This is a genomic window from Neisseria sp. P0007.S010 (assembly GCF_051962875.1).
Classification (GTDB): domain Bacteria; phylum Pseudomonadota; class Gammaproteobacteria; order Burkholderiales; family Neisseriaceae; genus Neisseria; species Neisseria subflava_A.
Map to the genome: position 1 here is coordinate 57672 of NZ_JBQCUX010000002.1, position 57671 is coordinate 115342.

At 48.5% G+C, this 57671-nt stretch carries 52 protein-coding genes and 2 pseudogenes (2 of these 54 cut by a window edge); 18 read left to right on the top strand and 36 right to left on the bottom strand.

From position 1 onward, the window contains the following. From ACTHR7_RS01725 to ACTHR7_RS01740, 4 genes and pseudogenes are all read right to left on the bottom strand, one after another. A protein-coding gene (locus tag ACTHR7_RS01725) for an assimilatory sulfite reductase (NADPH) flavoprotein subunit (protein WP_440370216.1) crosses the window boundary here: on the bottom strand, positions 1–1453 show its 5' portion. Its footprint begins 338 nt before the window's first position; the window shows 1453 of its 1791 coding nt (coding positions 1–1453); its start codon is at positions 1451–1453; the stop codon falls past the left edge of the window. Positions 1454–1643: 190 nt separating this feature from the next. Next, positions 1644–1967 carry a DMT family transporter gene (locus ACTHR7_RS01730; protein ID WP_070646415.1) on the bottom strand — a complete coding sequence of 108 codons (324 nt, stop codon included), beginning with the start codon at positions 1965–1967 and terminating at the stop codon, positions 1644–1646. A 27-nt stretch (positions 1968–1994) separates the two neighbouring features. Further along, positions 1995–2864 carry an ABC transporter six-transmembrane domain-containing protein gene (locus ACTHR7_RS01735; RefSeq protein WP_285071087.1) on the bottom strand — a complete coding sequence of 290 codons (870 nt, stop codon included), beginning with the start codon at positions 2862–2864 and terminating at the stop codon, positions 1995–1997. Between the two features lie 11 nt (positions 2865–2875). After that, positions 2876–3301, bottom strand: a pseudogene (locus ACTHR7_RS01740) (MarR family winged helix-turn-helix transcriptional regulator). Positions 3302–3483: 182 nt separating this feature from the next. Here ACTHR7_RS01740 and yddG point away from each other — a divergent pair. Beyond that, positions 3484–4398: an aromatic amino acid DMT transporter YddG gene (gene yddG, locus ACTHR7_RS01745; protein WP_440370217.1), complete on the top strand. Its 915-nt coding sequence runs from the start codon at positions 3484–3486 to the stop codon at positions 4396–4398. Between the two features lie 129 nt (positions 4399–4527). Beyond that, positions 4528–5838, top strand: a complete 1311-nt coding sequence (locus ACTHR7_RS01750) for a sulfate adenylyltransferase subunit 1 (RefSeq protein ID WP_440370218.1) — start codon at positions 4528–4530, stop codon at positions 5836–5838. A 70-nt stretch (positions 5839–5908) separates the two neighbouring features. Here ACTHR7_RS01750 and glyA read toward each other — a convergent pair whose 3' ends face one another. Further along, positions 5909–7159, bottom strand: a complete 1251-nt coding sequence (gene glyA / locus ACTHR7_RS01755) for a serine hydroxymethyltransferase (RefSeq protein WP_049332446.1) — start codon at positions 7157–7159, stop codon at positions 5909–5911. Positions 7160–7292: 133 nt separating this feature from the next. Next, positions 7293–7667: a hypothetical protein gene (locus tag ACTHR7_RS01760; RefSeq protein WP_107768971.1), complete on the bottom strand. Its 375-nt coding sequence runs from the start codon at positions 7665–7667 to the stop codon at positions 7293–7295. A gap of 222 nt (positions 7668–7889) precedes the next feature. Between ACTHR7_RS01760 and ACTHR7_RS01765 the strand changes: the two genes are divergently transcribed. Continuing rightward, positions 7890–8108 carry a YdcH family protein gene (locus tag ACTHR7_RS01765; RefSeq protein ID WP_440370219.1) on the top strand — a complete coding sequence of 73 codons (219 nt, stop codon included), beginning with the start codon at positions 7890–7892 and terminating at the stop codon, positions 8106–8108. Between the two features lie 230 nt (positions 8109–8338). After that, on the top strand, positions 8339–10540 hold the full coding sequence (locus ACTHR7_RS01770) for a FepA family TonB-dependent siderophore receptor (protein ID WP_070646140.1): 2202 nt from the start codon (positions 8339–8341) through the stop codon (positions 10538–10540). A gap of 180 nt (positions 10541–10720) precedes the next feature. On the opposite strand, the gene ACTHR7_RS01775 is transcribed toward ACTHR7_RS01770, so the two are convergent. The 4 genes from ACTHR7_RS01775 to ACTHR7_RS01790 all read right to left on the bottom strand — a co-directional run bounded on the left by ACTHR7_RS01775 (position 10721) and on the right by ACTHR7_RS01790 (position 13655). Further along, a complete protein-coding gene (locus tag ACTHR7_RS01775; RefSeq protein WP_070646137.1) occupies positions 10721–11383 on the bottom strand; it encodes an NAD(P)H-dependent oxidoreductase in 663 nt (220 codons plus the stop codon). A 245-nt stretch (positions 11384–11628) separates the two neighbouring features. Beyond that, positions 11629–13026: an aspartate ammonia-lyase gene (gene aspA, locus ACTHR7_RS01780; protein WP_440370220.1), complete on the bottom strand. Its 1398-nt coding sequence runs from the start codon at positions 13024–13026 to the stop codon at positions 11629–11631. Between the two features lie 89 nt (positions 13027–13115). Continuing rightward, entirely contained in the window at positions 13116–13316 is a 201-nt protein-coding gene (locus ACTHR7_RS01785; protein WP_107867224.1) for a hypothetical protein, read from the bottom strand. Between the two features lie 192 nt (positions 13317–13508). Next, entirely contained in the window at positions 13509–13655 is a 147-nt protein-coding gene (locus ACTHR7_RS01790; RefSeq protein WP_164836719.1) for a hypothetical protein, read from the bottom strand. 298 nt (positions 13656–13953) lie between these two features. Between ACTHR7_RS01790 and ACTHR7_RS01795 the strand changes: the two genes are divergently transcribed. From ACTHR7_RS01795 to ACTHR7_RS01810, 4 genes are all read left to right on the top strand, one after another. Next, positions 13954–14646 (top strand): VIT1/CCC1 transporter family protein, encoded by a 693-nt coding sequence (locus tag ACTHR7_RS01795; protein WP_293207060.1) that lies wholly within the window; start codon positions 13954–13956, stop codon positions 14644–14646. 132 nt (positions 14647–14778) lie between these two features. Next, positions 14779–18183, top strand: coding sequence for a transcription-repair coupling factor (mfd, locus tag ACTHR7_RS01800; protein ID WP_293207107.1), 3405 nt, complete (start codon positions 14779–14781; stop codon positions 18181–18183). Between the two features lie 130 nt (positions 18184–18313). Then, on the top strand, positions 18314–19294 hold the full coding sequence (locus ACTHR7_RS01805; protein ID WP_440370221.1) for a hypothetical protein: 981 nt from the start codon (positions 18314–18316) through the stop codon (positions 19292–19294). Positions 19295–19511: 217 nt separating this feature from the next. Beyond that, the gene (locus ACTHR7_RS01810) at positions 19512–19853 is read left to right on the top strand and encodes a hypothetical protein (protein ID WP_070714076.1); all 342 of its coding nucleotides are present in this window, start codon (positions 19512–19514) and stop codon (positions 19851–19853) included. A gap of 90 nt (positions 19854–19943) precedes the next feature. Here ACTHR7_RS01810 and ACTHR7_RS01815 read toward each other — a convergent pair whose 3' ends face one another. The 13 genes and pseudogenes from ACTHR7_RS01815 to ACTHR7_RS01875 all read right to left on the bottom strand — a co-directional run bounded on the left by ACTHR7_RS01815 (position 19944) and on the right by ACTHR7_RS01875 (position 34989). Then, the gene (locus tag ACTHR7_RS01815) at positions 19944–20246 is read right to left on the bottom strand and encodes an ArsR/SmtB family transcription factor (RefSeq protein ID WP_440370222.1); all 303 of its coding nucleotides are present in this window, start codon (positions 20244–20246) and stop codon (positions 19944–19946) included. Between the two features lie 79 nt (positions 20247–20325). Next, positions 20326–20847, bottom strand: coding sequence for a rhodanese-like domain-containing protein (locus ACTHR7_RS01820; protein ID WP_440370223.1), 522 nt, complete (start codon positions 20845–20847; stop codon positions 20326–20328). Between the two features lie 12 nt (positions 20848–20859). Continuing rightward, on the bottom strand, positions 20860–21054 hold the full coding sequence (locus tag ACTHR7_RS01825) for a YgaP family membrane protein (RefSeq protein ID WP_003685761.1): 195 nt from the start codon (positions 21052–21054) through the stop codon (positions 20860–20862). Positions 21055–21507: 453 nt separating this feature from the next. Further along, positions 21508–23604 carry a TonB-dependent receptor plug domain-containing protein gene (locus ACTHR7_RS01830; RefSeq protein WP_440370224.1) on the bottom strand — a complete coding sequence of 699 codons (2097 nt, stop codon included), beginning with the start codon at positions 23602–23604 and terminating at the stop codon, positions 21508–21510. A 317-nt stretch (positions 23605–23921) separates the two neighbouring features. Next, positions 23922–25415, bottom strand: coding sequence for a cardiolipin synthase (gene cls / locus ACTHR7_RS01835; RefSeq protein ID WP_440370225.1), 1494 nt, complete (start codon positions 25413–25415; stop codon positions 23922–23924). Positions 25416–25559: 144 nt separating this feature from the next. Beyond that, a complete protein-coding gene (hemE, locus tag ACTHR7_RS01840) occupies positions 25560–26621 on the bottom strand; it encodes a uroporphyrinogen decarboxylase (RefSeq protein ID WP_440370226.1) in 1062 nt (353 codons plus the stop codon). A gap of 135 nt (positions 26622–26756) precedes the next feature. Beyond that, complete coding sequence (locus ACTHR7_RS01845) at positions 26757–27980, bottom strand: heme biosynthesis protein HemY (protein WP_293207889.1); 1224 nt, start codon at positions 27978–27980, stop codon at positions 26757–26759. Continuing rightward, entirely contained in the window at positions 27977–29278 is a 1302-nt protein-coding gene (locus tag ACTHR7_RS01850) for a uroporphyrinogen-III C-methyltransferase (RefSeq protein WP_440370284.1), read from the bottom strand. Before ACTHR7_RS01850 ends, ACTHR7_RS01845 begins: the two co-directional genes overlap by 4 nt. A 216-nt stretch (positions 29279–29494) precedes the next feature. Further along, positions 29495–30130, bottom strand: a pseudogene (locus tag ACTHR7_RS01855) (uroporphyrinogen-III synthase); the annotation flags it as partial. Positions 30131–30201: 71 nt separating this feature from the next. Beyond that, positions 30202–30978 (bottom strand): ferredoxin--NADP reductase, encoded by a 777-nt coding sequence (locus ACTHR7_RS01860; RefSeq protein WP_003679792.1) that lies wholly within the window; start codon positions 30976–30978, stop codon positions 30202–30204. A gap of 85 nt (positions 30979–31063) precedes the next feature. Then, the gene (gene msbA / locus ACTHR7_RS01865; RefSeq protein ID WP_440370227.1) at positions 31064–32830 is read right to left on the bottom strand and encodes a lipid A export permease/ATP-binding protein MsbA; all 1767 of its coding nucleotides are present in this window, start codon (positions 32828–32830) and stop codon (positions 31064–31066) included. Between the two features lie 228 nt (positions 32831–33058). Next, the gene (thrC, locus tag ACTHR7_RS01870; protein ID WP_003746333.1) at positions 33059–34468 is read right to left on the bottom strand and encodes a threonine synthase; all 1410 of its coding nucleotides are present in this window, start codon (positions 34466–34468) and stop codon (positions 33059–33061) included. A 143-nt stretch (positions 34469–34611) separates the two neighbouring features. Continuing rightward, positions 34612–34989 (bottom strand): hypothetical protein, encoded by a 378-nt coding sequence (locus tag ACTHR7_RS01875; RefSeq protein ID WP_440370228.1) that lies wholly within the window; start codon positions 34987–34989, stop codon positions 34612–34614. A 144-nt stretch (positions 34990–35133) separates the two neighbouring features. Between ACTHR7_RS01875 and ACTHR7_RS01880 the strand changes: the two genes are divergently transcribed. From ACTHR7_RS01880 to ACTHR7_RS01910, 7 genes are all read left to right on the top strand, one after another. Next, entirely contained in the window at positions 35134–36453 is a 1320-nt protein-coding gene (locus ACTHR7_RS01880; RefSeq protein WP_440370229.1) for a hypothetical protein, read from the top strand. 225 nt (positions 36454–36678) lie between these two features. Then, on the top strand, positions 36679–37986 hold the full coding sequence (locus ACTHR7_RS01885; RefSeq protein ID WP_440370230.1) for a replication-associated recombination protein A: 1308 nt from the start codon (positions 36679–36681) through the stop codon (positions 37984–37986). Between the two features lie 186 nt (positions 37987–38172). Continuing rightward, positions 38173–38388 (top strand): hypothetical protein, encoded by a 216-nt coding sequence (locus tag ACTHR7_RS01890; RefSeq protein WP_070824389.1) that lies wholly within the window; start codon positions 38173–38175, stop codon positions 38386–38388. Further along, positions 38369–38785 carry a low molecular weight protein tyrosine phosphatase family protein gene (locus ACTHR7_RS01895; protein ID WP_440370231.1) on the top strand — a complete coding sequence of 139 codons (417 nt, stop codon included), beginning with the start codon at positions 38369–38371 and terminating at the stop codon, positions 38783–38785. The genes ACTHR7_RS01890 and ACTHR7_RS01895 overlap by 20 nt, the downstream gene beginning before the upstream one ends. Before the next feature lie 221 nt (positions 38786–39006). Further along, positions 39007–40308, top strand: a complete 1302-nt coding sequence (locus tag ACTHR7_RS01900) for a hemolysin family protein (protein ID WP_070504676.1) — start codon at positions 39007–39009, stop codon at positions 40306–40308. A 59-nt stretch (positions 40309–40367) separates the two neighbouring features. After that, positions 40368–41171 (top strand): RNA ligase family protein, encoded by an 804-nt coding sequence (locus ACTHR7_RS01905; protein ID WP_070824387.1) that lies wholly within the window; start codon positions 40368–40370, stop codon positions 41169–41171. Positions 41172–41203: 32 nt separating this feature from the next. Then, entirely contained in the window at positions 41204–42337 is a 1134-nt protein-coding gene (locus ACTHR7_RS01910) for an AAA family ATPase (RefSeq protein WP_070504670.1), read from the top strand. 98 nt (positions 42338–42435) lie between these two features. Here ACTHR7_RS01910 and ACTHR7_RS01915 read toward each other — a convergent pair whose 3' ends face one another. From ACTHR7_RS01915 to ACTHR7_RS01970, 12 genes are all read right to left on the bottom strand, one after another. Beyond that, positions 42436–42741, bottom strand: coding sequence for a hypothetical protein (locus tag ACTHR7_RS01915; protein ID WP_070824386.1), 306 nt, complete (start codon positions 42739–42741; stop codon positions 42436–42438). A 26-nt stretch (positions 42742–42767) separates the two neighbouring features. Then, on the bottom strand, positions 42768–43658 hold the full coding sequence (locus ACTHR7_RS01920; RefSeq protein WP_039863638.1) for an NAD(+) kinase: 891 nt from the start codon (positions 43656–43658) through the stop codon (positions 42768–42770). Positions 43659–43685: 27 nt separating this feature from the next. Then, on the bottom strand, positions 43686–44258 hold the full coding sequence (locus tag ACTHR7_RS01925) for a ubiquinone biosynthesis accessory factor UbiJ (protein ID WP_070824385.1): 573 nt from the start codon (positions 44256–44258) through the stop codon (positions 43686–43688). 50 nt (positions 44259–44308) lie between these two features. After that, the gene (locus ACTHR7_RS01930; RefSeq protein ID WP_070824384.1) at positions 44309–45082 is read right to left on the bottom strand and encodes an NAD(P)-dependent oxidoreductase; all 774 of its coding nucleotides are present in this window, start codon (positions 45080–45082) and stop codon (positions 44309–44311) included. Positions 45083–45171: 89 nt separating this feature from the next. Further along, on the bottom strand, positions 45172–45813 hold the full coding sequence (locus ACTHR7_RS01935; RefSeq protein ID WP_440370232.1) for a TetR/AcrR family transcriptional regulator: 642 nt from the start codon (positions 45811–45813) through the stop codon (positions 45172–45174). Positions 45814–45831: 18 nt separating this feature from the next. Further along, on the bottom strand, positions 45832–46872 hold the full coding sequence (gene murB / locus ACTHR7_RS01940) for a UDP-N-acetylmuramate dehydrogenase (protein ID WP_070824383.1): 1041 nt from the start codon (positions 46870–46872) through the stop codon (positions 45832–45834). Positions 46873–46918: 46 nt separating this feature from the next. After that, complete coding sequence (locus ACTHR7_RS01945) at positions 46919–47692, bottom strand: LEM-3-like GIY-YIG domain-containing protein (protein WP_293206874.1); 774 nt, start codon at positions 47690–47692, stop codon at positions 46919–46921. A gap of 63 nt (positions 47693–47755) precedes the next feature. Further along, complete coding sequence (locus tag ACTHR7_RS01950; protein ID WP_293206871.1) at positions 47756–49135, bottom strand: MATE family efflux transporter; 1380 nt, start codon at positions 49133–49135, stop codon at positions 47756–47758. A 101-nt stretch (positions 49136–49236) separates the two neighbouring features. Continuing rightward, positions 49237–49674: an acyl-CoA thioesterase gene (locus ACTHR7_RS01955; RefSeq protein WP_004519960.1), complete on the bottom strand. Its 438-nt coding sequence runs from the start codon at positions 49672–49674 to the stop codon at positions 49237–49239. Between the two features lie 26 nt (positions 49675–49700). Beyond that, positions 49701–50630, bottom strand: coding sequence for an LpxL/LpxP family acyltransferase (locus tag ACTHR7_RS01960; protein ID WP_107867247.1), 930 nt, complete (start codon positions 50628–50630; stop codon positions 49701–49703). Positions 50631–50634: 4 nt separating this feature from the next. Continuing rightward, positions 50635–51360 (bottom strand): glycosyltransferase family 2 protein, encoded by a 726-nt coding sequence (locus ACTHR7_RS01965; protein ID WP_440370233.1) that lies wholly within the window; start codon positions 51358–51360, stop codon positions 50635–50637. A gap of 146 nt (positions 51361–51506) precedes the next feature. Next, positions 51507–53273 (bottom strand): ABC transporter ATP-binding protein/permease, encoded by a 1767-nt coding sequence (locus ACTHR7_RS01970; protein ID WP_440370234.1) that lies wholly within the window; start codon positions 53271–53273, stop codon positions 51507–51509. Between the two features lie 231 nt (positions 53274–53504). Between ACTHR7_RS01970 and ACTHR7_RS01975 the strand changes: the two genes are divergently transcribed. From ACTHR7_RS01975 to ygfZ, 3 genes are all read left to right on the top strand, one after another. Next, a complete protein-coding gene (locus ACTHR7_RS01975; protein ID WP_440346053.1) occupies positions 53505–55799 on the top strand; it encodes a TonB-dependent receptor in 2295 nt (764 codons plus the stop codon). A gap of 199 nt (positions 55800–55998) precedes the next feature. Next, complete coding sequence (locus tag ACTHR7_RS01980) at positions 55999–56562, top strand: peptidylprolyl isomerase (RefSeq protein WP_440370235.1); 564 nt, start codon at positions 55999–56001, stop codon at positions 56560–56562. A gap of 122 nt (positions 56563–56684) precedes the next feature. Further along, positions 56685–57542, top strand: coding sequence for a CAF17-like 4Fe-4S cluster assembly/insertion protein YgfZ (gene ygfZ / locus ACTHR7_RS01985; RefSeq protein ID WP_107867251.1), 858 nt, complete (start codon positions 56685–56687; stop codon positions 57540–57542). Between the two features lie 60 nt (positions 57543–57602). On the opposite strand, the gene ACTHR7_RS01990 is transcribed toward ygfZ, so the two are convergent. Continuing rightward, on the bottom strand, positions 57603–57671 hold the 3' portion of the coding sequence (locus tag ACTHR7_RS01990; protein ID WP_107867252.1) for a hypothetical protein. The gene runs 1362 nt beyond the window's last position; only the last 69 of its 1431 coding nucleotides appear in the window; its start codon lies beyond the right edge, outside the window — the gene reads right to left on this strand; its stop codon occupies positions 57603–57605.

The window sequence follows — 57671 nt, forward strand, 5'->3', positions numbered from 1 at the left end:
CGAAGAAGAGCCAGTTTTTGCCGCTGTCGCCATTGGCGGCGCGTTGTTGCATAAAGGAGCGGAAGGGGGCGACACCTGTGCCTGCACCGATCATGATGATGGGGGTGTCGCCGTTTTGAGGCAGGCGGAAGTTGGGGTTGGGTTCGACAAAGACGCGGATTTCGCTGCCTTCTTCGAGACGTTCGCCCAAGTAGCCGGATGCTGCGCCGGTGTAGGTGTGGTCGTGGTGGTCGAAACGGACCACGCCTACGGTAAGGTGGACTTCTTCGCCGACTTCGTCTTGTGCGGAGGCGATGGAGTAAAGGCGCGGAGTTTGTGGGCGGAAGAGTTGGAACAGGGTTTGCGCGTCTATTGAGTGCGAATGGGCGGCAAATACACCGACGGGCGGTGTGGAGGCGAGGTAGGCGTCCAGTTGGGCTTTATCTGCGGCTATGGTTTTGAGTTTTTCGTTGTTTGTTAATTCGGCGTATTGTTGGACGAAGGCGGGTGTATTTTGGGTAATGTCTGCGGATTCGGTCAGTGCTGTGCGGATGTCGGTTTTGCGGCCGTCTGAAAGTTGGACGGTTTCGTTGCCGTTCAGTTGGTTGAGGTTGAGGATTTCTTGAACGAGGTCGCTGGCATTAAGCGGCCATACGCCGAGCGCGTCGCCTGCCTGATAATGCAGACCTGAGCCGCTGAGGTCGATTTCGATGTGTTCGACGTCTTTTTCCGCGTCGCGCGAGGTGATTTTTTGGCGCACGGATAGGGTGGCTGTGTAGGGGTTTTCTTTGGTGTACACGGTGCCGTTGCTTGGTGCTGCTGAGCTGTTTGGTGCGGCGGTTGTACTAGGGGCTGTTGCTTGGGCGGTTAATTCGGCTACTTTGGGTACGACGGCAGCAATCCATGCGTCGGCAGCGGCTTGAAACTCTAAGTCGCAAATGCCCAAATCGTTCAGACGGCCTGCACCCAGTTCGGCAAATTTGGCATCAAAGTCTTTGCCTGCTTGGCAGAAGTTGGGATAGGAGGAGTCGCCAAGGCCCAAGACGGCAAAAGTCAGTTTGCTGAGATCGGGTTTCTTTTTGCCGTAGATGAATTTGTACAGGGGCAGGGCTTCTTCGGGCGGTTCGCCTTCGCCTTGGGTGGAGGTAACCAAAAGTACGATGTCTTCGTCGGGCAGGGTTTTGCTTTTGAAATCGCCTGCGCTGCTGAGGCGGGCTTCTACGCCGGCGACTTGAAGTTTGGCGTGTAAGGATTCGGCAACGCTGCGGGCATTGCCGGTTTGTGAGGCGGAGAGGACTAATACGCGGCGGCTGACTGTCGAAGTGGCTGTTTGCAGGGCAGATGGTTCGGCTGCTGCTCCGGATACGCCTTGGCTTTGCGCCCAGCAATAGCCGGAGAGCCAGGCAAGTTGGGTAGGGGATAGTGTGGAGAGTTGGGCGGAGAATTCGGGTGGAAGCGGATTGGCTTGGCTCATTTGGATTCCTTTGTTGGACGGCTATAACCGATTGTTTGAATAATGGACAATCGCCACTTTAAACAGGCCGTCTGAAAAAAGGAAAGAATGCTTGGTTTTAATTTAAGATGATTTTGTTATATTCGGGAAGGTATTAGGCCGTCTGAACAAGCATATTCAGACGGCCTTGGATTGGATAGAAACGAGATTTTCAGTTTCCGCTGGAGAGTTTCATCACTACGACGCCGGAGATGATGAGAAATGCGCCGAGCCAGCGGCCGATATTGGCGGCATCGTTGAAAAATACAACTCCCACTAAAAATGCCCCTGCCGCGCCTATGCCTGTCCAGACGGCGTAGGCTGTACCCATCGGAATACTTTTTTGGGCAAGGTAAAGGAGGTATCCGCTACCGGCGATGCAGGCAAAAGCGGCGGCAAAGCCATGCCAGCGGTAGCCTTCCTGTTGTGCCAGCTTTAAGCCCAATGGCCAGCCGATTTCCAGCATACCGGCTAAGATTAAATAAAACCAACTCATAATATATCCTGATAGTGTGTTAAGGTTTCAGACGGCCTTGGAAAGATTGTTTTCTTCCGAGAGTTCAACGCGTTGTCCGATATCTTTTAAATTGGAGTATTGTTCGACCAAGCGCGGTACATCGTCCAAGCTCATTGCAAACATCCATAAATAAGTGCTGACGGAATAGATATGGCCGGCACTGCCATAGCCTTTAAGTGTCATGTGTATAAAGGCGAAGCCGAACAATATGCTCATCGCTATGCCGATACTGAGATAGCCTAAGGCTTCGCGGTTGGAAATCAGCACGCGTAGTTTGGCAACCCAGCCGTAGTGGCGGTAGAGCTGATGTTCGTTGCCGTCGCGGATAAAGTGATTGTCGCGTTCAAGCCGGTTGTTTAAACGGAAATATAGGTTTTCGCTGATGGCGGCAAAACGCGGCAGCAACCATAAAAACAGGGCAAGTATCGCGACAGCCAATACGCCCACCCAAAATTCCAATATCAGCAACATCATACATGCACCGAAGATGGAGACCAGCGAAGTAGCAGCGATGGGCAGGTGTTCTTCAAAAAAACTGACAAACTCACGCGATAGGGCAACGCGTGCGGTAATGGCGGAATGCGGTACTTCTCGCTTGCGCTGTTCCAATACAACGGGGACGGCGATTTCGGTATAGATTTGGGTAAATGTGCGCGTATCGGCTGCTCGGCGGGCGGCTCCGATTATCCACATTAATAAAACCACCACACCATACAACATTGCCTGCCAGACGTTGCCTTCCATAACGGCATTAATCGCCCAGCCGCCAAACACGGGATATACCAGCAAGAGCAGATTATCCAAGCCGACGAGAGAGAAGGTTGTGATGAGTTTGCGGCGGTGTGTTTGACCGATGTGTTTCAACATTTTCCACATGGTTGCCCTCCTTATTTAGTATTGAGGGTTTGCGCCATTAATTCGGCCAATGCGTCCAAATCGGCAAACAGTCGGACTGCACGTTTTTCACCGAAGGCGGTAAAAATTCGTTTGCTGAATTCCTGCATGTTTTGCACCAATGGTGCGGCGTATTCCTTGCCTTGCTCGGTCAGCGACAATAAACGTTCGCGTTTGTCTTGTTCGCTTTCGTGAAATGTCAGCAAGCCTTGTTCCGCCAGCGTTTTGCATGTGCCGGAAACGGTTTGCTTGGGCAGGCTCCATTCTTCGCCTATGTATTTTTGAGTGCGGCTGCCTTCGGTAGCCAAGGTGTAGAGAACGGCGAAGGTATTGTAGTTGGTGTTTTGCTATTTAATCCATTGGTCAAATGCGCTGTCTATATGGCTGATGCGCATACCGAGTTGGTCGAGCTGATTCATAAATTGGTCTCAATATTGACTAATTGGGTGCGAATTATAGTCATGTTTAGGACTAATTGCAAATAGAAGGCCGTCTGAAACAATCATTTTCAGACGGCCTTGAAACCGTTAAAATAATTAATGTAGAAACAATATATTCAAACTACGATAAACCTAATAAAACCATCTTCAACACATACGCCATGATTCATTTCTTATCTCAAAACATCTCCTCCAAACAAGCCACTGCCATCGGGTTGCTTGCCGTTGCTTTGTGGAGCTTCGTCATTTCTCTGATACGCTCTTTGAGCCTGCATATGGGGGCAGTGGGCGGCGCGGCAATGATGTACACCCTGTCCACTGTGTTGATTTGGCTGATTTTCGGTCGGCCACATCTGCGCAATTACAACCGCAGCTATCTGTTTTGGGCAAGCGTGTTTTTTGTCGGTTGCGAATTGTGTTTGTCGTTGTCGGTTGGTTTCGCGCAAAACGCAAGACAGGCGGTGGAAATCGGCATGGTCAATTATTTGTGGCCGACGTTTACCATCGTCGGAGCGGTATATTTCAACAAACAGCCGTCAAAATGGTGGATAGTCATCGGCTTTGTGCTGTCGTTTTTTGGGATTGCCACTGTACTGGGCGGCGATGTCGGCTTGTCGATTTCCGGCATTTACCACAATGTCCGCACCAATCCCGGCGGCTACATCATGGCATTTGCGGACGCAGTGTTTTGGGCGGCATATTGCACGCTGACGGCGCGCGTAAAGGCGGAAGGCAGCAGCGTCGGCTTCTTCTTTGCGCTGGTGTCGATATTGTTGTGGATTGAGTATTTTCTCAGTGGCGTGGATACGTTGAATTTTGACTCCGTATCGCTCAGCTATGCCGTTGCCGCCGCAGCTTGCATGGGTTTGGGCTATGCGGTGTGGAATATCGGTATTTCACGCGGCAATCTGACTGTATTGGCAGGCGCATCTTATTTTATTCCGGTGTTGTCTGCGGTGGTGTCATCGTTTGTGATTAGCGCGCCTTTGTCCATGACGTTTTGGCAGGGGGCGGGAGTGGTGTGCTTAGGATCGATTGTGTGTTGGTTGGCGACCCGGAGAAAACAGATGGTGTGAGGCAACATCCTATAGCTTTGCGATATAACGAAAACAGCTTTTTTAACAACCAAACATTCTTTCCCATTTTCAGACGGCCTGTTTAAAGTAGCAGTCAGTTTGAGAAATCACGAGAAATGGGAAAGAATCATGACCGCAGCTTCCGCTCCGCTTTTACGCTTCATTACCGCCGGTAGTGTCGATGACGGCAAATCCACCCTCATTGGCCGCCTGCTCTACGACAGCAAAACCTTACTGACTGACCAAATTGACAAGCTCAACCGTGCTGCCGAAAACGGCGAAACCCCCGATTTTGCCAGCCTGACAGACGGCCTTGCCGCTGAGCGCGAACAAGGTATCACCATTGACGTGGCCTACCGTTATTTCGCCACCCCCAAACGCAAATTCATCATTGCCGATACGCCGGGACATGAGCAATACACGCGTAATATGGTTACCGGCGCATCGACTGCCGATGCCGCCATTATTTTGGTTGATGCCACACGCGTTGATTTTTCAGGCGGCGAACCTGTCCTCCTGCCCCAAACCAAACGCCACAGCGCGATTCTGAAACTCTTGGGCTGCCCCAACATCATTGTCGCCGTCAACAAACTCGACCTGCTCGACTTTGACGAAGCCAAATATCAAGCCATTATCGAGGCCTACCGCAAACTGGCGGAACAAATCGGCCTCAAGGCACAAATCCACTTCCTGCCCATCAGCGCATTAAAAGGCGATAATATCGTCAATGCCAGCAGCCAAACTCCGTGGTATCAAGGTTTGCCGCTTTTGCCTTTGCTTGAAAGCCTGCCTGTCAACCGTCAAAATGCCGCTGACCAAGCTGCGCACTTTCCCGTACAACGCGTGGCACGCCAAGACGGCAGCAGTAGCGACGATTTCCGCGGTTATCAAGGCAGATTGGAAGCAGGCCGGCTGAAAGTAGGTGATGAAGTTAAAGTTTTGCCCAGCGGCCATGTTGCCAAAGTTGCTGAAATCTACAATGCCAACGGTAAAACAGAATCTGCCGAGGCAGGGGAAGTGTTGACTGTCGTTTTGGATACAGACATCGATATTTCACGCGGCAACAGCATTGTTTCAGCCGACAGCGCCATTGTTCCCGAACAACAATTTCAAGCCGCGCTTTGCTGGTTTGACGATATTCCGCTCAATCTGCGCCGCAAATATTTGCTGAAACACACTACCCAAACCACGCCCGTAAAAATCAGCGAAATTGCCTACGTTTGGGACGTGAACACCCCCAGCCGCGTCGAATCCGCCGAAACGCTCAAGCTCAACGACATCGGCAGCGTCAGTTTCAAAACCCAACAGCCTCTTGCCGCTGCCGCATACGAAGACAACCATGCTCAAGGCGCGTTTATTTTGATTGACGAAGCCACCAACCATACTGTTGCGGCTGGCATGATACGCAAAGTCAGCGAAACAAACAGTTTTGAAATTTAAAAGAAAGTTGCAATAAAAAAAGGCCGTCTGATGTTTCAGACGGCCTGTTATTTTATCCAAGGCGAAATGTTTATGCGCCGTAAACCGGATATTTATCGCACAAAGCAGTCACTTGTTCGCGGACTTTGGCGAGATTGGCTTCGTCTTCAGGGTTGGCCAATACGTCGGCAACCAAGTTTGCCAATACGCGCGCGTCGGCTTCGTTAAAGCCGCGTGTAGTCATGGCGGCGGAGCCGATGCGGATGCCGGAGGTAACGAATGGTTTTTCCGGATCATTCGGGATGGCATTTTTGTTGACGGTGATGTGAGCTTTGCCCAAAGCGGCTTCGGCGGCTTTGCCGGTGATTTTCATCGGTTGCAGGTCAACGAGGAAAACGTGGCTTTCAGTACGGCCGGAAACGATGCGCAAACCACGTTTAACCAACTCTTCCGCCATAGCGGCAGCATTGATTTTCACTTGTTTTGCGTATTGTTTGAACTCAGGTTGCAACGCTTCTTTAAACGCTACAGCTTTGGCGGCGATAACGTGCATCAACGGACCGCCTTGCAGGCTTGGGAAGATGGAAGAGTTCAGCGCTTTTTCGTGGGTATTGTCACGGCACAAGATTACACCGCCGCGAGGGCCGCGTAGGGTTTTGTGGGTGGTGGTGGTGACGAAATCGCAGAATGGCACTGGGTTAGGATATTCGCCGCCGGCAATCAGACCGGCATAGTGCGCCATGTCGACAAAGAGGTAGGCACCGACTTTATCGGCGATTTCGCGGAATTTTGCCCAGTCGATTTGCAACGCGTAGGCAGATGCACCGGCCACAATCATTTTGGGTTTGTGTTCAAGAGCCAAGCGTTCTACTTCGGCATAATCGAGAACTTCATTTTCATCCAAACCATATGTAATGGCGTTGTAGAGTTTGCCGGAGATGTTAACGCTTGCGCCGTGGGTCAAGTGGCCGCCATGTGCCAGAGACATGCCCAAAATGGTGTCGCCCGGTTTCAAAACAGAAGCGTATACAGCTTGGTTGGCTTGGGAGCCGGAGTGCGGTTGGACATTGACATATTCTGCGCCAAACAACTCTTTAGCGCGATCAATCGCCAATTGTTCGACAATATCAACGTATTCGCAGCCACCGTAGTAGCGTTTGCCAGGATAGCCTTCGGCGTATTTGTTGGTCAATTGCGAACCTTGGGCTTCCATAACGGCACAGCTGACGTAGTTTTCAGAGGCGATCAGCTCGACGTGGTCTTGCTGGCGCTTGTCTTCTTGGGCGATGGCTGCTGCCAAATCGGGGTCATATTGTGCGAGGGTAACGCTTTTTGAAAACATGTTCTCGATTCCTTTGTGATGGGCTGAAAATATAGGATGGAGTGCTGCGAATTGGTTCAAGATGAACTATTTTTCTTGCATTGTCAACAATTGTGTCGGGTGTTTGGTTTCAGACGGCCTGAGATTGAAGGGTTTATTTGAAAATATCATCTTGTTTTAAATGAAAATCCATTTTTTCCAAAAGCGCGGCCAAATCGGCTTCGGCTTGGGCGGCTTTAAGATTTTTTGCCAGTTCTACTAAGGCTACTGCATTTAATCGTTCTTTCTCCAGCCGTAGAGCTTCTTCGCTGAAGATTTTGATATTGTCTGCCGATTCGGCAGCATCTATTTTTTCAAATGGATAAAACGATTCTTCGTGTACGGCCAAACCATCGGGCAAGGGGGCGGCATGGTTGAAATCGGCATCATTGACCGGCATCCATGAAGGATGGTTTTCAAGCAGGATAAATTGTCCGTCCATGCCGTTGATATGACGGAATAGGGTGGTTCGGCCATTGTGTAAACGCATAAGCCCGATTGTATGCCCAAGTCGGCAAGCCGTCTATAAAGCCGTTTCTTTCTATTTTTGGCACTAACTTATGTTGATATTATTAATTTTGATGTAAAACAGTTTCGACTTAAAAAAGACTGGATAAAACGCCCGTGTTTGTTATAATGAAGCTAAAGATTGATTCGTCCTAGTTTTTGACAGCAGTACTTTTTTATTTAATTAACAAGAGAGGAAAACAAAATGTTTCCAGAATATCGCGATTTGATTTCTAAACTGAAACAAGAAGATGCACACTTTGCCCGTTTGTTTGACGAGCACAATGAGCTGGACGATAAAATCACCGGTTTGGTTAACAACCCTGTTACCAGCGGTGCCGAAGAGATTGAAGAGCTGAAAAAAGCCAAACTCAAACTCAAAGACGAATTGTATGCTCTTCTGCAAAAAGTAGCAGGCAAATAATTAAAAATTGAATAAGGCCGTCTGAACGGTATGATAGAAATCTTGGATTTCGTTTCATGCCGGTTCAGACGGCCTTTTTAGTTGTTTGGTATTTGTTATTTTTATTAGCACAATTTAACTTTTAATTGTAAATCACTCTTAATTGCGTTGAAAACTCTGTTAAGGTTATTTAAAATCTCGAATAATTTTTATTTTGATTTTAAACAAACAAAACCAAGAGAAACAATGCAATGAAAACATTCACACTCGCTATTTTGCCTTTGGCGTTAATTAGTGCATTCTCACACGCAGCTGAAGAGAAAGCAGTTGAGCAGGCTGAAGTCGATACCGTTTACGTTACTGCCGAGAAGCAGTTGCAACAGTCGCTCGGTGTATCGCGTATTTCTAAAGACGACATCGACAAACGCCCTGCAGCCAATGATATTTCCGAATTTGTCCGCACTATGCCAGGCGTTAACCTGACCGGCAATACGGCGACGGGTCAGCGTGGCAACAAACGCCAAATCGACTTGCGCGGTATGGGCCCTGAAAATACATTGATTTTGATTGACGGCAAGCCGGTTAATTCGCGCCAATCCGAGCGTATTAGTATGCGTGGTGAACGCAATACGCGTGGCGACAGTAACTGGGTGCCGGTTGAAGAAATCGAATCGATTACTGTTTTGCGCGGTCCGGCGGCGACCCGTTACGGCTCTGGCGCGATGGGTGGCGTGGTCAATATTGTTACCAAAAAAGTGTCTAAAGAATTTAAAGGCCAAGTCAATCTGTATGCCAATCAGCCGCAAGACAGCAATGAGGGCGCAACCCGCCGTATCGGCTTTAATTTGAGCGGCCCGATTATCCAAGATACTTTGGGCTTCCGCGTTTACGGCAATTTGAATAAAACGGATACAGATGCTGCCGATATTAATGCCGGACACGGCAATGACAGCGCGGCCGGTGTCGAAGGCGTACGCAATAAAGACATTGCAGGCCGTCTGCAATGGAAAATCAGCCCAGCGCAAACGCTGATTTTGGACAGCAGTTACAGCCGTCAGGGCAATATCTACAACGGCGATACGCAAAACAGCAATCCGCGTTCTGCTTTGGTTAATTCTTTGGCCGACAGCAAAGCCGAAACTGCCCGCTTATACCGTTCCGCTTATTCTTTAACCCATGACGGCGCATGGGAATGGGGCGATACTAAAAACGTGATCAGTTATGAGCGCACAATCAACAGCCACTTGCCTGAAGGTTTGGCCGGTGGTCCGGAAGGCAGCTATACAGGCTTGGATTTTGTTCAAAGCCGTCTGAAAAACCTGCGCTTCAGCAGCGAAGCGAATATTCCGTTCAAACTTGGTGTCGATAACGTGTTGACGGTTGGTGCAGAATTTACTGACAGCAAATTGGACGATCCTGCCTCCAATACTCAGGGATTTAAAGACCAAGGCAAAACCGATGCGTTTAACGGCATCTCCGCAACGCGCGGTGGTAAGGCATCTCAACGCAACTGGGCGGCATACGTTGAAGACAATATTTCATTGACCGACAAAACCCATCTGATTCCGGCTATCCGTTTCGACCACAACAGCGACAGCGGCAGCAACTGGAGTCCGGCTTTGAACTTCTCACATCAAATCGGCGAAAACTGGTTGGTCAAAGGCGGTGTTGCCCGTGCGTACAAAGCGCCAAATTTGTATCAAACCAATCCTGACTTTATCCTGTACACACGCGGTCAGGGCTGTCCGCTCAATGCGCCGAACAGTGTCCGCTGCTACTACATGGGCAATGGCAATTTGAAACCTGAAACCAGCATCAATAAAGAGATTGGCCTTGAGTTCAACAAAAACGGCTGGCAGGCTTCCGCGACTTATTTCCATAATGCGTACCGCAATAAAATCGTGATCGGCGACCAGCTTATTGCCACCAGCAATATCGGCAACTGGCTCCTGCAATGGGAAAATACGCCGAAAGCGACGATTTCGGGTATCGAAGGCAACTTGGTGATTCCGTTGCATGACACACTCAAGTGGAGCAACAATTTCACTTACATGCACAAATCCGAAGATTATCAAGGCAATCCATTGTCTTTAGTGCCGAAACACACCATCAACAGCACACTGTCTTGGACGCCGAACGAACGCTTCGATGCCAATCTGACCTTTACCCACTACGGCCGCACCAAGCCGCGCAGCGTGGCAGTCAACCGTTTGGAGCAAAACGGCAATCCGCGTGCAGGCGTAGCGGCGTTGTCTTCCGAACACAGCCAAACCCAAGTCGGCTCTTACGGCATTTGGGGCATCAATGCAGGCTATAACTGGAACAAACGCGTGGCCGTCCGTGGCGGTATCAGCAATCTGTTTGACAAAAAACTGTACCGCACAACTGCCGGCGCACAAACTTACAACGAGCATGGCCGTGCCTTCTACGGCAGTTTGAAAGTATCGTTTTAAGTAGAAGCGTATTAAATCAGGCCGTCTGAAACGGTGTGAAATGAAATCTAGGATTTCTGACACATGGTTTCAGACGGCCTTTTTGATTTTAAATTTAGAATTATTTGTTGTTACGGAATTTGCTTCACTTTTTTAGAAAAGTAAAAAGGCGGCATTTGCCACCCTATGAATCTAAAAGATTTATTCGACCCAAGTCACCATTTCTTCAATCGGTTTGCGTGATTTTTTGGTGATTTCTTTGGCACGATAGCCGAATGTTGCCGCTACGGATACGCCCCATTCATTGGCATCAAACAGGCCTTCTGCCGCCAATACTTCGTTCATTTTATCGTAGTTGAAGCCTTCGATTGGGCAGGAATCGATGCCGATGGCCGCTGCGCCTGTGAGCATATTGGCTAAAGCAATATAGGTCTGTTTGCCGCTCCAGTCGAAGAGTGCGCGTTGGTCGTCGGCAATTTTAATGTCGGTTTCTTGGAAACTTTTGTATCTTGCCAACGCTTTTTCCAGTTGCTCTCCTTGCAGGCCCCTGCGTTCGGCAACGCTGCGGAAGAACGGGGTGTCGTAACGGGCATTTTTCTTGGCAAGGATAATCACCAGATGGCTGCAGTCGTCCAGTTGGGATTGCATCCCCCAGCTGAAAGGCTTGATTTTCTCACGCAGGGCTTTGTTTTGAATCACCAAGAATTTCCATGGTTCGGAGCCGACAGAGCTGGGCGAGAGGCGGGCAAATTCTAAAATCGCTGCAAAATCTTCTTGGCTGATTTTTTTGTTGGGATCGTAATAACGGGTGGAGCAGCGATTTTCGAATACTTGCAGCATTTGTTCGCGTGTAATTTGATTCATCTGGTTTTCCTAATAAATGAAGATGTTATTCCAATATCCGGTTCCTTTTGAGGCATCATTACCGGCATAACCTTAAGGAAGAAACAGGCTGGGGCAACACCATGTTAAATCAAACCTAACGGCTAGGCTATCTTTTAATTCTGAATTTCGCAAAAAAATTCGATAAAAATCAATATAAATACGAAAAGGCCGTCTGAAACTTTAAACGTTTAAAGTTTCAGACGGCCTTTGATTTCAAATCTTAATTACAGATGAGGATTAATCAGGTTTTCCGGGGAGAGGATGCGGTTGAGCTCTTCTTCGCTCAACAGACCGTGCTCCAGTACGACTTCGCGCACGCCTTTGCCGGTTTGGGCGCAGATTTTGCCGACCAAGTCGCCATTGCGGTGGCCGATGTATGGGTTCAGATAAGTGACCAAACCGATGGAGTTGAAGACGTAGTGTTCGCAGATTTCGCGGTTGACCGTAATGCCTTTGACGCATTTGTCGGACAGGTTGACCGCGGCGTTGCCTAAGAGGGAAATGGTTTCAAACATACATTGGGCGATGACCGGCTCCATAACGTTCAGCTGCAACTGACCTGCTTCGGCTGCAAAAGTGATGGTCGTGTCGTTGCCGATGACTTTGAAGCAGACTTGGTTGACGACTTCGGGAATCACGGGATTGACTTTGGCAGGCATGATGGAAGAACCGGCTTGCAATTCAGGCAGATTGATTTCTTTCAAACCGGCGCGCGGACCAGAAGAGAGCAGGCGCAAGTCGTTACAGATTTTGGACAGTTTGACGGCTGTGCGTTTCAATGCGCCGTGTACCATCACATATGCGCCGCAGTCGGAGGTCGCTTCGATCAGGTTTTCAGTCAGTTTGCAAGGCAGGCCGCTGACTTCGGAGAGTTTCTCAACAACCAAAGCCGCATAGCCTTTAGGCGTATTCACGCCGGTACCGATGGCGGTGGCGCCGAGGTTGACTTCAAGCAGCAGGGAGCGGGTACGGTCGAGGTTGAGGATTTCTTCTTCCAGCAACACTTGGAAAGATTGGAACTCTTGTCCGGCAGTCATCGGCACGGCATCTTGAAGCTGGGTGCGGCCCATTTTCAAAACATCTTTAAATTCTTCGGCTTTGGCGGCAAAGGCGTTTTTCAGGATAGCCAGTTTGTCGAGCAATTCGCCGATACTGTAATACACGGCAAGGCGGAAGCCGGTAGGGTAGGCGTCGTTGGTGGATTGGCTAGCGTTGACATGGTCCATCGGATTGACGATGTCGTAGTGGCCTTTTTCGTGACCCAAGACTTCCAATGCGAGGTTGGCAATGACTTCGTTGGTATTCATGTTGACCGAAGTACCGGCGCCGCCTTGATAAACATCGGACGGGAATTGGTCGAGGCAGCGGCCTTTGACCAATACTTCATCGCAGGCTTTTTCGATGGCGGCCGCGATTTCTGGCTTGATGGCACCCAATGCGCCGTTGGCTTGCGCGGTGGCTTTTTTAACCATGACCATGCTGCGGACAAATTGCGGTACGTCGGAAATTTTTTGCGTGGAAATTTTAAAGTTTTCAATGGCGCGCAAAGTATGGATGCCCCAATAAACATCGGCGGGGATTTCGCGGTCGCCCAATAAATCGTGTTCGATTCGTACAGTCATTTCTCTTACCTTCTCGTATAGTTGTGTTGGTGTGCATTATGCGTTTGGAACATTAGCCCAGTTCGGCAAGATTGTCCAGTCTATAAGGCTTAATCGTCAGGATGAAGGCGCGCTGCTTCACGCTCTTTTGCGGCTGTCTCTTTATCTTTCAGCTTCGCACCCAAGCCCAACATTTTTTCATATTCGGATTGCGGCGTGCCATCCTCTTCCATGCCGAATGCGCTGGCATTGACCCAAAGGGAAAGCAGGGAAACGATGAAGGCGAAAAAACCAACGATATACCAAAACATTTTTTTCTTCCTTGTGTGTCTGCGGGGGCAGATTGTTGTGGTTTGTAAAGATGTGAATGTAGCACAAACGCGGTTGGGTTTAAATTCTTCTCCCGCATCCTTTCATTGATTTACCTGTAATTGTTTAGAAAGGAAAAGGCCGTCTGAAAAGTAAGACTTTTCAGACGGCCTCGGAGGCTTTGTCGGGAAGATTTAGCCGCCGCACGCGCCGCAGCAACCGCCTTCGCCATGACCGCCGCGTTTTTCTTCGTTGTTGATAACGGGCAGCTCGGTTTCTTCGGTTTGCTCTTTTTTATCTTCAGGCAAATCGTTTACTTTGATTTTGTTTTCTTCGGACATGATACATCCTTTCAATGGATTGAGGAGTGGAAAGATTCATAAAGATAGCATCTTTAAGCCAATAAACCAAGCAGCACAAAACTGCCTTGTGATAATGCCATGACTTGGAACAATAAATTTGCTTATAAAAGCTTTAAGGCCGTCTGAAAAAATCCAAAGAGGAGTGTTGGTTTTTATGGTTTGAAATGGCAGTAGAAAGATTTAAGAATGCTTGATTTGAAGGGATAAACTGACATGGATTTCAAAAAACAATACAATGTTATCATCATCTGGAAACAGCCAATTTATCGGAGCATATATGTATTCATACCACAGCGAACGCCATTTCAGCGACCGCAACAACTGGCTTCGGGCAAGCGTATTGGGTGCCAATGACGGCCTGATTTCCACTGCCTCGCTGTTGACAGGCGTAGCCGCTGCCGCGCCAGATTTCCAAACCCTGCTGTTGACGGGCGTTTCGGCGCTTATCGGGGGCGCAGTGTCAATGGCTGCAGGGGAGTACGTTTCCGTGTCCAGCCAATCGGATACGGAAAAAGCCGATTTACACAAAGAATGCTACGAATTGGCAAATAATCCTGACGCAGAGTTGGAAGAGCTGACGGAAATTTACCGCCGCCGCGGTTTGTCCGACCCGCTCGCCGCAGAGGTGGCCAAAGCCTTGATGGAACACGATGCGCTCGCAGCCCACGCGCGTGACGAAATCGGCATTACCGAAACCTCTGCCGCCCAACCCATGCAGGCCGCGCTGGCTTCTGCCGCTTCATTTTGTGCCGGCGCGATTTTGCCTTTACTGGTCGCATTGACAGCTTCTAGTGCCATTGTTCCGGCCTTGGTAGTTTCCACTTTGTGCGGACTGGCCGGACTGGGCTATGTTTCCGCCAAACTCGGCGGCGCGCCTGTCATTCCCGCCGTTTTGCGCGTGTGCCTATGGGGCGTTGCGGCATTGGTGATAACCGGATTTATTGGAAAACTGGCAGGCGTGGCCGTCTGATTGTAAGGCCTTATATTCTTTTAAACCTGTATCCAGTAAAATTGAAAATCTATTTGATCGCTAAAGGCCGTCTGAAAATTTTTCAGACGGCCTATGGTGCTTGTATTTACTTATTACAAACTGTTTTTTGTCATGACCTATCCGATTCCCAAACCCCGTGAAAAATCCCGTTGGCTCAATCTTTCGCAAGGATCGCTGCCCTTGGCTTTGGCGCGTTATCTGCCGCATAAGCAGCTCAAAGTCGTGCTAACCCAAGATGCGGAACAGGCGCTACGCCTTCAGACGGCCTGGCTATTTTTCCGTCCGCACGATACGGCGGTGTTTCTGCCGGACTGGGAAACGCTGCCTTACGAGCGTTTTTCACCGCATCAGGATTTGGTGTCGGAGCGCTTGTCGGCATTGTGGCAGATTAAGAGCGGCGCGGCGGACGTGTTGTTCGTGCCGGTTGCCACGGCGATGCAGAAGCTGCCGCCCGTGCCGTTTCTGGCAGGACGCACATTTTGGCTGAAAACGGGGCAGACTTTGGATATAGGCCGTCTGAAAAGTGATTTGGTGGATGCAGGTTACAACCATGTGTCCCATGTTGTTGCAGCGGGCGAGTTTGCAGTGCGCGGCGGCATTGTCGATTTGTTCCCGATGGGCAGCGAAATGCCCTACCGCATCGATTTGTTCGACGATGAAATCGACAGCATCAAAACCTTTGATACGGACACGCAGCGCACCATCTCCCCCGTTTCCGAAATCCGCCTGCTGCCGGCGCACGAGTTCCCCACCGACAGCGAGGCGCAAAAAATCTTCCGCAGCCGCTTCCGCGAGGAAGTCGATGGCAATCCGAACGATGCCGCCGTGTACAAAGCCGTCAGCAACGGCCACTTCGGCGCGGGCGTGGAATACTATCTGCCGCTGTTTTTTGAAAACGAGCTGGAAACGCTGTTTGACTATATCGGCGAGGATGCGCTGTTTGTCTCTTTGGGCGATGTTCATGCCGAGGCAAACCGCTTTTGGAGCGACGTCAAATCGCGTTACGCCATGGCGCAGGGCGATGAAACCTATCCGCCTTTGCTTCCACAGTATTTGTATCTCTCTGCTGATGTCTTTGCAGGCCGTCTGAAAAATTATGGTCAGGTATTGCCGGATATTTTTGGTGATGAACATACGTTGCCAAACGTGGCCGTCAACCGCCAAGCAGATGAACCGTTGCAGGCATTAAAGGATTTTCAGACGGCCTTTGACGGACGGATTTTGCTGTGTGCCGAAAGTTTGGGACGGCGCGAAACCATGCTCGGTTTCTTGCAGCAAAACGGCTTAAAAGCCAAAAGCGTGTCCGACTGGCAGAGCTTTTTGTCGGCGCATGAGCCGCTGATGATTACAGTGGCACCGTTGGCTTACGGGTTTAAATTAGAAGATCAAAACATCGCGGTCATTACCGAATCCGATCTTTATCAATATGTTGCCCGCTCGCGCAAACATTATCGTAAGAAACACGCCGCCGTTTCAGACGGCCTGTTGCGCGACCTTGCCGAAATCAATATCGGCGATCCTGTTGTACACGAAGAACACGGCATCGGCCGATATATGGGCTTGGTCACAATGGACTTGGGCGACGAAACCAACGAAATGATGTTGCTCGAATATGTGGGCGAAGCGCAGCTTTATGTACCTGTTTCGCAGCTGCATTTAATCAGCCGCTACTCCGGTCAGGCGCATGAAAACGTTACTTTGCACAAGCTCGGCAGTGGTGCGTGGAACAAGGCGAAGCGCAAAGCCGCCGAAAAAGCGCGCGATACCGCCGCCGAATTGCTCAACCTCTACGCCCAACGCGCCGCCCAATCAGGACACAAGTTTGAAATCAACGAGATGGACTATCAGGCGTTTGCCGACGGTTTCGGCTACGAAGAAACCGAAGACCAAGCCGCCGCCATTGCCGCCGTGATTAAAGATTTGACGCAGGCGAAGCCGATGGACCGCCTTGTGTGCGGCGATGTCGGTTTCGGCAAAACCGAAGTCGCCCTGCGCGCCGCGTTTGTGGCGGTGATGGGCGGCAAACAGGTCGCCGTACTCGCCCCGACCACGCTTCTGGTCGAGCAGCATGCGCAAAACTTTGCCGACCGCTTCGCCGATTTCCCCGTGAAAGTCGCCAGCCTTTCACGTTTCAACAACAGCAAAGCCACCAAAGCCGCGCTGGAAGGTATGGCGGACGGTACGGTCGATATTGTTATCGGCACGCACAAATTGGTGCAGGACGACATCAAATTCAAAAACTTAGGTTTAGTCATCATCGACGAAGAACACCGCTTCGGCGTGCGCCAGAAAGAGCAGCTCAAACGCCTGCGCGCCAATGTCGACATCCTTACCATGACCGCCACACCGATTCCGCGCACCCTCAGCATGGCGCTCGAAGGTCTACGCGACTTTTCGCTGATTACCACCGCGCCCAGCCGCCGCCTCGCCGTCAAGACCTTTGTCAAACCCTTCAGCGAAGGCAGCGTGCGTGAAGCCGTATTGCGCGAACTCAAACGCGGCGGACAGGTATTTTTCCTGCACAATGAAGTGGATACGATTGAGAATATGCGTGAGCGGCTGGAAACCCTGCTGCCCGAAGCCCGCATCGGCGTGGCGCACGGACAACTGCGCGAGCGCGAGCTGGAACAAGTCATGCGCGACTTTTTACAGCAACGATTTAACGTGTTGCTCTGTTCCACCATCATCGAAACCGGCATCGACATCCCCAACGCCAACACCATCATCATCAACCGCGCCGACAAATTCGGACTGGCTCAACTGCACCAGCTTCGCGGGCGCGTCGGCCGCAGCCACCACCAAGCCTACGCCTACCTGCTCACGCCCGAATACATCACCAAAGACGCAGAAAAACGCCTCGACGCCATCGCGGCGGCAGACGAACTCGGCGCAGGTTTCACCCTTGCCATGCAGGATTTGGAAATCCGCGGCGCAGGCGAAATCCTAGGCGAAGGGCAAAGCGGCGAAATGATACAGGTCGGCTTCACGCTCTACACCGAAATGCTCAAACAAGCCGTGCGCGACCTCAAAAAAGGCCGCCAGCCCGACCTCGACGCACCGCTGGGCATTACCACAGAAATCAAACTGCACAGCCCGGCATTATTGCCTGAAGACTACTGCCCCGACATTCACGAGCGCCTCGTCCTCTACAAACGCCTCGCCGTCTGCGAAACCGTGCAGCAAATCAACGCTATACACGAAGAACTCGTCGACCGCTTCGGCCTACCTGAACAACCCGTCAAAACCCTCATTGAAAGCCACCATTTACGGCTTGCGGCAAAAGAATTGGGTATCGATGCCATTGATGCGACCAGCGAAGCGGTAACGGTAACCTTTGGAAAAAACAACAATGTCGATCCAACCGAAATCATCCTGCTGATTCAAAACGACAATAAATACCGCCTTGCCGGCGCGGATAAGCTGCGATTTACCGGGGAGATGGAAAATATCGAAGTGCGGATTAATACAGTGAAGAACGTATTGAAGACTTTGAAAGAAAGGGTAATGGTTAAGTAAGGAAGGAGGAAAAAAGGCCGTCTGAAAAAGGTGCAGGCTGCTTTTTAAGGTGTTGAAACAGCAAAAAAGTAGTCTGCACTAGGCTATATTATTAATTATTTTATTATAATTTATGCATATGGGGCGTAACATGGATAATTTGCTACTGAATTTATTATTTTCTTTTTTATTATTCTTTATATCAAATTGGTTTGGTAAGAGATCAATAAAATTTGGATATCACCAATTGTCATTTGACAGTAGTGAAGAACAACTTATATTTAATATATTATATCGATCTTTTACTCCTGTTGTTTTCATATTAGTAGTATCAGTTTTTTTAGATAAAATAAATCTTTTTTATTTGACAAAAAATATTTATATAACAACAATATTTTATTTCTTAATCAGATTTATTTTTATCTTAATCATAGGCAGATTAAAAATTACGAACTGGGTAAAATATATTCTAACAGCTTTTATTTCTATATTTATCTCATACATTGTTTATAAAAATTTTATTGAAAAAAGATACTTCCCTTTGCCAACGGAACAAGAAATTACAACAGCATTGTGGTTTGCGATTATTGGTTATATATATAAAGTTATTAAAGATATTTCAATATCATCTTTGGATAATAATAGGAAATTAAATTATGTAAAGCATAAGCACGATCGTTTTTCTCATAAATATGGTTCTATTATTGAAAAAGCAATTGGGACTGATATAGATAATAGCATTATTGAAAAACAAAAAGCATTAATATATTCGATTTTAATTTATGAAGACTTTAATAGACATATATTATGTAGGTTTATGGAAAGATTACTTTTTGGGACTGGTAGAATTAAAACATCTGGCATTATGCAGGTAACTTCAGACGTATATTTATCTAATCAAGATAGCGTAAAAAAAGGGGCATGTATCTTAATTGAAAAATATAACGAAGTGTACAAAGATAAATATAATGATACTCAAGATAAAAATCACAGCCTATATGCAGCCAGAAGAGAGAGTATTAAACATTATAATTCTGATATATCATATATTAATGAGGTTGAGTCGATTTATAATTTATTAGAAGTTATATATCCGAAATCTTCAGATATATATGAATGTGATGGTGAGTAATTAGTAAGTCATATAATGTAAATTAATTACTTCAGTAGCGTCAAACAAAGAATGCGGTAGCATGCATAAAACCTTTAGGTGTGTGTGTACGGTATGCACGCATGTGGATTTTAAGTGAAAATACAGAAACAGTATGAAATAAAGGCCGTCTGAAAATACTGAAACTATCAGTTTTGAAAATCAAACCTAAGGTTACTAAATCGATCAGGGAATTATTATGAAAATGAGGGCAATGATGCTGGGTGTGACAGGCTTGATATTATCCGGTTGCTTTTTCTCTAATGATGAAATTAAGTTGGAAGATATTTGGAATTTCAAAGTTGCTGTCAATGAAGCTAAGGGGAATAGGCAGGTGCATTTGACAGGCTTATTAGGCAATAGTGCAATGGGTATTTCAGATATCAAAACAACTAGTCGCAACGATGAGCTGAATATTACTTTATTTCAAAAATTAGCAGGTTCGGAATACTCAGGAACATTAGATAAAGAAATTGCTCTTGAAAACAATATCAAGAAGATTACTTATGGTTCTAAACATGAGATTATATGGCAAGACTAAAAATACAATAAAGGCCGTCTGAAAAAGATTCAGACGGCCTTTAAAATTATAAATGGATAGATTTTTGGGCTATCCTATTTCGGCAACATTTCAAGATTTTTCTGCACAGAAAAAAGAATACAGCAACTGTATCATCTCGGTTACCCTAGGATCCGTAATGTAATATTGCCGTTCCCGATGGTTCACTTCAAACGATACCAAACCGGCTTCACGCAGTAGTGCTAATTGGCTGGACATTGCCGCTTGCGGCAGTCCGGATGATTCAGCCAATTCGGTTACATTATGCGACCTTTCATGTAGTTTGCACAATACGGCGAGGCGGTTGGGATTGGCCAGAAGTTTGAGAAAAGCGGCGGCTTCTTCGTAGGGTGGTTGATTGTCGGCAATGGTCATTTTTCACGCTTTTCGGCAAATGAGGAGGTCGAATTATCAGTCATAATGTCCTTAGCAGCAACTTTCAGACGGCCTTTGCTTAATGGTTCCATGGCATTTTGGCCAGCAGGCGAGCCATGCCGCAGAATCCGGTTAGTCCGGCCGTTAACAGACCTGCGCCGACCATCACGTCTATCAGATAAAACCAAGGCGATACCAGCCAACCTGCCAGCACACCCAACAGAATCAAACTGCCCGCTATGGTTTGCACCTGTCGCATGATGTCCGGTGCGGCACGGTCGGCAACAATAGGAAGCCCTGCAGCTTTCCATGCCTGTAAGCCGCCTTCTAGAATATAGCATTCTCGACCTTGGCCAAGCGCTGACAATATAGTTTCTGCCTGAGTTGTACGTTTGCCGCTCAGACAATAAAAAATCAGGCACGAGGCTGAATTATTGGGCAGTCTGTCTCGCTGCTGTTCAGGCGGAAGGGATAATGCACCGCCAATATGCCCGCCCCGATATTCGGCTTGGCTTCGGATGTCCACTGCCAACGCGCCCTCACGGATTTTTGCCATTGCTTCGGAAGGCGTAATTCGCGGGAGTTGTCCGACCGTACTCATGTTTTGCCTTCGTTATTTTTTGTTGATGCGGCAGGTGTTGATGCCCAATAAGCTGTACAGCGCGCAGTTGCCAATCAGTGCTGTACCCAGGGGGATGATGCCCAGCCAACCCCACCAGCCAATTTGTCCGGTAGCGGCTGCAGCAATCAGCGCTACACCGATAACAATACGGATTACGCGATCCAAAGTACCCAAGTTTCGTTTCATTTTATTGCTCCTTGTTTCGGAATGGATTGTCTATAAATAAACATATATAATAAAAATCATATATGAGAAATATTATAGCTTTAAAAATGACTTTGTCAAATGGTTTACAGCAAAAGTGTAATTAATATTTGCATTGTATTTTTTAAACACACAAATAGAATCAATCTCCAACGGCATAGTTAAATGTAAAAATACAGCCTTTATTTTTTCAGACGGCACTGGGGATGATCTTATTTATATTGGAAAAATGAGTAGTCAGTTTTCAGAAGGAATCAAATCATGACCGATTCGGAAAAGAAGCCCAATGGAGACGATTTGAAGACTGGGTAATCCGTTGTGTAACTGGCAAGGGAAGAAAACAATTTAAAATCAAATTGTTTACGAATTATAAAAGGCCGTCTGAAAATTGAATTTCAGACGGCCTTTAATTTCTTTATAACGTCGTTCGTATCATCAGAAACGATAGTTCACGCCCAAGGCAAACTCGCGGCCGCGTTCGTAGAATGGGACGCGTCCGTTGCCGTCGGGGAAGCGTTGGCTGTGCGAACGGTATTGCTTGTTGCCGATGTTGTTGACAGCGAAGTTGACGTTCAGGTTGTCTTTTTTCAGAGGCTGCCAGTTGGCGTAGATGTCGTGTACGCCGTAGCCTGATTTCTTGCCGTGTATCGTGCCTTGTCCGCGGGCAACGTCGGTGTATTTCACGCTTTGGGCATAGCGGCCGCGCCAGCCGATTTCGAGTTTGGGGTTTTCAAACTGATAAGACAGGCCGGTCAGCCATTGGCGGCCGGTGTTCCAGAAGGTGAACGAGCTTTCGTGGTCTTCTGCTTTAACCGGGCTATCGCCGTAGTACATTTCGCCGTTCAGACGGGGTTTGACGTAGGACACGCCGGCTCGCGCGGTCAGGCCGCCCCAACGGTAGGACGCGTCAAGTTCGTAGCCGTAGGTTTTGAGCGTGCCGCCGTTGTAAATCTTGCCGCGTTCGGTGATGGAGGCGGTGTTGTTGTTGATTTTTGCCCAACGATAGACGATGAGGTCTTTGATGCGTTGGTGGAACACGCTGCCACTGACGTTGAAGTTGTCGTTGCGCCATTTGAAGCCTAATTCGGCACGGCGGGCGGTTTCGGCTTTGAGGTTGCTGTCCAAATCGGCGGCGGCGCCTGCGCGTTCGTTAGCTAACAGGGCTTCGTTCAGGCGGGGCGCACGGCTTGCCTGATTGAGGTTTGCCAAGAGGGAAAAGTTGTCGTTGATGTCCCAAATCGCGCTGATGCTGGGGTTGAGCTGACCGTGCGATGCGCTTTGTTTGCTGGCGGCGTTGTATTTAAAATGGTCGTAACGCAGGCCGGTGGTCAGGGTAACGGGGTTCAAGTTCCAAATACCTTCCGCGTACACGCCGTATTCGGCTTTTTTCTCTTTGTCGCGGTCATACAGGCCGAGAATCTTCAGCCACGCGCCTTTATCGGACGGCTCGGAGGTTTCGTGGCGGTAGTTGACGCCGTATTTCACCATGTGTCCGTCGCCGAAGGAGCTGGCGAGGTTCAGATTTGCGCCGGTCGCTTTGATTTTGCTTAGCTCAAGCTGACCGATGGGAACGCCGCCTTGTGCCGTGCCGGAAGCTTGGGCTTTTGGAGAAGGAGCGCCTTTAGGAGGCTTGGTGTCGTCGGTATTGATTTGGAAGACATTAGCGTCGATTTTGTCGATAAAGCCGACGTTGCGGCCACGGTATTCCAGATTGTAGGTCTGCTCTTTTTGATAAGTGCCGTCCACGCCGATGTAGCTGTCAACGTTTTGGAACTCGGCTTTGTCGGTGCGGTTGCCTTTTTGGTATTCCTGACGGTAGGTCAGGCGGATGCCGTGGTCGTCGTTGAAATCGTAGCCGAGTTTGGCGAGGTAGCTGTGTTGTTTCAGATGGCTGCCGAGGTTGACATTGCCGTTGCCGTCTTTGTAGTCATGGTTGTTGAGGAAGTTGCCTGCAAACAGAGCATCGAAGCCGTTTTGATAGCCGTAAACCGCTGCGCTGCCGGTTGAGCCTTTATTGCTGCTCAAGCCTGCGCCCAGTTTGAAACCGAAAGGTTTGCCGTCTGTCAGCAGGTCTTTTGCGTCAACCGTTGTTACGCGGATGGTACCGCCGACCGCACCCAAACCCGCGCTCGCCGCGCCTGTGCCTTTTTCGACGTTGATGCTTTTCACCAAAGCAGGATCAAGCTGGAAGCGGCTTTGGTGGTGGAAGATTTTTGTGGATTGGCTGGTGTTGTCGACTTCTAGGTTAATTTTGTCTTCACCAACGCCGCGGATGCTGTAAAACTGTGCTACGCCGTTGCCGCCACCGACATCCATACCGATTTGGTCTTTCATGACTTGTTTTAAATCGGTCGAAATTTCGCGGTCGAGCTGGTTGCGGGTTACACGAGTCGGTACGGCAGTACCGGTGACCTTAATTTCATTCAGCTCGGCAGTTTCTGCGGGTTGCAAATTTTCGGCATGAGCGAAGCTTGTTGATAATGCGAGTGTAATGATACTAAGGCGGAATACAGGAGAGGAGACCTTATTCATGATTTTTCCTAAGTAAAAAATTGACTGTTTATTCTAATTGTTGTAATAATGATTATCAAATTCTTAATGGATATTAATAAATACATTCTGTTTTATTCCAGTCTCAAATTAATAGGATTTTTATAAAAATCAATTAGTTTATATTTTAGTTAAATTTAGTAAAGATTCTTTGGCTGAGAAAGGGGTTGAGTCTTACTTTTTCCGAGAGGGAGAGAAGGGATAGCTTGAATATCTGTCAATAAAGAATTTTGTCTATCAGTATTTTATTTAAAAGGCCGTCTGAAAAATATTTTTCAGACGGCCTAAATATTTATGTTTTACAGTAAAGGGCTCATTAGACGGACGGCATTTTCCACGAGGCCGCGGAGTTTGGAGCGTTGTTGCCATGATTTGATGGCAATGTAGCTGCTGTTTTTAAGGTAGCCGCGTTGCAGGTGGCAGATTTGTTTGGTGGTGTCGCGATCGTAGATGGCAAGGCTGATTTCGAGGTTGAGGAAGAAGCTGCGCATGTCCATGTTGACCGTGCCGAAGAGGGAGTAGTCTTCGTCAATAGTCATGGTTTTGGCATGTAAGAGCCCACCTTCAAACATGGCGATTTTAACGCCGGCTTCCAGCAACATAGGGTAGTAGGCGCGTGAGGCATAGCGCACCATCAGTGAATCGACTTTGGCAGGCAGTATCAGGGTCACTTTGACGCCGCGTTTGGCGGCAACGGTTAACGCCATGAGAAGCGGCTCGTCGGGGACGAAGTAGGGGGTGGTAATCGTGATTTGTTTGGTGGCGGTATAGATGGCGCTGATGATGGTTTCGTAAATGACAAAGCTGCCTTGCTCGGGGGCGGATGGAATGATTTGGGCAACAATATCGCCTTGCTGCATTTTTTCAGGAAGGATTTTGGGCAGCAGGCTTTGGGCTTGATTGAGGTATGTTTGTACGTTTTGGAGGTTTTCATCGGTTTCGACGGCGAGGTCGGCGAAGAAGACGGCAGACAGTTCCAAAACCATAGGCCCTGTGCAACGCATCATGGCATCTATCCATTCTCCGACGCCGGAGTTTTGTTTGAAATAGCGTGGATCGACAAGGTTGAAGCTGCCTGTGTAACCGATTTTGCTGTCGATAACAAGGATTTTGCGGTGGTTGCGCAGGTCGGTGCGCGTGAATAACGTACGCCAAATGCCGACAGGCAATGAGGTATGTACTTCAATGCCTGCTTGGCGCAGTATCTCTACCCAATCGCTTTCAAGAAAGCTCCTGCTGCCGACGGCATCGGCCAGTATGGCGCAGTCTACGCCTCTGGCTTTGGCGGCAAGAATTTCATTTAAAATTTCTTCGATGCGGCCTTTGGGCTCGATAATGTAAAAGGCCAGCAGGCAGGAATGGGTTGCGGCGCGTATGTCTGCAAGCATGCTGTCGATGATGGCATCGGTGGTCGAGAGCAGATTCATGGCGTTGCCTTTGGTTGCACCCAGCCCCGTTCCTTTTTCGGCAACTTTACTGATACCGTGGTAACGTGATTTGACTTGGTCGGCAATGTCGAGATAGATATCGGCTAGATGGGTGGCGGCAAAGTTGCGGTAGAAGCGGTTCATTTCGCCGGTACGTTTGGCGCGGGCCGTGCCGAGACGAGGCTCGCCGATTAGGATGTAGGCGATGGTTCCGAATACGGGGAAAAGGAATAGGATAATCAGCCAGGCAAAGGTTGAGCCGATGTTTTTTTGTTTGTACAACACGCGCAGCATGCAGATGAGTGCGGCGCAGGTGTGGGCGAAGATAAAAATTTCGGTCCAGGTAATGTCTTTTAAAAAATTCATATTCGGTAGCGGGAGTAGATGTGTTTTAAGTTTGAAGGTGTCAGCTGATAAGCTTCAAATATTAAGTATATAGAAAAACTGTCTAAAAACAAATTTACACGATAATCGTGTTTTTGCTTTCAGACGGCCTTTGAGTTGCTTTAATTAACGGTGATACTGACGGGACAGTTCGTGTACGGTATCGACCAAAATTTTAGCGTGTTCCGGATTGGCGTGTTGGTTGATGCCGTGGCCGAGGTTGAATATATGGCCGCTGCCGTTGCCGTAGTCGGCGAGGATGCGTGCGACCTCGGTGCGGATAGATTCCGGTGTACCGAAGAGGGCAAACGGGTCGAAGTTGCCTTGCAGGGCAACTTGTTCGCCGACGCGACGGCGGGCTTCGCCGATGTTGCAGGTCCAGTCCAGGCCCAATGCGTCTGCGCCGATTTCTGCCATGCTTTCCAGCCATAAGCCGCCGCCTTTGGCAAATACGATGACGGGAACGCGGCGGCCTTCGCTTTCGCGTTTGAGTCCGGCGACGATTTGTCGGATGTACTTCAGGCTGAATTCTTTAAATGCGGCATCGCTCAACACGCCACCCCAAGTGTCGAAAATTTGTACGGCTTGTGCGCCGGCATCGATTTGGGCGTTGAGATAAGCGGTAACGGCTTGGGCATTGGTGTCGAGGATTTTATGCAGTAAATCAGGGCGCGAATACATCATGGTTTTGATGGTGCGGAATTCTTTGCTGCTGCCGCCTTCAACCATGTAGCAGGCGAGTGTGAACGGGCTGCCTGAGAAGCCAATCAGCGGAACTCGGCCGCCCAGTGCTTTACGGATGGAAGTTACGGCATCAAAGACGTATTGTAGTTTTTCCATGTCGGGAACTTGCAGTTTTGCAATGTCGGCTTCGTGTTGCAAAGCGCGTTCAAATTTTGGGCCTTCGCCTTCGGCAAAATACAGGCCCAAACCCATGGCATCGGGAACGGTCAGAATATCGGAAAACAGAATTGCCGCGTCCAGATCAAAACGTTCTAAAGGTTGGATGGTGACTTCAGTCGCCAGCTCGGTGTTTTTGCATAAATCGAGAAAGCTGCCTGCGCGTGCGCGTGTGGCTTTGTATTCAGGCAGATAGCGTCCGGCTTGGCGCATCATCCAGATGGGAGTGTATTCGACAGGCTGTTTGAGTAGGGCGCGGAGGAAAGTATCGTTTTTCAGAGCAGTCATGATAAATAGGCTTTCTGATTTGGTGTGTTGGACAAAGTTCAGACGGCCTTAGATATGTATTGAGGCCGTCTGAAATGATTAAATGGTTGGTTCTGTTGTAGATTTCATATTATCGCTTAATGCGAAATCAGCACATCAATTTGGCTGAGGAAGGGCTGCCGGATGTTCTTCTTCGGCCACGCTTTCCAAAACCAGATTGCGTTGTTCTTGTGCTTTTTGTGGTTGATCGGTTTCATCAAACACGCGAGCCAAGACCAAATGTGCGGGTACGCTGGGTTGCAGGGCGATGCTGGCTTCGAGATAGCCTTGGGCTTTGCCCCAAAGTTTGCGTCCGTAAGCCAGTTGGCCAAGATACATCAACAGCGGTGCATTGTCGGGTTGTTCCTGCAACCAAGAGTCTGCCAAGTCGATGGCTTTTTGTTGCTCGCGCTCGCTTAGGAAACGCACGGATTCGACAAATGCTTCCAAGAGCTCAGGCTGGCGGGTTTGCGGATAATGGGTTTTGACCCATTTGACCGCTTCGGCATACAAGCCCAAACGCTCGTATTTTTCGGCAATCGCGACGCACAATTCGCCAGACTTCACACTTTCGGGAATCTGTTTCAAACAGGCTTTCAGACGGCCTGCATCGGTTACTTCGCTTAAGAGGCGGCGATATGCCCAGTTTTGATACTGTTCGGCTTCGTAATCGTTGATGGCTCCGGCTTTGACCAGTTTTTCTGCTTTTGCCAAGACATCTGAAGCATCGCCATGATCAAAGGCATAACGTAATTGCAGACGGACCAAGCGGCTTAAGTTGCTATTGATTTTTGCTGCTGCTTCAAGGTTTTGTGCGGCAGTCGGATAATCGCGGCGGCTCAGTGCAGATTCGGCCAGCAAAAGATGACGGGAAAGTTGCTGCTTTTGTGGAAGGTGTTCGATTTCGTACAGATAGCGGTCGCGCAATTCGAAGTTTTCCATTTGGTCGGCCGCGTGCGCGCCTAACATCAAAGCCAGAGTGCGGTTGTCGCCTGCTTCTTTATTATGCAAGACTTTGGCGGCTTCTTGTTCGGCTTTTTCAAAACGGCCTTCAAAATATGCCAGACCTGCGCTGTTCAAAGAGGCAGAAGCCTGACGGCCTTTGCGGGCAATGCCGAAGCGTTGCATACGCGCCGGAATGTTCAAGAGGCCAAACACGAATTTTATCAGGAAATACAAGACGAATACGCTCAACAGCAGGCCTAAAACAAAGGCATGCAGATTGATACGCAGCATGGTTTGTTCAACCACGACGTACACGTTGCCGGTATAAATGCCGGAAGCCAATGCTAAACCGACGGCGGCGGCAAACAGAATGACAATCCAAACGACGGTTTTCATGCTTGCTCTCCTTTAATTTTGGCAGCAGGCTTGGTTTGGTTTTGTGGTTTGGCAGCAGGCTTGGTTTGGTTTTGTGGTTTGGCAGCTTCAGCGGCCGGTTCTTTTTTGTTTTCAGACGGCAATGCAGGTGCTTCAAGAGATTGAGGGGCAGAAGCGGCAGCCGGTGCGGCAGTTGTGGCTTGCTCGGTAGTCGCAGCCGGAGCGGAAGCGGTTTTGTCGGCAGCTTGGGTTTGCGTAGCTTCTTCGGTCGTCATTTGTGTACGAGAACCTTCTTGATAAGCGCGAACGGCGCTCAAGCTGGCTTTCAGGCTGTCGTCTGAAATCATGCGGACATCAAGGGCTTTGAGTTCGGCCAACTCTTTCAACCATGACTGGGTAGCAGGGGATTTGCTGTCGAAGTATTGCTTCACGGTTGCTTCAACGTTGTTCAAATCGCTTTGATACACTTCGCCGTTGTGTTGCAACAGGGCAATGCGCGCATCCAAAAGGCGCAGGCGCAGGTTTTCACGGATGAAGTAGGTTTGATCGGGCGAAATCAACATGGCGTCGTTGCTGTCCAGATGACGGACTTCAACCAAGCCTTTGAGGGCATTAAGGGATTTTTCCCATGTGTTTTCCCACCAAGTTCCTGAATTAGCGGCTTCGACAGGCGCGGCACCTGGTTTCAATACGCCATCCAAAACCAAAGGCAGGCCTGAAATACCGGTTTCCAAACGGTCGATACGCAAGGCAGTGGCGGAAATATCGACATAAGGACGGTTTTTCAGCGCAGCCAAATCATTGCTGATGGCTTGCTTGATAGGGATAAGCTCAGGCTGTTCAAAACGGCTTAAGCGACTGTCGATGTGTTCCAATACGCTGACCGCACCTTGTAGGTTGCCTGACAGCATCAATTGTTGCGAAGCAGTGTTCAGCATGGATTCGGCTTCGTCAACCAGCCAGTTGATACGGCCTTTGAGTAACTCTTGATAAGCTTTCTGCGTTTGCAGGATTTGATCACTATTGTTTTTTTGACCGTTGTTCAGGCGGTCTAACTCGGTCTGAATAGCAGTTTGGCGGTTGAGGTTGTCTTTTAAAAGGCTGGCGTTTTCAGATTCGCCCAACGCGGCTTTGTCGATTTTTTGGTTGAATTCGAGCTCTTGGTTTTTTAAAACATTTTGACCCTGTACAAACAGGAATCCGCTCGCGCCTAGGCCAAGCAGTGCCAAGACGATCGCACCTGCGGCCAAGGCTTTGCCGCCAGATTGTTTGATGATAACAGGGGCGTTGTTTTGTGGGAGATTGTTGGACTCGGGCATGCTCGCCTCCACTTGCTGAGGTTGGGTAGGTTTGATTTGTTCAGACGGCCTGGTGTTTTCAGAACGTTCAGGCGCCGGAGCTGCCGTATTGGCAACTTGTTGGGTATCTTTATTGTCTTCGACTGGGTTCACTGCTTGGCTCCTTTGTGGTATGGATGAAAGTGCAGCGGATAAAGAAGTGACGGTTTCTACATGTTTGGCACCGACGATGCGAAGCGCATCGGCAATGCGCGGATGGTGGGTAAAGTATAGCAAGGATTCGAAGAATCGGGAAAATTGCGGCGGAATCTGATGGAAAAATTCGCGCGCGAGCTCGCCGGATGTAACGTAGGCGGCGGCGATGTCTTCAGTTTTAAAGTTCTGCCAATCGATGACGTGTGGCCGTCTGAAATAGATTTCGGCGATGTCGATTTGGAAACCCAGTTCGGTCAGTTTGTCTGCTAGAAAATCACGGCCGCCATGACCTCGAATGATTAAAACTCGGGCATTGGGTGGCAGGTTTTTCCAAATAGGCATTCTCAAGACGGCTTCGCTGTCGTTACCATCTTCGGGAGAGAATACGGGATAGGGGGAGAATTGTGCCAAAGTATGTTGGCTGGTTTGGCCGACGGTAATGTGTACTTTAGGGCCGTCTGAAAAGGTCAGACACGGTACTGCAGTTTCAATAGCGGTCGGGCTGACCCAAAACACCACATCGGCTTGCTTGAATTGTTCGGGAAGTTTTTTTAGCGCCGAATGATCCAACTCTATTTCAATCGGACTCAATACCTGAGCCTGCCAACCGGCTGCATGGCAGGTTTGGATATCTTGCTGTGGACGGTTGGACGGACGGATGATGAGTAGAGTAGGCATAATGTGGGATAAATTATTAAGGTTTAGGCCGTCTGAAAGAAGGGTTTCAGACGGCCTGTTGCTGACGTACGTTATTGATCGACGAATGCGCGCTCAATCAGGTAGTCGCCACGAACACCGGTTTTCGGAGAAACGGTCAGGCCGAATTCGTCCAAGACGCTGCAGGTGTCTTTCAACATGGCAGGGCTGCCGCACAGCATGGCGCGGTCGTCTTGCGGATTGATTTTAGGCAGGCCGATGTCTTCGAAGAGTTTGCCGCTGCGCATCAAATCGGTCAGACGGCCTTGGTGTACATATTCTTCGCGTGAAACGATTGGGTAGTAAATCAGTTTTTCTTTAACCAAGTCGCCCAAGTATTCGTGTTCGGGTAATTCTTTGGTGAAGCGGTCGTAGTATGCCAAGTCTTTTTTGTAGCGTACGCCGTGAACCAAGATGATTTTTTCGAATTGCTCGTAAACATCAGGGTCTTTGGTAATGCTCAAGAAAGGGGCGATACCGGTACCGGTGCTCAAGAGGTAGAGGTGTTTGCCCGGATTCAGGTCGCCGGCAACCAATGTACCGGTCGGTTTTTTACTGATGAGGACATCATCACCGACTTTAAGGTGTTGCAGGCGGCTGGTCAATGGGCCGTCTTGTACTTTAATACTGAAAAATTCCAGATGCTCTTCCCAGTTGGCGGAAGCCACGCTGTATGCGCGCATCAGTGGTTTGCCGTCTACCATCAGGCCGACCATGACGAATTGGCCGTTTTCAAAGCGCAAAGATTCGTCACGGGTGCAGGTGAAAGTGAAGTAAGCGTCGGTCCAGTGGTGTACGGACAAGACTTTCTGGGTGTTGAATGCTGCCATTGATATTTCCTGTCGGATAAGGCCGTCTGAAAAGGATAGGTCGGGGCGGCCAAGGTTAATAAAAAGAATGGAATATGGTGTTCAGCTACTTGCTTGCCGGTTTGGCTGATTTTTCGCTGAGGCTGTGCAGGTCGGAATAGCGTCCACCTGCGTTGATCAATTCATGATGAGTACCTTGTTCGACGACATTGCCTTCGTGCATGACAACAATATTGTCGGCTTTTTCGATGGTCGAAAGTCGGTGGGCAATCACCAATGTGGTACGGTTTTGCATCAGGTTTTCCAATGCAGTTTGTACCAAACGTTCGGATTCATTATCCAATGCACTGGTGGCTTCGTCCAAAATCAAAATCGGCGCATTTTTCAAAAGCGCACGCGCAATGGCGAGGCGTTGACGTTGGCCACCGGACAGTTTTAAACCGTTTTCGCCAACTTCAGTGTGCAGGCCTTGTGGCATTTTTTGGATAAATTCCCAAGCATTCGCGGCTTTTGCAGCATTGATAATTTCTTCTTCACTGAATTTTTCAGCTTGAGCATAGGCAATGTTTTCAGCAATCGTACCATTAAACAGGACAACGTTTTGGCCGACGAAAGCCATGCGGCTGCGTAGGCTTTCGAGTGTATATTCATTGATGTTGATGCCGCCAATCAAGACCTTGCCTTCGTCCGGATTGAGGAAGCGCGGCAACATATTGGCCAAGGTGGTTTTACCGCAGCCTGATGCGCCGACCAATGCAGTCACTTTGCCTTGCGGCACAAGCAGGTTGATGTGGTTCAAGCTATTGCGTTCGGCTTCAGGATAGCGGTGTACAACATCGCAAAATTCGATATCGCCAGGGTTTGGGCTGAGGGTTTGTTTGCCTTCGTTGCTTTCTTCGGGTTGATCCAAAAAGGTGAAGACGCTTTCAGCCGCCGCCAAACCGCGCTGCAGGGATTGCATCACGCCGGTCATGCGTTTGATGGGGTCAAACATCATGATCATGCTCGACAAAAACGACATAAAATCGCCTGCGCTGAAGCCGGAAAGCCCTGCTTGGCGGGCGGCTGCGTAAATAATCGCAGCCAGTGCAACCGAAGCCATCAATTGCGTAATGCCGGTACCGGCAGAGCTGGCGGAAACCTGTTTGAGCAGGTTGCGGCGAACATCATTGGCAATACGGTCGAAGCGGCGGTTTTCATAATCTTGGCCGCCGTAGATTTTTACAACGCGTTCGCCATTAATGCTTTCGCCCAAGACCTGCATCAGCTGGCCAAGATAAATTTGGTTGTTGGCAGACAGTTTGCGCAGGCGTTTGCTGACTGTTTGGATACATACGGCAACAACCGGCAAGATGATAAAAGTAATCAGGGTCAAACGCCAGTTCAGATAAGTCAGCAAGCCCAACAGGCCGACTACGCTCACGCCGTCTTTGGCAATCACAGTAATGACGTTAAACCCTGCATCGGTAATTTGATTGACGTCGTTCAAGATACGAGACATCAAACGGCCGCCGGTATTGCTGCTGAAATACGAAGTCGGCAGGTGCATCATTTTGTTGAACATTTCACCGCGCAAGCGCTGCACTAAGTGGCTGGACAGATACGTTGTGCAATATTCGTTGATGAAGTTAAACAGGCCGCGAACGAAAAACAGCGCCACAATTGCCAGCGGCAACCATGACATGCTTTTCATGTTTTTATCGACAAAACCTTCATTGATCAAAGGTTTGAGCAAGTAACCGAAAGCCGGCATCGTACCGGCGACAATCAGCATGGCCACTACGGAGACGATAAACATCTTCCAATAGCTTTTCAAATATCCAAGCAAGCGCTTGTATAGCTCCCAGTTGGATGTGGCTTGTGTTGTCTGCATATCAATCCAAATTTAGAGCAAACATGCAATTCTAAACGAAAATATCTGTCATTACAATGTTTGCAATTGAAAGTCAAAAGGAGTCGGTATTGTTTTAACGCCTTGATTTTATATTGGGAACGACTATGGTTTGGTGGGTTTGGCAATAATGTTGCCCACTTCTCAAATATCGGTTGCGGCCGTCTGAAAAAGTTTCAGACGGCCTCATCAGTCGTCAAGGACGGCCGGTTAAGCCAGAGCTTCCTTAATGATGTCTTTCACTGCCGTCGCATTATTAGGGACAACACGGACCCGTTGTGGCAGATTTTCCAAGCCTTCCAATGCGGCAGGGCGGGGGATGGAAACTTCTCCGACCGCTTCATGGATGGTGGCTTCAAATTTGGCGGCCAGTGCGGTTTCGAGGCAGACGATGGTTTCGCCGGCTTCGCGGACTTCACGGGCAACTTTGACGCCATCGGCTGTATGCGGATCAATCAATTCATGATCTTGCTCGTAAACCTGTTTGATGGTGGCAAGGCGGTTGGCATGGGTCGATTTGCCGGAAACAAAGCCATATTGTTGATGTACTTTGTTTAAGGCAAATTCCAAATTGAAGCCTTTGCCGGAGGCTACTTCCGCCCATAAGGTTTGGATTTCGTCCGCATCGCGGTCCATCAGGTCAAACACAAAACGCTCGAAGTTGGAGGCTTTGGAAATATCCATGGACGGACTGGAAGTAACGTGGGTATGTTCGCTGTTGCGCGGACGGTATGCGCCGGTTTTGAAAAATTCGTCCAATACGTCGTTTTCGTTGGTGGCGACAATCAAGCGGTGGATGGGCAGGCCCATTTGGCGGGCGATATGGCCGGCGCAGACATTGCCGAAATTGCCGCTTGGTACGCAGAAGCTGACTTTTTCGTCATTGCTCGACGTGGCGTTGAAATAACCGGCAAAGTAGTACACGACTTGGGCGACGATACGGCCCCAGTTGATGGAGTTGACTGTGCCGATATGGTATTTGGCTTTGAATTCGGCATCGTTTTGTACGGCTTTGACGATGTCTTGGCAGTCGTCAAACATGCCTTCAACGGCGATGTTGTGGATGTTGGCATCTTGCAGGCTGAACATTTGCGCGCGTTGGAATGCGCTCATTTTGCCTTCCGGAGACAGCATAAAGACGTTGACGCCTTTTTTACCGCGCAGGGCGTATTCGGCGGCAGAGCCGGTATCGCCGCTGGTGGCACCCAAGATATTGAGTTCTTTGCCTTCTTTATTCAATACATATTCAAACGCATTGCCCAAGAATTGCATGGCCATGTCTTTGAATGCCAATGTCGGGCCGTTGGACAGGGCTTGAATTTTGATGCCGTCTGAAAGTGTGCGCACCGGCGTGATGGCTTTGGTACCGAATACTTCTTCGGTGTAGGTGCGGTTGATGATGTCGCGTAAATCATCAGCAGGAATGTCGGTGGCAAACAGGCTCATGACTTCAAACGCCAGCTCAGGATAGCTGAGTGTGCGCCATTGGTCTAAAGTAGCACGGTCGATTTGAGGGTATTGCTCAGGCAGCATCAAACCGCCGTCAGGAGCTAAACCCATCAATAAAACTTCGCTAAATTGCTTGCGTGCGGTCGCACCGCGGGTGCTGATATATTTCATGATTTCTTCTCTATAAAAACAAAAATATTGCCGGTCAAAACAGAAAATCCGCCTGCGAACCATCCCGCAAGCCGCCCTATCTCGACCTTAATCCACTATAAACTTTCAGACAACCCCGATACACAGAGGTCGTCTGAAAAACATTATCTATACAGACGCTTGAAACAAGCATTGACGGTTTTCACCGTTACCGACGCAATCGCCCGATCGCGCGAAGAAGGATTCAAAACATCCATCAACTCTTGCGCGGACACCTGATTCGGCGCCTCCTCGCTCGCGCAGCCGCAGATTTTGTCTTCCCACTCGCGCTGCTTGTCCGCGCTCATCGTCAGCGCAATCAAACGCCACTCATTGCGCTTGTTCAACTCCGAACGGCACTGATGATCGACCGCCATTTTCACCACGCTGCCGCCGATGCCCGTACCGCCGCCCAAACCGCCGAACGCCGAGTCAGAATCATAAGCGCAACCGCCAAACAACGCCGCCACAGAAGCAACGGCAACAATCTTTTTCATATTCATAGCCATCCCTTGCCGCAAGGTCGTCTGAAACGCCCCGCAAAGTCTTTAAACTAACGCGTATTATACCGTAAGCGGTGTGAGATGGGGGATTGGGGAAAATGAGATATAATTCGGCATTTATTTAAAAATTGGGTGTTTTTAGACATGTATTATCCTAAACCAAAGAAAAAACTAGCTATACCTAAAATTTTAGATGTAATTATAAAATTATTAACAATTGTAGCAGCAATAGTACCAATTACACCAATTATAGGATATTTGATTATCTATAATTATTTATCGATGATTGATCAACTAAGTTTGATTTCTGAGACGCTATCCTCCTCAACAAGTTTTTTAGTCATCGCATTTATTGTTCTTTGGATAGCTTTAATCATTACTATAGTATTTTTAGTACCTCCTATAATTTCATTTCAAGATAAAGAGAAATCTAAATTCGTCCAATGCAAAGAAAAATCTGACAATGCAAACAATAACTCAAAATTAGACTCTATCATTAAAAAATCATCAAATTTTTTAGAAAAATATTCAAATATATTATATGCAATAATATATTTAACATTTATAGTTGTGTCCGGTTTTGTGTTAGTACTTTCTATATTTGATTTTGAAATAAAAAATTCTAATATAATGCATTGTATAATTTTGTTAGTTTTTATTTCATATTTTATAATAATTTCACTTTTATCAATATTAGCTTACATAGAAAAGACTACTAAACAGCAGCAAATTTCATTGATTATACTATCTATTGTATCTAGTTTCTTATTCTTATTATCTCTAAATATCCCAAAAGGTTTATCAAATTTCCTAAACTTAACCATTCTTACTATATCACGGTTTGTTGAAACTCCTGGAAATTCTTCTTGGTATTTATTGCACAATAACTTTCAATCTCAAAACAGCCCGAAAGAAACTAACGGCATCAATGAAAATGATTTGAAGAAAATGAAAGAAATATTTAAATGTCCCTCTATTCATGAAGAAGTTCGAAAACTTTATACAATAGAATGTGAGGCAAATCCTGAAAAACGCAACAATGCCCTATACGGCTATATGGCTTGGAATATGGGTGATACCAAGGTTTTCTGTCCTGCCAGTGTTATCAATTTTAGAATAGACACAAAAGACAAGACAGATTTGAAAAGTTGTATCGTCATCAGCGGAAAAGCTCTGCAAATCATGCCTGAAAGTTATATCAGTACCAATACTGATGGCATTGACGACGGTAATCCTGAGAATACCGGTCATGACAATCCTGAAATTGATATTAATACTGACGTTAGATTCAAAAATGACCTTAACGCCCAATCCAATGCCGGCTTGACTAATTACAATATCCAGCCTGTCCTGCCGATACAATCCAACGCAAAAAATATGTCAATCCAGATTAATTACGGCAACTGTAATCATGATTCGTGTCATCCTGATATAGGAAACACGGACAAAAAAATCTGCCAGTAAGTTATGGCAGACCGATGCCGTCATTCCCGCGCAGGCGGGAATCCATCTTTAACGAAAAGCAAAGCCATAAAAATCAATCAACTGAAATTCACAAGCGGATTCCCGCCTGCGCGGGAATGACGGCTGTGATGTATCCTGTCTTTATTATTTCCTTTACCATCCGTCTGTTTTCAGACGACCTGCTATAATCCACGTCGTCTGAAAACCCTTTTCATGGAAACCGCCATGTCCGACCTTTTCGCCCGCCAACCAGAAGCCCCTTTAGCCGAACGTCTGCGCCCGCATTCTTTAGACGATGTCATCGGGCAACAGCACTTAATCGGCGAAGGCAAACCTTTGCGTGTGGCGGTGGAGGGAGGAAAGCCGCATTCTATGTTGCTGTGGGGGCCACCAGGTGTAGGCAAAACCACGCTGGCACGGATTTTGGCGCAGAGTTTCAATGCCCAGTTTCTGCCTGTTTCCGCTGTATTTTCTGGTGTGAAAGACATACGCGAGGCAATCGATAAAGCCGAAATCGCTTTGCAACAGGGACGCGCGACGATTTTGTTTGTCGATGAAGTCCACCGCTTCAACAAGGCGCAGCAGGACGCGTTTTTGCCGCATGTCGAAAGCGGTTTGCTGACCTTTATCGGCGCAACTACGGAAAACCCGTCGTTTGAAGTCAATCCCGCGCTGTTGAGCCGCGCGCAGGTGTATGTTTTGCAATCTTTGTCTTCAGACGACCTCAAAAAGCTGATTGCCAAAGTATTGGCTTTGCCCGAATACCGAGATTTCACGATTGAAGCCGATGCGCAGGAGCTGCTCGTCAATACCGCCGACGGCGATGCGCGCAGATTGTTGAATCTGCTGGAACAACTTTTACGCGCCGCCGACACACGTCGTCTGAAGACCCTGACCGCCGAATTTCTCGCCGACAGTCTCGGGGCGCAAATCCGCCGTTTCGACAAAGGTGGCGAGAGTTTCTACAACCAAATCTCCGCCCTGCACAAATCTGTGCGCGGCTCGCATCCCAACGCCGCGCTGTATTGGTTTTGCCGTATGCTCGACGGCGGCACCGACCCGCGCTACCTCGCCCGCCGCATCGTGCGCATGGCGTGGGAGGACATCGGGCTTGCCGACCCGCGTGCCTTAACGATTGCCAATGATGCCGCAGCGACTTATGAGCGCTTAGGCTCGCCAGAAGGGGAACTCGCACTGGCGCAAGCCGTGTTATACCTTGCTGCCGCCGCGAAATCCAACGCGGGCTACAAGGCATACAACCAAATGCGCCGCTTCGTTAAAGAAAACGCCAGCGACGAAGTACCCGTCCACCTGCGCAACGCCCCGACCAAGTTGATGAAAGAATTGGGCTACGGACGCGAATACCGTTACGCCCACGACGAACCAAATGCCTACGCCGCTGGCGAAAGCTATATGCCCGACGGCTTGGATGAACCCGATTTCTATCAACCTGTCCCGCGCGGGCTGGAAATCAAAATTGGCGAAAAGCTGAAATGGTTGAAATCCTTGGATGAAGAGGCGCTGGATGATTAAAACAATAAATGTGTCTCAAGTTTCAGACGGCCTTTGGCTATTTTGAGCGTAATAAATTGTTTAATATTGGCATTATATCTTTAATTTCGCTATAATTTTGTCATCCTATTTTTTGCCGAATAATCGAATACATAAAAAATCGCGGCTGCTGAACCCGATTTCCGAAACAAAATTAGAAAGCAGATAATGGACAATTTAGATCAAAGTCGTAGCCGTGCATGGCGACGACATCAAGAGCAACGCCCCAGTCATCGTATACATGGCAAAAATCCTTTGAAATATAAACCTGAAAAAAAGTGGGATTTGATATATCTCCGCAGCAATAAAATCAAACGTGCACAAAAACTGGGTTTTATTTATCCGTTCAGACAGCATGAATTTGATGCTGAATGGTTTGATTAACTCAAAAGATACATTTTCGATTCAATCGAGATGGTTTTCACAAGGCGGATATTTTCCGCCTTTTTTAATTTTTATGAATGCACTTTTTATTTGTAGTCGTAACCAATGGCGCAGTCCTACCGCTGAAACCGTATTTCGACGTTATCCAAATGTACAGGCACGTTCTGCGGGGACTAGCCCCAATGCGCGGCATACTGTTTCCATAGACGACATCGTATGGGCAGATAAGATTTTTGTGATGGAACAAAAACATAAGAGCCGTCTGCTGGCACAGTTTCCTCGTGCTTTGCAATATAAGGAAATGATTGTTTTAGATATTCCTGATGATTACAGATACATGGATGAAGAGTTGATAGAAATATTGAAGGAAAGTGTCGTGCCTTATCTGTCTAGATAATGAGGTTTTCCTCAAGATTATCTGAAAAAAATATGACTTACTTCTAAGTAAAATTCATTTCAATACCATCATTTTCTTCACGCATCACTGATAAATAAAACGCAAATCTAAGATCAAATTGAATTTTTCAGACGGCCTTTGCTGTTTGAATATTTTTAACCTATACCATACACACACATTTCCATGAATATTTTTAACCTATACCATACACACACATTTCCATGAATATTTTTGAAGCCTTACTATTATTGTGCCTGCTGATTGTCATTAGCGCGTTTGTGTCCTGTTCCGAACTCGCGCTTGCCTCGGCACGTAAAATCAAATTGCAGGTCATGGCGAAAGACGGCGGCGATACGCGCGCGCTTGACGTAATCAATATGCAGCAGCAGCCAGGCAGTTTTATTACTGTCGTCCAAATCGGATTGAACGCCGTCGCCATTCTTGCCGGTATCGTCGGCGAGGCGGCAATACGTCCGTATTTTGGCAAACTTTTGGAGAACGCAGGCAGTTGGGGCAGCACAGCTGCCTCTTTGCTGACCTTCTCGCTGGTTACAGGTAGCTTTATTTTAATTGCCGACCTGATGCCCAAGCGTATGGCAATGACCCATCCCGAAGCGGTGGCGGTACGCATCGTCCGTCCGATGATGTTTTTGATTTTTATCTTAAAGCCCCTTGTCTGGATTTTTGACGGGTTGGCAAACGCAATATTCAAACTCTTCAAAATCTCAACCGTCCGTCAGGAGCAGCTGACTTCGGAAGATATTTATGCCGTTGTTGATGCAGGCGCGCAGGCTGGTGTATTGAAAGAACAAGAACACTATCTGATTGAAAACATTTTCGATATGCAGGAGCGCACGGTGACTTCCACCATGAGCACGCGCGAATATATCGCCTATTTTGACAAACATGACGACAGCGATACCGTGTTGGAAATAATGTCGGAAAAACCACACAATAAATTCTTGGTGTGCGACGGCGATTTGGAACGCGTTATCGGCTATATCGAATCGCACACGCTGCTGACTTTGTTTTTAAAAGAAAAAGACGTCCGCCTGACCGACAAGCGCGTGTTGCGTAAAGCCTTGTTCATCCCCGATACACTGTCGCTTTACGATGTCTTGGAAACCTTCAAGACTTCCGGCGAAGACTTTGCCGTAGTGGTGAACGAATACGCGCTGGTGGTCGGCGTGGTAACGCTGAAAGATGTGATGAGCATTGTGATGGGTGAGCTGGTCAATACCGAAGAAGAGCCGCAAATCATCCGCCGCACCGAAGACACCTGGCTGGTGGACGGCGCGACCCCGCTCGCCGATGTCATGCGCGCGCTGGATATTGAAGAGTTTCCCAATTCGGAAAATTATGAAACCATCGCCGGCTTTATGATGTATTCCCTGCGCAAAATCCCGAAGCGTACGGATTTTCTGGTTTATGCCGGTTATAAGTTTGAAATCATCGATACTGAAAATTTGAAAATCGACCAACTTTTGGTTTCCAAACAAGGAAATATGGTGGGGAAAATGTAACAAGTAGCTGGGAACACTTGAAAAGAAAATTAAAAAATAAATAAAAAGGAAAAAATATTATGACGACAACTGAACCTCAAAAATACGCCCGCAGCCTGCACGCGCCCATCAGCCTCGGCACGACTTCAGACGACCGCTTTATGCCGCGCGGCTTTCTTTCATATTTTGCCTCACTGCCGAAATTGGTTTTAACCGAAAAATTAGATGGGCAAAACAACTGCTTTGCTGCGCACGGCCTCTATGCCCGTAGTCATGCTGCGCCTACCCAGCATCCGTGGGATAAACCTTTGCTGCAACGATGGCAGCGAATCAAAGATGATTTAGGCGATCTTGAACTTTTTGGCGAGAATATGTATGGCATTCATTCGATTGCCTATTCGCAACTGGAAAGCTATTTTTACCTGTTTGCAGTCCGCCGTGGCGGACATTGGCTTTCATGGGAAGAGGTTAAATTTTATGCGCAGCTGTTTGATTTTCCGACTGTACCAGAAATCCCCATTGTCCAGCCGCTTGCAGATTTCACTCAAAAGTACGCCAATGAAGATATTGCTTTAGCGCAATGGCTTGCTGCTAATTTGGGAGAACCGTGGACGGACAGCGTACAAACTTCCGGCAAGCTTGGCGGCTACGATCCGAACACAGGAGCGGCATGCAGCGAAGGTTTCGTTATCCGGAACGCCGATGATTTTGCCACCAACAACGGCAATCTGCCTGTTCAATCCAATGAATTCGACAATCTTTTCAAATTGGTGCGAGCCAAACACGTTAAAACCGACGTTCATTGGACGAAAACTTGGAAGCCTGCCCGTCTTATCGATTACGACAAATACCATTGGCAAAGCTGGCAGTTTCAGACGGCCTGAAGTCCAATTATCCAATAATAAGAAAGACAATTATGTGGACATTCCCATATTACATACCCGGTCAACTTCCTGATTGGCAAGCCTTAGAACGTCGTTTCAGCTGGTTTGCCGATATGAAGGACGTTCCGCAAGACCCTGAGTGGCATGCCGAAGGCGATGTATTTACGCATACCAAAATGGTATGCGAAGCCCTTTTACAATTGCCCGAGTTTCAAGCGCTTGATGGACAGGAGCAGCATATTCTGTTTGCTGCCGCCATGCTGCATGATGTGGAAAAACGCAGTACGACCAAGCGTGAAATAGAAAACGGCAAAGAGCGTCTCGTTTCGCCGCATCACGCAAAAAAAGGCGAGCATACCGCCCGTACTTTACTGTATACCGAACTTGCCGCTCCGTTTGCTGTAAGAGAAGCAATCGCCAAACTCGTGCGCTTGCACGGATTGCCCTTATGGGCGATTAACAAGCCTAATCCTGAGCGAGCCGTCATAGCGGCCAGTTTGCAGGTCAATACTGCACATCTTGCCATGCTTGCTAAAGCCGATGTACTGGGTCGTATATGTTGCGACCAACAGGATATTTTGCTGCGCATTGATTTGTTTCGTGAACTCTGTGAAGAAAACGCTTGTTGGGGTAAGGCGCGTACTTTTGCCAGCGATTACGGACGCTATCTCTATCTTAACGGCCGTAGCGAAATGCCGGATTATCAGCCATTTGATGATCAAACCTTTGATGTGTACGCCATGTGCGCCATAGCAGGTAGCGGCAAAGACAGTTACATCAGGCAACATCTTGCCCATCTGCCCATGCTGTCGCTGGATGAGATTCGCCGTGAGCGTAAACTCAATCCCGCGGACTCCAAACATACCGCCGAAGCAGTGCGTTTGGGTAAAGAGCAGGCAAAAGAATACCTGCGAGCCCGTACGTCATTTGTTTTTAATGCGACCAATCTTAACCGCGACCTGCGCAGCAAATGGCTACCGATGTTTGCCGATTACGGTGCACGTGTGCATCTCATTTATTTGGAAGTGCCTTACACGCAATTACTATCGCAAAACCGTAACCGCGAACATTCTGTTCCGAATGATGTGTTGCACCGCATGATAGAAAAGCTGGAAATCCCTGATTACAGTGAAGCGCATACAGTGGATTTTGTGGTTTCTTCTTAAAAGGGTAAGAACCTTGTAATTAGGCCGTCTGAAACAATCCAATGTTTCAGACGGCCTTTTTATGAAATCAAAAATTGCTAGAGCTAAGACAAAGGTCTTTATTCGCAGCTCAAGTTTTTTGTTTTTTCGGCGAATGTATCCATGGCAATTTGGCACATGCGTTCACGTTGGCCTACGTCGGCAGCAGGCAGGATTTGGCGCAGGTATTTTGTGTTGTCGCGTTGGAACGATGCTTTATCTCCTGCTTTTTGGTAACACGCATCTGCGCGGGTAAAATATTGCTGGCAGATTTTCGGCAACTCTTCAAAGGATAAAGGTTTGCTTTTGTGCATGCCGTGCGCGGAGACGGATAGGGAGGAAAGAGTACACAGTGTAATGATTAAGGTTTTTGAAATGGTTTTCATGGTAAGCCTATTTATTGAAGTGGTGTTTAAATCAATTGTTCGCCCCAATGCAGCTTTTGGCGCAGGGTTTTGAAGTATTGGTAATCGGTGGGATGGAGGACGCGCAAGGGATTGTGATAGCGGCGAATGATGATGCGGTCGAAGTTTTGCACGTCGATATGGGATTGTCCGTCAAAATGTGCGCGTGCGTCGCCGCTTTTGGTAATGAGGATTTCGATTACGCTGGTGTCGGAGATGGCAATCGGGCGGTTGGTCATGGATTGCGGACAGATAGGCACAAGCGTGAAGGCGTGCAGACCGGCTTGCATGATGGGGCCGCCGGCGGCAAGTGCATAAGCGGTCGAACCTGTCGGCGTGGAAATAATCAGGCCGTCCGAACGTTGGGTATAGACAAATTCTTGATTGATAAATACTTCAAATTCAATCATTTGGCCTGCGCCGCCACGAGACAGTACGGTATCGTTGAGGGCGAGGGCGCGTTCGATGGTTTCGCCGTCACGAATGATGCTGGCTTCAATGAGGATGCGCTCTTCAGGCAGATATTTGCCTTCCAGTACGGGGCGGATGCCCTCAACCATGGTGTCGCGTGAGATTTGGGTAAGAAAGCCCAAGTGGCCTTGATTGATGCCGATGATGGGGACGGCGCGCGGGGCAACTTCGCGGGCGGCGGAGAGGAAGGTGCCGTCGCCGCCGAGCACAACGACGAGGTCGCAATATTTGCCCAGCTGGGCTTTGTTTACGGTTTCGCAGTATGCGGAATCTTGGATATAGACGCAGTGTTCTTCTACGCTCAATTCATCCAGATAGATGGTGAAGCCGTTTTCGCGCAGAAAAGAAACCAATGTGTGGACGGTATCTTGAATTTCAGGCGTATTGGGACGTGTAACGATACCGATATTTTTAAATGGGCTTTTCATGATAGTAGGCCGTCTGAAATTAAGTGTCTAATCTATCCAGATATCGCGCTCGAGGCGGTCGAGGCGTTCGTTTAGGCGGGCAACGTCGTCACGCAGTTTGTCCACTTCTTCCAACCATGCGGCAAGCGTGGCTTGGTCGATAACAGGGGATTCGGGTTCGTGTGAAAAGTCGCTGATTTGCTCGGCAATGCTTTTGCCGATTTTTTTCATGGTGCGGCCGATGTCGCCGGCGCGCGAGCTGATGCTTTCTGCGGCCACATGACCGAATACACGCGCCAAATCTTCGCTCGGATAATAGCGCAGTCCACCCAAAATAGGAAGGACGGACATGCCCAATACCAAATCGCCTTCGAGGCTGATGTCGCCCACGCCGGGCTGACCGCCTTGGAGGATTTTTTGGATGGCACTGTTGTGGAATGTGATGTTGGTGTCGGCGGTTTCGTTTGCGGTTTCAAGAAAACCTTGTTCGCTGATGCGTCCGGTCAGTCTGAAACCGGTCAGGCTGATGCAGATGATGCTGCCTGCAAATTCAGACAGCTCGCGCTGTTGCTCTGGATTTTGCTGTATCAGGTGGTTGATAAGGGGAAATAGGGCGGACATGGTTTACTCTAAATGCCGTCTGAAACGGATTAATGGGTTGAGTCGCAATTTTACAGGCTTAGCCCGTCTGCGCAAACGGTATTTACAATTTTGCCGTTGCTTTTGTCATCAATGATGAAATCAGGAGCCGGTAGGCTGAGTTTGGCTGCTTCGGCAGTATAAAATTCAGCCCGGCTTGGGTGGCGGGGTTCGACAATATTGCGGATACGTTTGCCGTCAGCTTGGCAGGCCGTCTGAAAAAGGGCTTGGACGGCCAAGTTTTTATGAAGAATATTGACGGGTTGATTGCCGCCTTGAATGCGTGTTTTTTGAACCAGCTTGGTAACGGGATGACGATCGGCAGAATAAAGTCCGCCCAGTCGCAGTATGTCGATATGGGGGACGGCGCTTTCAAACAATGCTTGTTCAACCGCGAGGATTTGACGGGCGGATTCGGTTTGCGGATCGGGCGGCGTGGTTTCATCGCATATGCGTGCGTGGTTGCCATACACGCTGGTGCTGCTGGTAAAGATGATGTGTTGTACCTTGGACTGCTCGGCAAGTTGAATCCATTTTTTCAGGGTATCGGCGTAATGGTTTAATGACGAAGGCGGAAGCAGGCAGAACCATGTCGGCTTGTTGATATGGTTTTGCCACAAGGCCGAACTGTAAAAAATATCGTCTTGATTCAAATCGATGATGTCGAGTTCAATCGGCAAATTGATGTCGTCAGAGGTCAGATTGCGTTTGATGGCAGCTACCTGATTGCCTTGCTCATAAAATTTTTGCGCCAGCGGCAGGCCGAGATAGCCTAAGCCGAGAATGGAAATATCGGGAAGGTGCATAAATAAAGCATCCGAAAATTAACAGGCCGTCTGAAAATAGCTTTAACTTGGTTAAAGCCACGTTTTCAGACGGCCTTTGTATAGAAAAATTAATGGTTGCTGCCGATTTTTTGGTCGAATTCGGCACGGTGTTCCGGCAGGAGGTAAGGGCGCAACAGGCTGAGTGTGCGGCTGATGCCCCGTACTTTGGAATCTTCGGTCAACTTGGCGCGACCGCGCAGGGAGCTGTCAAAGTCGAACCAGTATTTCGTTACCATCCACATATTGACGGCGAGGTCGTTCATGGCGGTTTGGTCTGCACTGATGATGTTCAGCTCGTTGAGCTGGGTCAGCAGGTTGACCAACAGCGGGGAAACTTTGGCTTGGGTAAAGGTATTGTGTTCGCCCAATAATTCGGCACTGCGGGCAAGCAGGGTGTTCACATCGCTGAAAAGGAAACGGTATTCCCACATCACATCATAAATACCGGCCATGTAGTTAATGGAGTCTTCGACATTAGACGGCAACACGGCTTCGTTAAGATAGGCAAGCAGGGCCTCGCTGTAACGCTTGAATAATTGGACGATGATTTCGTCTTTGTTGCGGAAATGGTAGTAGAGGTTGCCCGGGCTGATGCCCAAGTGGGCGGCAATGTGGTTGGTGCTGATATTGCGCTCGCCTTCTTCGTTGAACAAGGCGAGGCTGGCATTGATGATTCGTGTGTAAGTGTTGACTTTAGCAATGCGCGGCATGGGATACACTCCTTTGTTTTATAGGCTGTATGAAGTCGGCAGCCAGTTGGGTTCTGCGTGTAATTCTACCTGAAATTGAGTAAATACTGTATTACAAACATATTGTGCCAGCTGGTGGACATCTTGCGCGGACGCGTTGTTTTTATTCACTAAAACCAAAGCCTGCCTGTCATGCACGGCCGCACCGCCGATCTGATGGCCTTTCAGACGGCATTGGTCAATCAGCCAGCCGGCCGCGAGTTTGACCGAACCGTCAGGTTGCGGATAGCGTGGCATATTGGGGTATTGCTGCAACAAATCGGCCGCTTTTTCTGCGCTGACAACAGGGTTTTTAAAGAAACTGCCGACATTACCAAGCACGTTAGGATTAGGCAGTTTACTGTTGCGGATTGCACACACTGCATCGGAAACATCTTTGGCCGTCGCCTCGCGACCTTGGCTCAATTCGGCAACCGCGGCCGCCAAATCGCCATAGCCCAAGTTCGGCATAAAATGCTCTTTCAACGCAAATACAACCGAAACAATCACATAACGGCCTTTGCCTTCCTGTTTGAACAGGCTTTCACGATAAGCAAAATCGCAATCGGCATTGGAAAGCTCGACAAAGGTTTCCGTATCCAAATCAAAGCAGCGTACGCTATGGATAACATCTTTGACTTCAACGCCGTATGCGCCGATGTTTTGTACCGGAGACGCGCCGACCGTACCCGGAATCAGACTGAGGTTTTCCAGTCCGCTCAAACCCAGTTTAACCGTATGCAAAACAAAATCATGCCAAATTTCTCCGGCCTGCGCTTCGATATAAACCAGGCCGTCTGAACGCCCAATTTCGCGTATTCCCTTGTTTTCCATATGCACAACCAGACCGACGTAGTCTTCCATCAAAAGAATATTGCTGCCGCCGCCGAGCCATAAAACAGTATCTCGGTTGAACTCGGGCAGCCGGACGATGTCGCGCAATTCATCGGCATGTTTGAGTGCAACAAATGCTTGGGCTTGGGCTTTGAGGCCGAAAGTGTTGTAAGGGGTAAGGTCGGTTTGGTATTGGATGGGTTGCATGATGATTTGTGATTTTGTGGATTCAGGTCGTCTGAAAACTTACTATTTAACAATTACGATAGGTAATGGGGTTTTGGGGCGCTTTATAATTTTCTTGGGAAGAATAGGTCAGCTTATTCACGATTTCTTCATAAATGTCGGAGCCTTCTGGTAACGACTTGCCTTCAAACATCCAACGGCCTTGAATAATATCGTCGGCAGAAATCCATCTTTCGATTTCATACACTGCCAATGTCCAACCGCGATAGACTGCAACTGCATATTTTGCTTTTTCACGTCGGCTTCCGATTTTCCAATATTTCCGTGTGCGTTCGTAAATTTCCTTATCCCTATTGGCTTCAGGAATATTCCCAGATCTAATGTCTTTTTTTAGTTTCTCATATTCGTTATTAATCGTAATTAAAACAATGGGTTTATCAGTTTTTAATTCTTGAGCATCATACTTTCGTTTTAATTCCGACAAACTCATTAATCCTACTTCTGAAGAATGCGCACCCCCTTGAATATTAGTCAGCGGCTGCTGGCTCGGCTTGACTAGGGAGAGTAGGTCTATTGCCATTGCTTCATATTCAAAAGCCTGTTTGTCTGTTTGGATGTTGTGCCGCAGAATGTAATACACGGGCTGGTTTCCGCTTTTATGTATTTCCCTAATCAAAGCAATTTTATCACTTGGCTTTTCTGTTTCTTGTAATGAACCTAGGGCATGATGGAAAACGCGATTGCCCACGCCTTTACCTACATAGAAAATATTGCCGTCTCTAGGGTCAATCAAGCAATAAACATAGTAAGCAAGTTTTTCTATAATGGAAGTTGAAAACATTTTTTTCCTTAAGAGTGAATAAGCCGTAAATGAAATATCAATGGAGGCCGTCTGAAAGAAATTTCAGACGGCCTTATGCGATTTGACCCTCTCTTTACTGCAAAGCTCCAAGCACCATACCAATGCAATGGCGGCAATTGTCAGCGAAACGGTCAGCGCGGTCCAGAAGCCGTAAATGCCCATATCGGCATGATAGGCAAGCAGGTAGCCGGGCAACAGGCCGCAACCCCAGAAAGCTACGGCATGGATGAACATCGGCATTTTGGTCACTTTATAGCCGCGCAGCGCATATGAAGCGATACATTGGGTAGCATCTGCCAGTTGGAATAGAGAAGCGAAAAATAAAACGGTTGCGGCAATGCCTAATACTGCCGCATCGTTGGTGTACATACCGGCCAACTGAAAGCGAAAGATGACCAAGAGCAGCGCGGTGCAGGCAGCAAGCATCCAGCCCAACACCAATGAAACGCCTGAAATATAACGCGCCCGCAAAAAATCGCGCCGCCCGAGCGAAAAGCCAACGCGTACCGTGCTTGCCGAGCCGACGCTTTGCGGAACCATATACAAAATACCCGACAGGCTAATGACGACTTGTTGCGCGGCGACATAATCCTCGCCGAATGGCGCCACTAAAAAGACGATAAACGAAAACGCGCTGGCTTCTAAAAAATAAGACAAGCCGATGGGGGCGCCGATTTTCCAAATCTGTTTGAAAGCCGTCAAATCGGGTTTGCCGATTTTTGCCGTCAAACCAAACGGACGGAAGAATTTTTCTTTGGCAATATAAAGCCACAAAGCCAATGCGCTGAACCAAAATACCGCCGCCGTTGCCACGCCGCAACCTGCGCCACCTAAAGCAGGCATACCGAATTTGCCGTAAACAAACACATAGTTCAGCGGCACATTCAATACAAATGCCGTGAAGCTGACCAACATAATTGCGCGTGGGCGGTTCAAGCTTGAGGCATAGGCGTGCAGGGCGCGGTGTATCATGGCGGCCGGCATAGCCAAGCTGGTAAAGAACATATATTGCGCCATTGTGTCTTCGACATAATCGTTTAATGTCAGCCAATGACGGAAAGGCGTAATCATCGCCCACATCAACAGCATACCGAATACGCCTAAACACAAGCCAAACCAAATGCCCTGCATTCCTGTTTTGCCGACTTCTTCGGTTTTACCTGCACCGTACAGCTGGGCAATCATCGGGTTCAACGCCGCCATTACGCCCATAAAAGTAATGTAAATCGTAGAAAACGCGCTGCTGCCCAAAGCCACCGCGGCCAAATCTTCCTTACCTGCGCCGCCGGCCATCACCGTATCGACAAAACCAATGCCCACTTGCGCCACTTGCGCCAACAGCATAGGCAGGGCGAGGGCGGTAAGCAGGCGGGTTTCTTTTAAGAAAACAGGAAAGGCAAAGCGGTTGAGGTTCAGTAGCATAAGTGTGCGGTTTGAGGATAAAGGCCGTCTGAAACAGAAACGTAAAATTATAAAGGGTAATGCTGATAAGTAGGCAATATGTTGTTTAATCGCTAAATTTTTCAGACGGCCTTAAATGTCGGATGTCTTTTTACTGCTTCCAACCAGCTGTCCGGTGTTTGAAACTGCATCAGGCCGTCTGAAAGCGACACTGCGGCTTGGGTAGTTGAAGCGCGAGTCAGTTTTTCATTGGTTTCGGCATCGTAAATGGTGTAATCGATACGCAGGCAGCTTTCGATCTCGACAATGTCCATATCAACGCGGATTTTTTGGCCGAAACGGGCAGGGCGGATGTATTTGAGGTTCATCTGCACAATAGGCCAGCTGTACCCCTGCCGTCCCATTTCGTTGTAGTCGTAACCGATGGAAGACAAAAAAGCACAACGTGCAGTTTCAAGGTATTTGACATAGTTGCCGTGCCACACGATGTGCATGGCATCTACGTCAAAAAAAGGAACTTCGGTTTCAAAGCTGTGTTGGCAGTAGATGTGTTTTTTCATGGTTTAAAAGAGTAAGTGTGATGGTTTCAGACGGCGTCTTCGCCCCAAAAATCATAAAAATTGAACCATTGTAGCGGATTTTGCGCACATTCTTGCGCCAAAATGTCGGCAAAACGCTGCATTGCGTCTTTGACGGAAGCCTCGCGGTTGCCGCGTTTCCAGCTGGAAGTATCGGTAAAGCGGCGCAGTTTCAAATGATAGCGGCCGTTTTGTTTGATGCAAAACAGCGTGTTTACCTGCGTTTTTAAAAGCGAAGCCAATAGCCATGCACCTTGCGGCATAGGGGCCGTATGGCCTAAGAAATTAATGTCGGCGGTTTTCTCGCCGCGTACAGGCACACGGTCGGCCGCAATGGCAATCCATTCGCCGTCTTCGATACGGCGGTTCAATTCCATCATTAGGGTGGTGTCCAAATCTGTTACCTGAATCAGACGGATATGATCTGCGCCGGCTTTTTGCAATGCCTCGTTAAATGCCTGCGCGTGTTTGCTGTGCACCAATACATTGAGTCTGAAATTTTTATGGTGCGACACCAGCGCACGGCAAACTTCGGTATTGCCCAAGTGTGAGCAGGCAAAAATCTGGCCGCGTTCGTTGCGCTTGACTTGCGAATAGATGTCGTCCGGATCTTCAATTACCAAATCTTCATAACGGATTTTGCGTTGCCACACGGCAAAACGGTCGCAAACCGCTTCGCCAAATGCGACGAATTGTTTGAATACGCTATGTTTCGGCAGGACGGTATGGGGAAAGGCCGTCTGAAGACGGGTTTGATAGCGTAAGACATGACGGCGCGGTTTGGGCGCGGTTGCATAAAAATACAGCACCACAAACCAAATGCACGGCCTCATGAAAAAAGCCGGCAGATAGCGCACCATCAATGTGGTCAGAGCGAGAAACAGGCGGCTGCCGCGTTCGGGCTGCGCCGCCCAATGGGTTTGTTTATTGTTGGTCATGGTTTCAGACGGCCTTTCCGAAAACTTTACCCAATCGGTGTTTCAACATACCGAAAAACAGCCGTGTATGCATTTTGCTGATGCGGACATTGTCGGCAAAGGCATCGAAGTGGGACACGCCGTCGGCGGCGTATTGGACGGGCGTTTTAATCCAAACCGGTTTGATGTCGCGCCAGTAGAGGCGGATAAGGATTTCTGTATCGAAGTCCATGCGGTCGCCTACAGTTTCTTCGCGGACAACGGATAGCGCGGGTGCAAGCGGATAGAGGCGGAAGCCGCACATGCCGTCTTTGATGTCGCATGACCAAGTGTGCAGCATATTCCAAAAGTCGGTAATTTTGCGTCCGTAAAGCCGTGCTTTGGGCGCATCATCGCCGTATTGCGGCCAGCCGCAAACAACGGCTTCGGGATTTTGTTCTGCTGCGGCGAGGAGTTTGGGTGTGTCGCTTAAGCAATGCTGGCCGTCTGCATCAACCTGCAAGACGTGGGTATAGCCATGTTCTTGAGCGTATTCCAAGCCGGTTTTGACCGCTGCGCCTTTGCCGCCGTTGATTGGACGGTAAAGGACATCAATGCTGTCTGAAACCAAAGCCTGCAATACAGGTTTGCATTCTTCGCGTGAACCGTCGTCCACAATTAAAACGTTTAAACCAAAGCCACGCATGGTTTGGGCAACGTGGCTGATGGTGGTCGGGTGGTTGTAATGTGGAATAAGGGCCAGGGTTTTCATAAATATTTTTTAGACGACGTTAACACAATGCAGAGTATAGCAAATAAACATGCCATAGCGTTTGAAAAGGCCGTCTGAAACGGCGAGGACAAAATCGTTTGATTTCGTTTTTCACTGTTTCAGACGGCCTTTGCTATGCCATTAATTCAGCATTGTACATGACCGACATCGAGGCATAAATCATGGAATTCGTTGAGCGTGCTGCGGTGGCCGATGCTGATGATGATGCTGTCGGGCAGTTTTTGTTTTAAGGCGCGGTAGAGCATGGCTTCGGTCGGTTCGTCCAAGGCTGCGGTGGCTTCGTCGAGCAGGATGACTTTGGGCTGCGAGAGCAGGGCGCGGACGAAGGCGACGCGTTGCAGTTCGCCCGGGGAGAGTTTGTGTTGCCAGTCATCGGTTTTATCTAATTTATCAACCAGATAACCTAATCGGCAGGTATTCATGGCGTCGATTAGTTCCGGATGTTGTTTGTCGATATAGGGGTAACAAATCGCGTCGCGCAGGCTGCCTTGCGCTGTGTACGGGCGTTGCGGCAGAAAGAGGATGTCTTGATGCGGCGGATGGCTGACTTTACCGCTGCTGCCGAAAGGCCAAAGCCCTGCCAGCGCGCGCAGCAACGAAGTTTTGCCGCAACCGCTCGGGCCGCGTATCAGCAGGGAATTGCCGTTTTTGAGGTTGATGTTGATGCCGTCTAATAAAACTTCGCCGTTGTGACGGTATAGGGCAACGTTTTCTAAGATTAGGCCGTCTGAAACTTCGGTAAGGTCGGGTTGTCGTGCGGTGTGTTTTTCTTCCGTACTCAGCAAAAAGCCGTACAGACGCTCTAGTCGGGCGCGGTATGCGGTGAATTTGTTGTAGAACATCCGGAAGAAAGACAGCGCGTTTTGCAGTCGTGCGAAGGCTTGGACGGTCTGCTGGATGTCGCCGATTTTGATTTGTCCGGCAAACAGGCGCGGGGCTTGTAAAATAATGGGGAAGAGTTTGATGCCGTTGGTGAACATATCGTTAAAACCACTCAGGCAGACGCTTTGCCGCGCAATGCGCCAACGGTTGCGGATAATGGCTTTAAAACGGTCGGAAAGCTGGTCATGTTCGTGTTTTTCGCCGCTGTAAAACGCCACGCTTTCGGCGTGGTCGCGTACGCGGATGAGGGAATAACGATAGTCGCCGTTGAGCTTTTCGTTTTCATAGTTGTAATGAATCAAGGGGTTGCCTATCCACATGGCGATAAAGGTCGCCAAAATCACAAACATATAGACAAACCAAACGATGCCGTGCGAAATGTCGAAGCCGAACACGGTCAGGATGCCTGCCAAGCCCCACAAAACAACGGCAAATTCCAGCGAGGTAACGACCGAATTGACCATGCCGCGCACAAATTCTATGGTCGAGGCGATGAAATCCTGCGCGTCCTGTTGGATACGCTGGTCGATGTTGTCCGGTGCATGGTGGCGCATTTGCAGGCGGTAGTAGTTTTTGTCGGCAAGCCAGCGCGAAGTCAAAACTTCATTGAGCCGCTCCGACCATTTAATCGCCAAGCCTTGATCGAGAAAGTCGTTGACGACATTGTTAAACGCCCGTATCAGCACCACGCCCGCGTTCATCGCTGCAAACATCCAAAACGCGGAGGCGTTCAAATCCTGCATCGAGTCGTAAAGCCCTTTGGACATAAAGGTACTCAATACATTCAGCCGCACTTCGGTCAGCAGCAGCGCAATCATCGCCGTAATCAGCAGCAATACTTTGACCGCGCTTTTTGGCGTCAGGCACAGCCGCAGGATATAGGCAAACTCACGCCCGAAGCGCGTTTCGCGTGCCAAAAACAGAATCACCGCCGAGGCGGCGGCGACCATCAACAAGGTCTGTAACAGCCAAGACGGCGTGGAATAAAGCTCGATTTGCCATTTTTGCATGGAGTGTTCTCTGAAAGGATGTAAAGGCCGTCTGAAAGGACGGTAAATTTATTTGACTATGGTAACTGTAATAATAGTTTTCTGAACTGTTGTATTTTTGTATTTACAAACGGTTCTTATTTGTTTTTGTGGAAAGCAGAAATCTTATCAAATATAATCGCAAAACCAAATTACTTTGTAATTTTTTACTCGATATAAGAATTATTAATATTTCAAACCAGAAGGTATTTTATGAACAGCAAATTAGCCCTGATGCCGCTTGTGGTTGCAAGCGCATTCGCTTACGCCGCCGATGAAGCCACCTCTGCTCCCGAAGCATATGCAGAAGTGCAGGAAGTCAAAGTCCACGCCGACGCCAAACGCGTGAAGGCCGCACGCTCGTATTCTATTGCCAGTGACGGCGATATGCGCGACCGTGTGAATTTGGGTGTGTTGGGTAAAGCCAATGCCTTTACCGCTCCGATTACCGTGGTCAATTACGACGAAAAAGCCCTCAACAATACCGAAGCGCGTACTTTGGTGGATGCCGTAGCGAAAAAAGACGCTTCGACTTGGCAGTTTGGCGGTGAAAGCAACACCTTGACCGGCCTGTATTTCCGCGGTTATCAGCTTGATGCGCGCCAATTCAGCGTCAACGGTTTGGCAGGTATGTACGGCACGCAAGGCACGGCCAGCGTACATGTCGGTTCCGCGCAACTGATTAAAGGCGCATCCACTGCCGTAAACGGTATGGACCCTGAAGGCGCGGTATCCGGTTCCGTCAACATCGAAACCAAAAAAGCCGCCGATGAAGGCAACCGCAAAATCGGTTTGGGCTGGTTCAGCAACAACCGTGCCCAAGGCACATTCGACTTGGGTCAACGCTTCGGCGAAAACAAAGAATTCGGTGTGCGCGCCAACGGCAAACTGCGCCACGGTGACACCCCGCGCGACGGTTACAGCGAGGACAACAAAGAATTTGCTTTGAATACCGACTACCGCGGCGAAAAACTGCGCGTGGCGTTCGATTCCATCTACGCGAAACGCAAAACCAATGGCGGCCGCGCGCGTATGCAGGACATTCAAAACCTGCAAGGCCGTCTGTTTGATGCACCTGACGGTAAAACCAACCTGCTGCCTTCTTGGAACTGGCAAAACACCGTCGGTCAAACCAATATGCTGACGTTTGAATGGGATGCGTTTGACAATGCACAGATTACAGGCGGTATCGGCTACAACAAGGCGCGTTATTACGGCACGCTGATTTCTCCAACTATTTGCGGCAAAGATGGCGCAAGCAGCCAAACCGCAACCTGCTCAAGTGCCAACCAATACCACACAGGTACGGCACGCCTGACCGACCAATATTTCCGTACTTTGAGTATGAATTTATCCGCGCGCGGCGAATTTGAAACCGGCCCGGTAACGCATAACTGGAGTACTGCTTTTGACCGTGTCATTCGTCAGCGTGCGACTGTCCGTGGTTCGGCTGCAGGTAAAAGCCGCGTTGAGGTTGATGCAAACGGCAATATTGAAAATCAACTGGCTTCTTTTGTTCCTAATTACGCGACAGACTGGGAAGGCTCAGCAAACCTGGATGCCAATATCAAAGTCAACAGCTTGGCCTTGTCCGATACACTGGGCTTTGCCGACAATAAATACCGCCTGACGCTGGGCGGACGTTTCCAAGCAGTTGAATACACCAATAAAAAAGAAGGTCAAAGCGGAGATTCCAAACGCTTCAGCCCGATGCTGATGGCTGCATGGGTACCGCAACCTGACTTGGTCGTGTACGGCAACTACATGGAAGACTTAGAGCCTGCCGACATCAAAACCGATGATGACGGCCATACCACCATGTCCAAACCACGTGTCAGCCGTCAGTTTGAAGTGGGCGTGCGTAAAAACTGGGGCAATTTCGTAACCACGTTAAACGCGTTCCAAATCAAACGTCCGGGCTACTGGCGCGGTCAGACAACCACCAAGACAATAAATGGGGTAACAACAACAACGCTGACCTATGGCAACAATTCCGCTTTTGCCCGTTCCGGTGCTGCGGCAGGCGACGAACAAGGCATGGAACGTAGCCGCGGTATCGAGTTCAACACCTACGCGAATTTGCTCAACAATACTTTGCGTCCGACTTTGGGTCTGATGTATCTGCAATCGACCGTGAAAGACTATCCAAATTCACGCGATATGCTGGTCAGCGGCGTACAAGTTGCCAACCCGCGCGTAATTGCCAAAGCAGGCGTTGAATGGGATACCCCGTTTGCCAAAGGCTTGACCTTGAACGGTAATGTTTCGTATTTCGGCAAGTCTTACCAAGACACGCAAAAACAATACGCTTTCCCATCTTACACTTTGGTTGACGTAGGCGCGCGCTACAAAACCAAGCTCGGCAAAAATACTTTGACCGTCAGCAGCTCGGTAGAAAACCTGTTCAACAAAAACTACTGGCAGGTACAACGCGGCCAATACGACCGCAGCTTCGCCGTTGTCGGTATGCCGCGTACTTATTGGCTGAAAGCGGAATTGGATTTCTAATCTGATTTCGGTTTGACCGTAATAGCAGGCCGTCTGAAAAGGAATGATAAAAAGCAAAAATTTGTTTTTTATCCCTTTTCAGACGGCCTGATTTGATTGCCTTATGTTTTTTGCTTGAAAAATCTTACATGTTTTTTATGGATTTCACGCGAAACAAGGTTAATATTCCATTTTCACAATACATCATTCGAGAAGACATATGAAAAAATCCATCAAACTGACCCTGTGCGCCCTCGCACTCTCACTTTCCGTGCAAGCGCAAGCGGTTACCCATGCTGTGATTGAAACCAATATGGGCAACATCCAACTGGAGCTGGATGAAGCCAAAGCACCGAAAACCGTGGCAAACTTTGTCAATTATGCCAAAAAAGGTTTTTACGACAACACGATTTTCCACCGCGTTATCGACAATTTTATGATTCAAGGCGGCGGATTTACCGAGAAAATGGTTCAAAAATCCACCGATAAAGCCATCAACAACGAAGCATACAACGGCTTGAAAAATAACGTCGGCACCATCGCCATGGCGCGTACGGGCGATCCGAATTCAGCAACCAGCCAGTTCTTTATCAATACAGCCGACAATGACTTTTTGAATTTCAAAAGCAAAACCCCTCAAGGCTACGGCTATGCCGTTTTCGGTAAAGTCACTTCCGGCATGGACGTGGTCCGTAAAATCAGCAAAGTGAAAACAGCGACACGCGGCTATCATCAAGACGTTCCAACCGAAGCCGTGATTATCCGTAAAGTCAGCATCAAATAATTTTGATTGTTTGAACCCAAACAACAGGCCGTCTGAAACATTCAGACGGCCTGAATTTATTTATTTGATAATAAGCGGCAATTTGGGCGATAATTCAGCATCTACCATTTAAGGAGTCGATTATGCAAACCCGCCTGCCTTTTTTCAGCGTTGTCCGTGTCAGCGGCGAAGACAGAGCTTCATTTCTTCATGGTCAATTATCCAACGATATTAATAATTTAGCTTCTGGTCAAGCATGTTATGCTACATACAATACGCCTAAAGGCCGTGTGTTGGCCAATATGTTGGTCGTCAATCGCGGAGAAGATTTACTGTTGGTCATGGCTCAAGATTTGACCGAAGCCATCGTCAAACGCCTGAGAATGTTTGTCTTGCGTGCAAAAGTCGTCTTCGAGCTGATGCCTGATTTAGCAGTAAGCGGCGAGTTGGCAGACAATGCAGAACCTCATCCTGCTACCGAACCGCAACTGTCTTTTTCAGCCCAAATTCAAGAAAACACCGTAGAAATTGCCTTGCCGCACACAGGCCGTCTGAAAATTTCAGTAGCCGAAAACGCAGCCGAATATAAGGCAGGAGCCGAAAACGCATGGAACCTGCATGAAATCCGCAGCGGCTATCCGTGGATTTGCGCCTCAACCAAAGAAGCGGCTGTTGCTCAAATGCTCAACCAACACATCATCGGCGCAGTCCATTTCCGTAAAGGCTGCTACCCCGGCCAAGAAATTATCGCCCGCGCCCAATACCGAGGCCAAGTCAAACGCGGTCTGGCCGTATTAAGCGGCGATTCTTTAGAAGCCGCCGGTATTGCCATCAAAGTCGGCGAGGAAGAAGCAGGCGTTATTCTTAATACTGCACTCACAGAGCAAGGCAGCCTCAGCCTCGCCGTTATCAAGTTTTCCGCCGCAGAAGCAGCATTGACCGATGCAGACGGCAGTGCTTTGAAACAGGAAGAACTGTTTTTTACGGTTGAGAAGGAATAATTAGCTTTAATATTAAAGATTCAAATAAAAGGGCGTGTGTGAATTACGCCCTTTTAAAATTTATTTAAAAATTTGATTTGCTACATCTCGAGAGAAATTTTTACCTGCACGATAATCGCTACTTGTTTT

Excerpts from the sequence above, each read along its gene's own strand:
- ACTHR7_RS01730 (WP_070646415.1), bottom strand. The coding sequence starts at position 1,967 with ATGAGTTGGTTTTATTTAATCTTAGCCGGTATGCTGGAAATCGGCTGG.
- ACTHR7_RS01735 (WP_285071087.1), bottom strand. The coding sequence starts at position 2,864 with ATGTGGAAAATGTTGAAACACATCGGTCAAACACACCGCCGCAAACTC.
- yddG (WP_440370217.1), top strand. The coding sequence starts at position 3,484 with ATGATTCATTTCTTATCTCAAAACATCTCCTCCAAACAAGCCACTGCC.
- ACTHR7_RS01750 (WP_440370218.1), top strand. The coding sequence starts at position 4,528 with ATGACCGCAGCTTCCGCTCCGCTTTTACGCTTCATTACCGCCGGTAGT.
- glyA (WP_049332446.1), bottom strand. The coding sequence starts at position 7,159 with ATGTTTTCAAAAAGCGTTACCCTCGCACAATATGACCCCGATTTGGCA.
- ACTHR7_RS01760 (WP_107768971.1), bottom strand. The coding sequence starts at position 7,667 with ATGCGTTTACACAATGGCCGAACCACCCTATTCCGTCATATCAACGGC.
- ACTHR7_RS01765 (WP_440370219.1), top strand. The coding sequence starts at position 7,890 with ATGTTTCCAGAATATCGCGATTTGATTTCTAAACTGAAACAAGAAGAT.
- ACTHR7_RS01770 (WP_070646140.1), top strand. The coding sequence starts at position 8,339 with ATGAAAACATTCACACTCGCTATTTTGCCTTTGGCGTTAATTAGTGCA.
- ACTHR7_RS01775 (WP_070646137.1), bottom strand. The coding sequence starts at position 11,383 with ATGAATCAAATTACACGCGAACAAATGCTGCAAGTATTCGAAAATCGC.
- aspA (WP_440370220.1), bottom strand. The coding sequence starts at position 13,026 with ATGACTGTACGAATCGAACACGATTTATTGGGCGACCGCGAAATCCCC.
- ACTHR7_RS01785 (WP_107867224.1), bottom strand. The coding sequence starts at position 13,316 with ATGTTTTGGTATATCGTTGGTTTTTTCGCCTTCATCGTTTCCCTGCTT.
- ACTHR7_RS01790 (WP_164836719.1), bottom strand. The coding sequence starts at position 13,655 with ATGTCCGAAGAAAACAAAATCAAAGTAAACGATTTGCCTGAAGATAAA.
- ACTHR7_RS01795 (WP_293207060.1), top strand. The coding sequence starts at position 13,954 with ATGTATTCATACCACAGCGAACGCCATTTCAGCGACCGCAACAACTGG.
- mfd (WP_293207107.1), top strand. The coding sequence starts at position 14,779 with ATGACCTATCCGATTCCCAAACCCCGTGAAAAATCCCGTTGGCTCAAT.
- ACTHR7_RS01805 (WP_440370221.1), top strand. The coding sequence starts at position 18,314 with ATGGATAATTTGCTACTGAATTTATTATTTTCTTTTTTATTATTCTTT.
- ACTHR7_RS01810 (WP_070714076.1), top strand. The coding sequence starts at position 19,512 with ATGAAAATGAGGGCAATGATGCTGGGTGTGACAGGCTTGATATTATCC.
- ACTHR7_RS01815 (WP_440370222.1), bottom strand. The coding sequence starts at position 20,246 with ATGACCATTGCCGACAATCAACCACCCTACGAAGAAGCCGCCGCTTTT.
- ACTHR7_RS01820 (WP_440370223.1), bottom strand. The coding sequence starts at position 20,847 with ATGAGTACGGTCGGACAACTCCCGCGAATTACGCCTTCCGAAGCAATG.
- ACTHR7_RS01825 (WP_003685761.1), bottom strand. The coding sequence starts at position 21,054 with ATGAAACGAAACTTGGGTACTTTGGATCGCGTAATCCGTATTGTTATC.
- ACTHR7_RS01830 (WP_440370224.1), bottom strand. The coding sequence starts at position 23,604 with ATGAATAAGGTCTCCTCTCCTGTATTCCGCCTTAGTATCATTACACTC.
- cls (WP_440370225.1), bottom strand. The coding sequence starts at position 25,415 with ATGAATTTTTTAAAAGACATTACCTGGACCGAAATTTTTATCTTCGCC.
- hemE (WP_440370226.1), bottom strand. The coding sequence starts at position 26,621 with ATGACTGCTCTGAAAAACGATACTTTCCTCCGCGCCCTACTCAAACAG.
- ACTHR7_RS01845 (WP_293207889.1), bottom strand. The coding sequence starts at position 27,980 with ATGAAAACCGTCGTTTGGATTGTCATTCTGTTTGCCGCCGCCGTCGGT.
- ACTHR7_RS01850 (WP_440370284.1), bottom strand. The coding sequence starts at position 29,278 with ATGCCCGAGTCCAACAATCTCCCACAAAACAACGCCCCTGTTATCATC.
- ACTHR7_RS01860 (WP_003679792.1), bottom strand. The coding sequence starts at position 30,978 with ATGGCAGCATTCAACACCCAGAAAGTCTTGTCCGTACACCACTGGACC.
- msbA (WP_440370227.1), bottom strand. The coding sequence starts at position 32,830 with ATGCAGACAACACAAGCCACATCCAACTGGGAGCTATACAAGCGCTTG.
- thrC (WP_003746333.1), bottom strand. The coding sequence starts at position 34,468 with ATGAAATATATCAGCACCCGCGGTGCGACCGCACGCAAGCAATTTAGC.
- ACTHR7_RS01875 (WP_440370228.1), bottom strand. The coding sequence starts at position 34,989 with ATGAATATGAAAAAGATTGTTGCCGTTGCTTCTGTGGCGGCGTTGTTT.
- ACTHR7_RS01880 (WP_440370229.1), top strand. The coding sequence starts at position 35,134 with ATGTATTATCCTAAACCAAAGAAAAAACTAGCTATACCTAAAATTTTA.
- ACTHR7_RS01885 (WP_440370230.1), top strand. The coding sequence starts at position 36,679 with ATGTCCGACCTTTTCGCCCGCCAACCAGAAGCCCCTTTAGCCGAACGT.
- ACTHR7_RS01890 (WP_070824389.1), top strand. The coding sequence starts at position 38,173 with ATGGACAATTTAGATCAAAGTCGTAGCCGTGCATGGCGACGACATCAA.
- ACTHR7_RS01895 (WP_440370231.1), top strand. The coding sequence starts at position 38,369 with ATGCTGAATGGTTTGATTAACTCAAAAGATACATTTTCGATTCAATCG.
- ACTHR7_RS01900 (WP_070504676.1), top strand. The coding sequence starts at position 39,007 with ATGAATATTTTTGAAGCCTTACTATTATTGTGCCTGCTGATTGTCATT.
- ACTHR7_RS01905 (WP_070824387.1), top strand. The coding sequence starts at position 40,368 with ATGACGACAACTGAACCTCAAAAATACGCCCGCAGCCTGCACGCGCCC.
- ACTHR7_RS01910 (WP_070504670.1), top strand. The coding sequence starts at position 41,204 with ATGTGGACATTCCCATATTACATACCCGGTCAACTTCCTGATTGGCAA.
- ACTHR7_RS01915 (WP_070824386.1), bottom strand. The coding sequence starts at position 42,741 with ATGAAAACCATTTCAAAAACCTTAATCATTACACTGTGTACTCTTTCC.
- ACTHR7_RS01920 (WP_039863638.1), bottom strand. The coding sequence starts at position 43,658 with ATGAAAAGCCCATTTAAAAATATCGGTATCGTTACACGTCCCAATACG.
- ACTHR7_RS01925 (WP_070824385.1), bottom strand. The coding sequence starts at position 44,258 with ATGTCCGCCCTATTTCCCCTTATCAACCACCTGATACAGCAAAATCCA.
- ACTHR7_RS01930 (WP_070824384.1), bottom strand. The coding sequence starts at position 45,082 with ATGCACCTTCCCGATATTTCCATTCTCGGCTTAGGCTATCTCGGCCTG.
- ACTHR7_RS01935 (WP_440370232.1), bottom strand. The coding sequence starts at position 45,813 with ATGCCGCGCATTGCTAAAGTCAACACTTACACACGAATCATCAATGCC.
- murB (WP_070824383.1), bottom strand. The coding sequence starts at position 46,872 with ATGCAACCCATCCAATACCAAACCGACCTTACCCCTTACAACACTTTC.
- ACTHR7_RS01945 (WP_293206874.1), bottom strand. The coding sequence starts at position 47,692 with ATGTTTTCAACTTCCATTATAGAAAAACTTGCTTACTATGTTTATTGC.
- ACTHR7_RS01950 (WP_293206871.1), bottom strand. The coding sequence starts at position 49,135 with ATGCTACTGAACCTCAACCGCTTTGCCTTTCCTGTTTTCTTAAAAGAA.
- ACTHR7_RS01955 (WP_004519960.1), bottom strand. The coding sequence starts at position 49,674 with ATGAAAAAACACATCTACTGCCAACACAGCTTTGAAACCGAAGTTCCT.
- ACTHR7_RS01960 (WP_107867247.1), bottom strand. The coding sequence starts at position 50,630 with ATGACCAACAATAAACAAACCCATTGGGCGGCGCAGCCCGAACGCGGC.
- ACTHR7_RS01965 (WP_440370233.1), bottom strand. The coding sequence starts at position 51,360 with ATGAAAACCCTGGCCCTTATTCCACATTACAACCACCCGACCACCATC.
- ACTHR7_RS01970 (WP_440370234.1), bottom strand. The coding sequence starts at position 53,273 with ATGCAAAAATGGCAAATCGAGCTTTATTCCACGCCGTCTTGGCTGTTA.
- ACTHR7_RS01975 (WP_440346053.1), top strand. The coding sequence starts at position 53,505 with ATGAACAGCAAATTAGCCCTGATGCCGCTTGTGGTTGCAAGCGCATTC.
- ACTHR7_RS01980 (WP_440370235.1), top strand. The coding sequence starts at position 55,999 with ATGAAAAAATCCATCAAACTGACCCTGTGCGCCCTCGCACTCTCACTT.
- ygfZ (WP_107867251.1), top strand. The coding sequence starts at position 56,685 with ATGCAAACCCGCCTGCCTTTTTTCAGCGTTGTCCGTGTCAGCGGCGAA.